We start from the raw sequence: 53,886 nt of genomic DNA, 5'->3' as shown, positions 1-53,886 counted from the left end.
CCGTCGCGGCGCGTGGCGGAAGCTGTGCGCATGAAGCCGATCTCGCGTATTTCCTTCGAAGGCCAGGTGGGCCTGGTGACCGGTGCTGCCGGTGGTCTGGGCCTGGCCTACAGCCGCTTGCTGGCCGAGCGTGGTGCGCACGTGCTGATGCATGACATCGGTGCTGGCACCGACGGCCGTGGTGCCTCGACGCTGCGCATTCTGCGCAGCGTCGAGGCATTGCAGATGCAGGGCCTGTCAGTGCAGGCCGCGAGCAGCCCGATTGACCATCGCGCAGGTTGCCACGCGCTGGTACAGGAGCTGCTGCACCAGCATGGCCGCATCGACTTCCTGATCCATAACGCTGGCTGGGTCGGGTACCAGGCGCTGGAAGCGATCGAGGACGACGCGCTGGAGCAGATGCTGTGCCTGGCCGCGAAGACGCCCTTGTGGTTGGCACAGGCGGCGTGGCCGGCGATGCGCGCGGCGGGCGGAGGGCGCATCGTCATCACCACGTCCGATCGCGCGCTGTATCCGCAGTACGCACAGCGCGGGCTGTCTGCGTACGCGATGGCCAAACTGGCTGCGCTCGGTCTGGTCAATGTGCTGGCACTGGAAGGTGCCGAGCATGGCATCGTGGTCAATGCGGTTTCGCCGGTGGCGAAGACGCGGATGTGGGGCATCGAGGGTGAGCCGGATGAACTTCATCCGGACGCGGTCGCACAGGGCGTGGCCTTCCTGGCGTCCACGCGCTGCCAGGACGGCGGCTGGGTGCTGCGCGCAAGCAACGGCCAGTTCCACGCGCTGCGCCTGCAGGAGGCCGAGCATGTGGCGTACCCAAGGGATCTGCGCGCGGTCAGTGCCGACAGCATCGAGTCGGTCGCCCTGCAATGGCCGGCCATCGCCCGCGCCAGCGTGGACGTGCGCGGCTGAGGGCGTACCCTAGGCAGGTTTCCACTGCCTGCTTCGAGATGATCGACCTGCGCCTGCTTCGCCAGTATGTGGCCGTGGCCGAAGAACTGCATTTCCACCGCGCCGCAGCCCGCCTGCACATGTCGCAGCCACCGCTGACGGCGGCAATCCGACGGCTGGAAGATGAACTGGGCAGTGAACTGATCGTGCGCGGCAACCGCACCCTGGGCCTGACCGTGGCCGGGCAGACCTTGCTGGTGGAGGCGCGGGCAACGCTGCAGCAGGCCGAGCAGGCAATGCAGCGCACGCGCGAAGCCGCCGCCGGACAGTCCGGCAGCCTGCGCGTAGGCTATGTGGGCAGTGCCCTGTATGGTCGCCTGCCGGGCTTGATCCGCCGCTTCCGCCAGATCTACCCGCACGTTCAGCTGCATCTGCAGGAAGCCACATCACGCCAGCAGCAGCTGTGGTTGCGTGAGCAGCGCATCGACGTCGGCGTGCTGATCCCACCGATTCCCGCCGCTGAGCTGGTGCTGCACGACTTCGATTACGACCGCCTGGCGATTGCGCTGCCGCGTGCGCATGCGCTGGCCGATGCGGCGGAGGTCAGTGTGGCGATGCTGGTTGACGAGTCGTTCGTGTCGTGGCCGGCGGGTGAGGGCATCGGCTTCCACGCGCAGGTGCTGGGCCTGTGCACTGCGGCGGGATTCACCCCGCGCGTCGTGCAGGAAGCGCAGGGCATGCATGCGGTGCTGTCGCTGGTGGCGGTGGATGCTGGCGTGGCGATCGTGCCAGCCAGCATGGCCAGCTTCCGTTCGCAGGAAATCGCTTATCGCCTGCTGGCCGATGAAGCAACGCGCTTCGCGCTGCAGTTCTGCACGCGCCCGGAAGCTCCGGCGCCGGTGCTGCGCAATTTCCTGGACGTTGCGAGCGCAAGCTGATCCCGTGGATCCGCTACGCCTTGCTGCCCTGGAACAGATGCGCAACGGCGTAGTCGATGAACACCCGCAGGCGTGCACTGGGATGGCGCCCACCGGGCCATAGCAACGAGAACTGCCCCTGGTGCGTGGGCAGTGCGGGCAGTACCCGTTGCAGGCGGCCATCGGTCAGCGCATCGGCCGCGAGGAAGTCCGGCATCCAGGCCAGGCCCATGCAACCGATCGCAGCGGCCAGCACGGCTTCCATGTTGTTGCAGGTCATCGCCGTGGGAAGGCGCGCGCCGGCATCGCCTTCGATGCCCGGCAGCTGCCACGGATGCAGCTTTCCGGTGGTGGGGTAACGGAAGCGCAGCGCGGTATGCAGGCGCAGCTCGCTCACATCACCGGGCGTGCCGTGCGCCTGCAGATAGCCCGGCGCCGCACAGAGGATGAAACGGAAGCCGCCCAGCCGCCGTGCGGTGAGGCTGGAATCGGCCAGTTCACCGCTGCGTATCACTGCATCCAGGCCTTCGCTGACTACATCAACGATGCGGTCGTTGAAGTCCAGTTCCAGCCGCACCTGCGGGTAGCGCCGCTGGAACCCGGGCAGTACCGGCAAGAGGAAGCGGTAGCCGATGGTGGGCAGGCCGATACGCAGCAGTCCACTGGGTGCGTGCTGGCGCTGTGCCAGGTCCGCCTGTGCTTCGGAAAGCTCGTCCAGCGCACGCCGGCAGCGCTGCAGCAGCAGTTCGCCTTCGTCGGTGAGGTGCACGCGGCGGGTGGTGCGCTGGAACAGACGGGTGCCGAGTTCCTGTTCAAGGCGGGCGATGCGCTTGCCCACGGCCGACGCGGAGAGGCCGAGGACGCGAGCGGCGCCGACGATGCTGCCAGCTTCGGCGGTACGGACGAAGGCCAGCAGGGCAGAGATGGAATCCATGCGGGCATGATTACGGAGCATTGGGCCGTAATCAACGTCCATCGAGCCTGTTTTTCAGGAATAGCGGCCTGTCCATCATCAATGCCCCTGATGGATGGAGGCCCGCATGGCCACGGTTTCGATGCTTTCCGTACCTTCCCACACGCAGCAGCGCTGGACGCTGCTTGCCGTCTGCCTGGCCGCGCTGGCGTTGCCGTTGTCCTTCTCGGCCGGTGCGGTGGCGGTGCCGGCGCTGGCCCGTTCCGCGGCGTCGTCGCCGACCGCGCTGGCGTGGGTGACCAACGCGTTCATGCTCACCTTCGGCAGCCTGCTGCTTGCTGCCGGTGGCCTGGCCGACCGCTATGGCCGACGACGGTTGTTCCTGCTGGGCACGGCAGGCTTCACCGTCGCCACGATCGTCGTCTGCCTCGCGCCCACGCTGCTGTGGCTGGATCTGGCGCGCGGGCTGCAGGGCGTTGCCGCTGCAGCGGCGTTGGCATCCGGCACCGCCGCGCTGGCGCATGCCTGGCAGGGGCCGGTGCGTGCCCGTGTGTTCGCCCTGCTGGGCACCACGTTCGGTGCAGGGTTGGCACTGGGGCCGCTGCTCGCGGGCCTGCTGCTGCAGGCTCTGGGATGGCGCAGTGTGTTCGCCGCGGGCGGTGTACTGACGCTGGCGGCGTTCGCCGTGGGCGCGCGCGCGTTGTCCGAAAGCCATGGCGAACGCGGGCGGCTGGATGTTGGCGGCATGCTGGGCTTCAGCCTGATGCTGGCGGCGTTGACCCTGGCCCTGTTGTGGCTGGGTGAATTCGGCCTGCATGCCATGCGCGTGCAACTGGCGCTGCTGGCGACGCTGTTGCTGGGCGGGGTATTCATCTGCATCGAACGGCTGCAGCGCTCACCGTTGCTGGACCTCTCGCTGTTCTCGCAACCGGCGTTCCTCGGTGTCCAGCTGCTGCCGGTCGCAACCTGCTTCGGCTACGTGGTGCTGCTGGTGGTACTGCCGCTGCAGTTGCTGGGCGTGCATGCACAGAGCACGACATTGGTCGGGCTGCAGATGCTGGCCTTGTCTGCGCCGATGCTGGTGCTGCCGATGCTGGCCGCGCAATGGGCGGAGCGCGTTGGAAGTGCGCGGCTGTGCACGCTGGGCCTGCTGGTCTGTGCCTCTGGCCTGTACCTGTTGTCGCGCCATGCATCGCATCCGTCGCCCTCGCAGTGGGTGCCGTTGCTGATGCTGGTCGGTGCAGGAACGGCCTTGCCGTGGGGCCTGATGGATGGGCTGTCGGTCAGCGTGGTGCCGGTACAGCGTGCGGGCATGGCCGCCGGCATCTTCGGAACCGTGCGGGTGGCTGGTGAGGGCATCGCATTGGCCGCAGTCACTGCCTTGCTTGCGCTGCTGATCGGCCACCAGCTGCAGGGAGCATCGCCCGCATCGTTGGCGCGCGCCGGTGCCTATCTGGCCACGGGGGCGCAGGCACAGGCGCAGGCACTGCTTCCGGCGATGAGCAGCGCACAACTGCAGCAGGCCAGTGCCGAGGCGCTGGCGATACTGCTGCGTGTCCTGGCGCTGCTGACCGCCGCATGCGCTGTGCTGCTGCACCTGCTGCTGCGGCGGCCCAGGTTGGCTGTGATCAGAACCGAGGGCTGAAGGCGTCGGTCACCCCGCGCGGGCAGCAGGGGGTGTGTCGGTTGCCAGCTGGTTTTCCTTTCCTGCGGGGGCTGCGCATTGGCTCGAAGGCCGTTGCTCAGGGCAGGCCGTCCGTCGCGCCGCGGATGCTCATCCAGGCGCCGCCGCCGGGGGCGCTGCCGGCGCGGACACGGAAGCCGTGCAGGCCGGCAATGGCGGCTACGATCGACAGGCCCAGGCCGAATCTAGGTCCCTGGCCGGCGCTGCTGCTGCCGCGGAAGAAGCGCTGGTAGATCAGCGAGCGGTCCTGCGGTGGGATGCCCGGCCCGTTGTCGATCACATCGATCCTGGGAACGCCTTGATCGTCCACTGCGCGCAGCAGGATGTGGCCCTGCGCCGGCGTGAACTGCAGGGCATTGGACAGCAGGTTGGCCAGCGCTTCGAACAGCAGCTCGCGGTCGCCACGCAGCGGGCCCACCTTCGGATCCACCTGCAGCTCCAGCAACTGCTGCTTTTCTTCGGCCAGGGGCAGGTAGAACTGGTGAAGTTCCTGCAGTAGCTCGGTGACGTCGACCGCGTCGAAGGCCGAACGTCGCTGGTGGCTCTCCAGTTCCGACACCCGCAGCAGCGCGGCGAAGCGCGCCATCAGCATGTCGGTCTCGGCCAGCGCCTTGTCCAGTGGATCGGCGTGCGGGTCCCGTTCGTCCAGGCCCACGCGCATGCGGTACAGGTGGGCACGCAGGCGGGTCAGAGGCGTGCGCAGGTCGTGGGCAATGCTGTCGCACACGCCCTTGACCTCGGTCATCAACTGCTCGATGCGCTCCAGCATGGCGTTGACGATGCTCGACAGCCGGTCGATCTCGTCGCGACGGCTGGAGACCGGCAGGCGCTGGCCGAGGTCGCCGGCAACGATGCGGTTGGTGGCCGCTTCGATCTGCTGGATCCGTTTCAACGGCCGCCGGCGCAGCAGATGCCAGCCCACCAGACCGGGAATGACGGTCAACGACACGCCCCACAGCAGTGCATCGAGGATGATGCTGTTGACCGCCATGAGCTTGCCGTTCTGGCGCACGAACACCAGCGTCCGACCATCGCGGGTCACCACGCCGAGCGCGCTGCCACCGTCCTCGTGCGGCCCATCGGCCAGCGTCCAACCCTCGACCGGATGCGAGCTGCCATCCAGCGGCAATCCCTCGGGGATGGCGGTCAGCGGGCCCGCCATCGGCATGCCGGCCTTGTCGAACAATCCATAGGTATAGACCTGGTGCAGATCGAAGCGCTGGCTGTCGCGCAACGCTTCATCCAGTGCCGGGCCGTCGAAGCTCATGAAAAGGTGCGCGCGCTGCTGCAGGCCCGATTCGGTCAGGTCACTCAGGTAATCCGAGATGCGCCAGTACATCACGCCCAGCAGCAGGCTCGACCACGCCACGAACAGGATGCAGTACAGGCCCAGCAGTCTGCTGCTGGAGGAGCGCCAGTGGTCAGGATTGCGCGTCGAAGACATAGCCGGTTCCACGGACGGTCATGATCGGCTGGGGCCGGCCGGGTTGTTCGATGCGTTTGCGCACGCGACCGATATGCACGTCGATCAGGTTGGTGCCCGGATCGAAGTGGTAGCCCCAGACTTCCTGGAACAGCATGCTGCGGGTGACCACCTGGCCGGCATTGCGGACCAGGAATTCGAGCAGCTTGAACTCTGTGGGCAGCAGTGCAATCTCGTGGCCACCGCGTCGCGCCGAACGGGTCATCAGGTCCAGTTCCAGGTCGCCGGCACGCAGTACGTTGTCGATGGCCGGGGCCTGGCGCCGGATCAGCACTTCCACGCGTGCGGCCATCTCGTCCGAAGCGAAGGGCTTGGTCAGGTAGTCATCGCCGCCGGCGCGCAGGCCGCGCACGCGCTCATCCACGTCAGACAGTGCGCTGATCATCAGCACCGGCGTGGTGATGCCTTCACGGCGCAACGTGGTGACCAGGGCCAGCCCGTCGATGCCGGGCAGCATGCGGTCCAGGGTGATCACCGCGTAGTCGCCTGCACGTGCCAGCGCCAGGCCGTCGCTGCCGTCGCTGGCCAGGTCCACGTCGAAGCCATGGCTGCGCAGTTCGGTGGCGATCTCCTCGGCGGTGACAAGATCGTCCTCGATGGTGAGTACGCGCGGCATGGGCCAGTGTGCAGAGTGGGACACGGGCATCCTCGCAATCGTGGGCAGCGACTGCAAATGAAAAATGTTTCATGCGCCATTTAGCAGGATCGTGCCGCCACGTCTTCTATATTCGGCGCCGAACGCTCCCCCACGCGTGGAACCTGCAGCCGATGATCCTTCCGAATCCCTCCCGTCCGTACCGTGCCTGGCGGTTGCCGCGAACCGTGGCCCTGCCGCTGCTGGCGCTTGTCCTGGTGGGGCTGCTCAGCGCCTGCGGCAAGGACGCGCCCAAGCCCGGCGCGACGACGCCTGAGGTGACGGTACTGACCCTGCGCAGCCAGCCGCTGGCACTGCAGCAGGAACTGCCTGGGCGCAGCGTCGCCTCGCAGGAATCGGACGTGCGCCCGCAGGTGGATGGCGTGCTGGTGAAGCGGTTGTTCGAGCAGGGCCAGTGGGTGAAGGCCGGGCAGCCGTTGTTCCAGATCGAGCCCGCGCTGTACCAGGCCGCGCTGAACGAGGCGCAGGCCAACCTGAAGACGGCCGAGGCCGCTGCGGTGACCGCGCGCCTGCGGGCGCAGCGCATGCAGGCGCTGGGCAAGGACCAGCTGGCCGCGCGCCAGGATGTGGACGATGCGATCGCGAGCGACCAGCAGGCTGCCGCCGCGGCGCAGGCCGCACAGGCCGCACGTGACACGGCCAGCACGCGGCTGGGGTTTGCCACGGTGACCTCGCCGATTGCCGGGCGCATCGGCCGCGCGCTGTTCACGCCGGGGGCGCTGGTCACCTCGGGCCAGGCCGAACCGCTGGCACGGGTGCAGCAGATGGACCCGATGAACGTGGACATCACCCAGTCCAGCAATGAGTACCTGGCACTGCGCCGCGCCATCGCCGACGGTGGCGTGCAGGTCGATACAGCACCAGTGCGGCTGCGGCTGTCCGATGGCACCGACTACCCGCTGCCCGGCACGCTGGAATTTGCCGACGTGGACGTGCAGCAGGAAACCGGCAGCATCACCCTGCGTGCGCGTTTCCCCAACCCGGATGGGCAGCTGCTGCCGGGCATGTATGTGCGCGCATTGGTGGGGCAGGGTACCCGCCAGCAGGCACTGCTGGTGCCACAGGCCGCGGTCGATCGCAGCCCCAAGGGCGAGGCACAGGCGTGGCTGGTGGACAAGGACGGCAAGGCGCGGCTGCGCCTGTTCCGCACCGCGCGTGCGGTGGGCGACCAGTGGCTGGTGCTCGATGGCCTGGCCGCCGGTGAACAGGTGGTGGTGGCCGGCGCGCAGGGCCTGGCCGATGGCATGACGGTACGGGTGAAGCCTGCGCCGGCACCGGCCGGGAAGGACTGAGCAGATGCTGCCGCGCTTCTTCATCCATCGCCCGGTATTCGCCTGGGTCCTGGCGATCTGCATCATGGCCTTCGGCACCATCGCGGTGACCCAGCTGCCGGTGGAGCAGTACCCGGACATCGCGCCGCCGCAGGTCAACATCACCGCGAACTACACCGGCGCCTCGGCGCAGACGGTGGAAGACAGCGTCACCCAGGTGATCGAACAGCAGATCAAGGGCATCGATCACCTGTTGTATTTCTCGTCGACCAGTTCGTCATCGGGGCAGGCGCGCATCACGGTCACCTTCGACCAGAGCGCCAACCCGGATATCGCCCAGGTGCAGGTGCAGAACAGCGTCAACCAGGCCATCAACCGGCTGCCGCAGGAAGTGCAGCAGCAGGGCGTGACGGTCGCCAAGTCGCAGGGCGATTCGCTGATGGTGGTCTCGTTGTACGACACCAGCCGGCGCATGGAGCGCGTGGACGTCTCCGATTTCCTGGTCAGTAACGTACAGGACCCGATCAGCCGCATTCCAGGTGTCGGCGAGATCAACGTGTTCGGCTCGGCTTACGCAATGCGTGTGTGGCTGGACCCGCACAAGCTGCGCGCCTATGACCTGATGCCCTCGGACGTGCGCGCCGCGATCCAGGCGCAGAACACCCAGGTGACGGCGGGTGAGCTGGGCGCGATGCCGTCCAGCCCGACGCAGAGCCTCAACGCCACGGTCACCGCGCAGTCACGCCTGCAGACCCCCGAACAGTTCCGCGCGATCATCCTGCGCACCCTGCCCAATGGCGCGGCGGTGTTGCTGGGCGACGTCGCGCGGGTCGAGATCGGCGCGGAGAACTACCAGACCAGCAGCTATCTCAACGGCTATCCGGCGGCTGGCTTCTCGGTCACCCTGGCCTCCGGTGCCAACGCATTGGCCACCGCCGATGCGGTCCGCGCGGAGATCGAACGGCTGCGGCCGACCTTCCCGCCGGGGCTGCAGGTGGCCTATCCGCGTGACAGCACACCGTTCGTGCGGGTCTCGATCGAGGGGGTCATCCATACCCTCATCGAAGCCATCGTGCTGGTGGTGGTGGTGATGTTCCTGTTCCTGCAGAACCTGCGTGCCACCTTGATCCCGGCGATCACGGTACCGGTGGTGCTGCTGGGCACCTTCGGCGTACTGGCGGTTGCCGGATTCACCATCAATACGCTGACCTTGTTCGCGATGGTGCTGGCGATCGGCCTGCTGGTCGACGACGCGATCGTGGTGGTGGAAAACGTGGAGCGCATCATCCACGACGAGCATCTGCCGCCGCGCGAGGCGACCGAAAAGTCGATGGGAGAGATCACCGGCGCGTTGATCGGCATCACCGTGGTGCTCGGTGCGGTGTTCCTGCCGATGGCGCTGTTCGGTGGTTCCACCGGCATCATCTACCGGCAGTTCTCGATCACGATTGCATCTGCCATGGCATTGTCGGCGTTGGTGGCGCTGACGCTGACCCCGGCGCTGTGCGCGACCCTGCTCAAGCCGTCTTCGGCGCAGAAGCCACAGGGTCGTTTCTTCCGGGCGTTCAACCGGGGCGTCGAGCGCAGCCAGCTGGCCTACCAGGGAAAGCTCGGTGGCGTCGTTACCCGGCCGCGGCGCTGGATGGCGTTCTACCTGCTGCTGGTGGTCGCCATGGTCGCGCTGTACGCACGGATGCCGACCGGTTTCCTGCCGGTGGAAGACCAGGGCCAGGTCACCTTCCAGTTCGCCACGCCGGAAGGCACGCCGATGGCACGTACCGAAGCGCTGGGCGAGCAGATCAGCCGCTACTTCATGGAGCACGAAAAGCAGAACCTGGACGTGGTGTTCGTGGTGGTCGGCCGCAACAATGCCGGCACCGGCCAGAACGCCGGGCAGGGCTTCCTCGCACTGAAACCCTGGGATGAGCGCACGGGCGACAACACCGCTGCGGCGATCATCACGCGAGCCAATGCCTACTTCCGCAGCTTGCCGGATGCCAAGGTCAATGTACTGGCACCGCCGGCGGTGCGTGGACTGGGCCAGTCCAGTGGCTTCGAACTGTGGCTGCAGGACACCAGCGCGGCCGGGCGCGTGGCCCTGCAGTCAGCGCAGGAACAGGTGGTGCGTGCGGCCGGCGAAGACGATGGGCTCACCTCGGTGCGCCTGAACGGTCTGGGCGACAAGGCCGAGCTGCGGCTGGACATCGACCATGCCCAGGCCAGCGCGCTGGGCCTGGCACAGGCCGACATCAATTCCACGCTGTCGGCGGCCTGGGGCGGCAGTTACATCAACGATTTCCTCGATCGTGGCCGGGTCAAGCGGGTCTACATGCAGGGCGACCAGCCCTACCGCAGCGTGCCCGACGACATCGGCCAGTGGTATGTGCGCGGTGGCAACGGCCAGATGGCGTCGTTCGCCAGTTTCGCCAGCAGCCACTGGGCACGCGGGCCGCAGCTGCAGCAGCGTTTCAATGGCCTGCCGGCAATGCAGATCCAGGGCAGCGCAGCTGAAGGGCGCAGCTCGGGCGAAGCGATGCAGCGCATGCAGGCGCTGGTTGCCGATCAACCCGGGTTCGACCTGCAGTGGAGTGGCCTGTCCTACCAGGAACAACTGGCCAGCAACCAGACGTTGTGGCTGTACACCGCCTCCATTGCTTTCATCTTCCTGTGCCTGGCGGCGCTCTATGAGAGCTGGACGGTGCCGGTGGCGGTGGTGCTGGTGATCCCGCTGGGCGTGATTGGTACGGTGCTGGCGACCACCGCGGCCGGGTTCGTCAACGACATCTACTTCCAGGTCGGTCTGCTGACGACCATCGGCCTGTCGGCCAAGAACGCGATCCTGATCGTGGAGTTTGCCGAGGCACGCTATCGCGCCGGCAGTTCAGCGGTGGAAGCGGCCCTGCAGGGCGCACGACTGCGCCTGCGCCCGATCGTGATGACGTCGTTGGCCTTCGTGGCTGGTGTGATCCCGTTGGCGTTGGCGACCGGTGCAGGCGCGGTCAGCCGCCGTGAAATCGGCATGAGCGTGATCGGCGGCATGGTCTCCGGTACGGTGCTGGCGGTGGTGCTGGTGCCGTTGTTCTTCGTGCTGGTGCGCCGCCTGGGCCGGTCACGGCCGCAGGACTGAGGGGGGACGCGGCTGTCATCTGGCTGCCGCAGCACCCTCACCCGTTCTTTGCCCAGGTGTCGCTAGCGTAGGTCGTCCCCGTCCCCCACGGAGACCTGCCATGTGGCTGCTCGATCATCTCTGGCCCGGCCGCAGACCCGTACCTCCCCCGGTCGCGGTCGAGCCGCAGGCGTCGCCCCGCCGGCCCTGGCTGAAACGACCGGTGCGGGCCGGTCGCAGCGGCATGGCTCCCTGGCAGAAGGTTGCCGCACCGCCACGACGCACGCGCCACTAACCGGTGCGGTCGGCGGGGTGATTGACCCCGTCATTGACCGGGATCACGCCCAGCGCGAACGGGTCGATGCCCTCCAGGCAGGCCACGTTGTAACCGTACTGCTCCGGGTTGGAGCGGCGCCGGTGATGGGTGTAGATGCCGCATACGCCACAGAAGTAGTGCTCGGCCACATGGGTGTTGAACTGGTACAGCTGCAGGTGGTTCTGCCCGCGCACCACCTGCAGTCCCGCGCGGGTGACGCTGGCGGCAATGGCACCCCGGCGCCGACACATCGAGCAGTCGCAGCGACGCGGATCGACGATGCCGTCCGGCAGGTCCAGCAGCAGTTCGACCGTGCCGCAATGGCAGGTGGCGCGGTGCCGGGGTTGGACCGGAACGCCGGCCACGGAAGTGATGCCCATCGTTGCTCCTGTGAAGTGAACCTGGCCGCAGAGGCCGCCGCCGACGGTGCGCCGGCCTGCCTGAACGGTCCGTAGATGCCACGGTGAACCCGCTTGTGGCTAACTATGCGGCTTCAAGACCGCGACAGGATGCCAGTGAAAGCCGCAGGACGATGGATGACAGGAAGTGCCATGGCGCTGCTGGCGCTGTGGGTGACCGGGCTGCTGACCTATCAGTTGCCGGGGCCGGGCTGGCTGGCCACCGGCGTCGCCGGGCTGTGGCTGCTGGTGGCGCTGTGGGCGTCGTGGCGGGTCGCGCGGGGCCGTGCCTCGCGCCGACTGGGCCTGGCCTTCGGGGCATCGCTGGCACTGGCCGGCCTGTGGTGGCTGCTGCTGACCCCACGCCAGGACCGGCTGTGGGCCGATGACGTGGCCCAGCGTCTGCACGTGGTGTCCTTCGATGGCCGCCACGTCGTGCTGGACAACGTGCGCGACTTCCGCTGGCGCACCGAAACCGACTACGACGCACACTGGGTGCGCCGCGAGTACGACCTGGACCAGCTGCGCTCGGCCGACCTGGTGCTGTCGTACTGGATGGGCCCGGCGATCGCCCACACCCTGATCTCGTTTGGTTTCGAGGACGGTCGCCACGTGGTGTTCTCGCTGGAGATCCGCAAGGAGCGCGGTGAATCGTTTTCTGCGCTGGGCGGCTTCTTCCGGAAATTCGAGATGACCCTGGTGGCCTCGGAAGAGACCGACATCATCCGCACGCGTACCAACGCGCGGGGCGAGGATGTCTACCTGTACCGCCTGCACGGCATGGATCGCGCGCAGCTGAAGGAACTGTTCGCTGCGTACATCGAACAGGCGCGTGAACTGGATGCCAAGCCGGGCTTCTACAACACGCTGACCAGCAACTGCACGACCATCGTCTTCGACCTGGCCCGCCACATCGCACCGCGCCTGCCGCTGGACTATCGCCTGCTGCTGTCCGGGTATCTGGCCGAGTACGCGCAGGAGGTGGGTGCGCTCACGCCGGGTGTGCCGTACGCCGAGCTGCATGACAAGGGCCGCATCACCCAGCGTGCGCTGGACCTGGGCAGCGGCGACCACTTCTCCACCGTGATCCGCCAGGGCGTGCCCGGCACCGAGCAGGACCCGCAGTAATGACCCGACTCTTCCTGATCCGCTGGCAGCGCGCGCTGCCGGTGTTGTTCGCCGCCTTCCTGCTGCTGGGCAGCAGCGGCTGCGCGATGGTGACCGTCAAGCAGGTCAAATCCAGCGATTCGCTGGTCAACAAGCGCGCCGACGTGCTCAACACCGGCAAGCTCAGCCCGGCCGCGCGCGAGACGCTCAGCGCGGCGGGCCTGGATGAGTCGCAGTGCGAGAAGGACTTCCTGGTCTGCCGCAGCACGTTGTTGATGACCGATGACCTCAATGTCGAGCAGCGGTTGTCGGCGCTGTCCGAACTGTGGGTGAAGGCCGCGCTGGCATTGACGCCGAAGAAGACCGCCGCCGGCGATCCGCCGATGAGCGATGCGGCGCTGGACGCCTGGCTGGAAGCCGCGCGCTATGCCTATGCCTACCTGTTCTACAGCGGCCGCTCACCGTCCGACCGGGCCTTCGAGGACCGGCAGACGCAGGTGCGCGACTACTACAACTACGCGGCAGAGAAGGCGGCAGTGGTGCTGTTCGTACGCGCACGCGCCGCTGCGCTGGCCGGCGAGGACTATACGAAGCCGCTCACGGTCGGTAGCTGGTCGCTGGCCTCCAACTACCAGCAGCTGGGCCTGAAGAGCATTCCGGCGCAGCTGGTGCCGGCGGGAACGGTCAGCTTCGTCGGCCTGCGCAGCACCTATCGCCGCGATGGCTTCGGTGCCGAGCTGGTGATGGTGATGGACCCGCCGAAACTGGTCGCGCCAGTGATCGCGCCGGACGGCCCAAAGGCTGAAACCGCGCAGGACGACGAGGACGACGAGCGTCGTGGCCGCCGCCACCGCCATGACGATTCGGTGCCCGAGTTCAGTGAGATGTCCTCGATCAACGTCACCGCACTGCTGCGGTTCGAGGGCAGCAGCCTGGAAGACGTGATGCGCACACGCCGGGTCGAGCTGGATGCCTATTCGCCGGAGGCGACCGAGCGCATCACCCTGCACGGCGAGCAGGTGCCGCTGGCCGGCAATTTCACCGCCGCCTACGGCCTGTGGCTGGCGCAGAGTGGCTTCGCCCGGCAGTCGCTACGCACCCTGTTCGGGATGAGCGAGGGCATCGGCGAGCCGCACATCTACCTGATGCAGCCGTGGGACCCGAACCGCCGCATCATCTTCATGCTGCACGGCCTGGCCAGCAGCCCGGAAGCGTGGGTGAACCTGGCCAACGAGATCATGGGTGACCCCGAGCTGCGCCAGCAGTTCCAGGTGTGGCAGGTCTATTACCCGACCAATGCGCCGATCGCGTTGAACCGCTACGAGATCGCCAATGCGTTCAACGACACGCTGAAGCATTTCGACCCCAACGGCAGCACGCGTGCGTCGAAGGACATGGTCTACATCGGCCACAGCATGGGCGGCGTGCTGGCGCGCTTGCTGGTGAGCGATTCCGGCGATGTACTGTGGAACGACCTGCTGGCCAACTACGATCTGAAGGGCGAGCGCCTGAAACGGGTGCAGACCAAACTGGGCCCGTTGCTGCACTTCAAGGCACAGCCGAACGTGGAGCGTGCGATCTTCATCGCTGCCCCACACCAGGGCACCGACATCGCAGGCAACAAGGTCGGTCGCCTGATCGGTCGCCTGGTGCGCCTGCCGCTGACCATCCTCGGCAAGTTCGAGGACGTGTTCATGGCACTCGCACAGGCCGAGCAGCAGGAGGACGGCACCGCCAAGCCGAAGATTCCCAACAGCATCGACAACCTCAAGGCCAGCGATCCGTTCGTGAAGGCCGCTGCGCAGCTGCCGATCGAAGCGGGCCTGAAGTACCACTCGATCATCGCCCAGCGCAAACCGGAACTGCCGGTGGAAAAGTCCGATGACGGGCTGGTGCCGTACTGGAGTGCGCACCTGCCGGGTGCGTTGTCGGAGAAGGTGATCATTTCCGGTCACAGCGTGCAGGAGACCCCGCAGGCCGTGCTGGAAGTGCGGCGCATCCTGCACCGGGATATCGATGACATGGGGACGGGTACCCGGTAGTGCCGGCCGCTGGCCGGCATTATCTGGACATTCCAGCGTTCGTGAGGTTGCCGGCCAGCGGCCGGCACTACCGCAATGCGGCTGCCTACACCCGCCGCGCGATCACCGTGGACAGCAGCGCCAGGCCGAAGGTGATCGCCAGGCACAGCAGGTAGCCGGTGTGTGGCGCGGCTTCCACGAACAGCGCGAACAGTGCACCGGAAACCGCCAGCGCGGTGGTCACCGACAGCGCCTCGCTCAACTGCAGCGCCGAGGTGTTGGCGCCCTGCTCATGCGGCGCGGACAACGACAGCGTCAGCACCGACAGGCTGGCGTAGATCATGCCCATGCCGAAGCCGGTCACCGCCCAGCCGACCAGCGCCACGGGCAGCGGCACCGCATTGAACAACACGGCCAGTGTGGCGGCGATGCCGACCGTCATCAGCGGTGTGCCCACGCGGAGCAGCTGCTGGCGCGACCAGCCGCGCTGCTGATGGCCCTGCAGCCAGGAGCCGGCGAACCAGCCCAGTGCACCGAGGCTGAGCACCGCGCCGGCCCAGCTGGGCGAGAGTCCGCGTTCGCGCTGCAGCAGCAGCGGCAGATAGGCTTCGCAGGCGAAGAAGGCCGCAGCGGCGATGCCACGCAGCGCGATCACGCTGGGCAACCCGCGGCGCAGCAGCAGCGTGCCGGCCGGCAGCAGGCGGTGCACGCAGAACAGCAGCGCCAGCAGCGCTGCGCCAATGCAGAGCAGGGCAGGCAGGCCGCGCTGCTGGCCACCGAAGTACAGCAGCAGCGCCGCCAGCGAGGCGCCGCTGGCCCAACGCACCACGTTGCCGCGACCATCGTCGCTGCTTCCTGCATCGGTCGGTTGCATGCGCGCCAGCGCCGGGCGCAGCAGCAGCGCGGCCGGGACCGCCAGCAGCGGTACCGCCAGGAACACCCAGCGCCAGCCGAGATGCTGCACGATCAACCCGCTCAGCGCGGGGCCGATCATCGACGGCACCACCCAGCCGGCCGAGAACGCGGCGAATACCTTCGGGCGCAGGTGCTCGGGATAGCTGCGCCCGACCATCACGTACAGTGAAACCGAGATCGCGCCCGCACCCAGGCCCTGCAGCAGGCGCCCGGCCACCAGCATGCCCATCCGCATCGCAAAGCCGGCCAGCAGCAGGCCCAGCACGAAGCAGGCCAGGCCGTACCACAGTGGCCTGGCGGGGCCATGGCGGTCGGCCCAGCGTCCGGCCAGGGTCATGCCGATCACACTGGTGGCCAGGGTACCGCCGAAGGCCAGCGCATACAGGCGCAGACCATCCAGCGCCTCGGCCACGGTGGGCATGGCGGCGGCCACCGCCAGGGCCTCGAAGGCATGCAGCGCCACCAGCGCCACCATGCCGATGGTGGTGGCGCGGTAGCGCGAGGACAGGATCGACGTATCGGACGGCGCGATGGCGTCGGCGGGCGAGAGGGTCGGGGTCATACGGGTCAGATGCGGGCCGCGCTTGTCAACTGGCGGCGAAGATAGCAGCATGACACCTCAACAGCAGTTGAGGTCAAGCAATGGTGTCCCAGGAACTGAGCGTGGGCGAAGTCGCCCAGCGCAGTGGCGTGGCGGTTTCCGCGCTGCATTTCTACGAGCGCAAGGGGCTGATCAGCAGCCTGCGCACCTCGGGCAACCAGCGCCGCTACAGCCGCGACGTGCTGCGCCGGCTGGCGGTGATCCGCGTCGCGCAGCGCGTGGGCATGCCGCTGGAAGCGGTCGGCCGTGCCTTCGAAAGCCTGCCCGAGGGGCGCGCACCGACCAAGGCCGACTGGGCCAAGCTGTCCGCGCGTTGGCGCACCGAGCTGGAGGAACGCATCCACATGCTGCAACTGCTGCGCGACGAACTGACCGGCTGCATCGGCTGCGGCTGCCTGTCGCTGCAGCGCTGCCGCCTGGCCAACCCGGGGGATGTGCTCGGCGAGCGCGGCGACGGCCCGATGCGCTGGGAGTGACCCACGAAAAGGGGACGGAGGGGATTAAGTCGTTAATGCACAAACGACTTAATCCCCTCCGTCCCCTTTTTTCTTACCAGACCGTGATCGTCTCGCCGCTCTGGATGCCTTCCACCGCGCGCTGGAAAGCCAGCGCCGCACGCTGCGCGCTCACCGCTTCAAAGCCAGGGAAGTAGGGGCCGTAGGCCGCCATCGATTCGATCAGCACGTTCGGGCTGACTACGTTGATGCGCAGGCCGCGCGGCAGCAGCTCGAGTGCGGCGGCGCGCACGAAGCCCTCCAGTGCGGCATTCACCGAGGTGGCGTTGACGCCATCGCGGATCGGCTGTGCGCTGACGATGCCGCTGGTCAGGGTGATCGAACCGCCGGCGTTGAGGTGGTGCTGCGCGGCCAGTGCCAGTCGCACCTGGCCCAGCAGCTTGTCCTGCAGGCCGATGTTGAACTGCTCGGGCGTCATCTCCTGCAGCGGGCCGAAGTGCAGCTTGCCAGCGGTTGAGATCACCGCATCGACCTGGCCGGTACGCGCGAACAGTTCGGCAACGCTGGCGTCGTCGGTCAGGTCGACGCGCAGCTCACCGCTGTTGCGGCCGGCGGCGAGGATCTGATGCTGCTGGCCGAGCTGGTGGGCGACTGCCTGGCCGAGGGTGCCGCTGGCACCGACGAGGAGGATCTTCATGGCCGTTCCTTGCGAGAGGGGGAATGGGCGCAGTCTGCGCCCTCACAGCGGGGTTAGGTAAGCGGCGTATGCTTCGCAGATTCCTAACTCTGGATTAGCAATGGATACCCTTCGCTGCATGCAGGCCTTCGTGGCGGTGGCCGAGCGTGGCAGCTTCGCCGGCGCCGCCGAACAGCTGCAGGTCTCAGCGGTGATGGTCGGCAAGTACATCCAGCAGCTGGAGGCGCACCTGGGCACTGCGTTGCTGCAACGGAACACCCGCCGTCAGCGCCTGACTGAAGCCGGCAGCGCCTACCTGGCCGGGTGCCGGCAGGTGCTGGAGCAGGTGCAGCAGGTCGAGGCCGACGTGGCCGGCCTGCAGGTTCAACCTCGCGGACTGCTGCGGGTCAGCGCGCCAACCACCTGGGGCAGTTGCGTGCTGGCGCCACAACTGGCCGGCCTGCTGCGCGCGCAGCCGCAGTTGAACATCGAGCTGGACCTGAGCAACCGCCGCGTGGACCTGATCGAGGATGGCTTCGACGTGGCGATCCGGGTCGGGCCGCTGCCATCGCAGGAGGTGGTGGCGCGGCCGCTGCCCCCCTATGCGATGAGCCTGTGTGCGGCGCCGTCGTACCTGCGCCGGCGCGGCACGCCGCGCACGCCTGCGGATCTGCAGGGGCATGATTGCCTCAGCCACCTGGCCTGGCGCGGCGGCCATGGTTGGCAGCTGGCCAACGGCGAACAGGTGGATTGGGAGGCGCGGTTGACCTGCAACGATGGAGTCGCGTTGCGCGAGGCCGCCGTGGCCGGGGCGGGACTGGTGCTGCAGCCGACCGCGCTGCTGGCCGGCGAGATCGCGGCCGGGCGGTTGAAGCCGCTGCTGCGCGACTACCTGCCCGAGCCGCGGCCGATGCATCTGATCTACCTGCCGGATCGACGGCCGCGCCCGCGGTTGCAGTGCTTCGTCGATTTCGTCATGGCCACATTGGGGCGGTGATCGTCGGGCGAGCCGGGGTCAGATCCCTTTGCCTCGGCAAAGAGATCTGACCCCAGGAGGTCAATCATTCGCCGCAGACAACTCCTGCCCGCGCACCTGCGCGGCGCGCAGCGCGGTGTCCACCAGCGCCTCGAAACCACCGGCCTGGAAGCTCTCGATCGCGGCCTGGGTGGTGCCGTTCGGCGAGGTCACGCGACGGCGCAGCTCGGCCGGGCTTTCACCGGCCTCATCAAGCATGCGCGAGGCGCCCAGCAGGGTCTGCACCACCAGCGCACGCGCAGCGTCGGCCGGCAGGCCCTGGGCGATCCCCGCCGCTTCCATCGCTTCTGCCAGCAGGAATACGTAGGCGGGGCCGCTGCCGGACACCGCAGTGACCGAATCCATCAGCGATTCGCTGTCGATCCACACCGTGCGCCCGGCACTGGCCAGCACCTGTTCGGCGCGCGCGTGCTGCTGTGCATCCACCGATGGCGTGGCATACAGGCCGGTCACGCCGGCGCCGAGCAGGGCGGGGGTGTTGGGCATCGCGCGCACCACCGCCAGGCTGCCACCCAGCCAGCGTTCCAGCTGCGCGCTGGTGATGCCGGCGGCGATCGACACCACCAATGGCCGGTTCGCCTGCGCCAGCGCCTGCAGCGACTGGCACACATCGCGCAGCACCTGCGGCTTCACCGCCAGCAGCCAGGTGCGGCCCTGTGCGGCCGCATCGGCGGCGTTGTCGTGTACCTGCACGCCGAAATCGGTGGCCAGCGACTCGCGCAGTGCTGCAACCGGTTCGGCCACGTGGATGTGTGCGGCAGGCGCGCCCTGGCGGATCAGGCCGGCGATCAGGCTGCGGGCCATGTTGCCGCCGCCGATGAAGGTGATGGAATCAGCTGCCATGGAAGTCTCCTTGGAAAGTCAGGCCGGGCGCGGGCGGGCGCCGAACAGGGCGGTGCCGATGCGCACCAGGGTGGCCCCCTCGGCGATGGCTTCGGCGTAGTCGCTGCTCATGCCCATCGACAGCGTGTCGATCTGCGCGTGCTGGGCAGCCAGCGACTGGAAAAGTGTGCGCATGCGCACGAATGCATCCCGACGGCGCTCCGCTTCCGGCCACGGTGCGGGAATCGCCATCAGGCCACGCAGGCGCAGGCTGGGTTCGGCGGCAATCGCGGCGGCCAGTGCATCCACGTCTTCCGGTGCACAGCCATGCTTGCTGGATTCATCGTCGATGTTGACCTGGATCAGTACGTTCAGCGGGCCGCGCGTGGCCGGGCGATGGCGTGCCAGCGCGGTCACCAGCTTGGGACGGTCCACGCTCTGCACCCAGTCGAAATGGCTGGCCACGGCCTCGGCCTTGTTCGACTGCAGGTGGCCGATCAGGTGCCATTCCAGCGCCAGGTGCTGCAGCGCCTGCATCTTGGCCAGTGCTTCCTGCACGTAGTTCTCGCCGAAGGCGTGCTGGCCCTGCGCGGCCAGCGCCGCCACGGCCTCGGCCGGCTGGGTCTTGGACACCGCCAGCAGGCGTGGATCGGGCCTGCCAGCGGCCTCGGCGGCGGCGTGCAGGTTGCTCAGGATCTGGGGCAGGGGAGTGGCCACGTAACGCGTTCCGTTGAATCAGGAGGCTATACTGCCGCCCGGGGAAAGATCCTTCCAGTCGAAGCCGTTATTGGGGAGTAGCCGCTCATGGATATCGCCGAGCTGTTGGCGTTTTCCGTAAAGAACAAAGCGTCCGACCTGCATCTGTCCGCAGGCCTGCCGCCGATGATCCGCGTGGACGGCGACGTGCGCCGGATCAACATCCCAGCCCTGGACCACAAGCAGGTCCACGCGCTGGTGTACGACATCATGTCCGACAAGCAGCGCCGCGATTACGAGGAATTCCTCGAAGTGGACTTCTCCTTCGAGATCCCGTCGCTGGCGCGCTTCCGTGTCAACGCGTTCAACCAGAACCGCGGCGCCGGTGCGGTGTTCCGTACCATTCCGTCCGAGGTGCTCACCCTTGAGGACCTGGCCTGCCCGCCGCTGTTCCGCGAAGTGATCCAGCAGCCGCAGGGCCTGATCCTGGTGACCGGCCCGACCGGCTCGGGCAAGTCGACCACGCTGGCGGCGATGATCGACTACATCAACAAGAACGAATACGGCCACATCCTCACCGTCGAGGATCCGATCGAATTCGTGCACACCTCGCAGAAGTGCCTGATCAACCAGCGCGAAGTGCACCGCGACACGCATGGCTTCAACGAAGCGCTGCGCTCGGCGCTGCGTGAGGATCCGGACATCATCCTGGTCGGCGAGTTGCGCGACCTGGAAACCATCCGCCTGGCGCTGACCGCCGCGGAGACCGGCCACCTGGTGTTCGGCACCCTGCACACCAGCTCGGCGGCCAAGACCATCGACCGTATCATCGACGTGTTCCCGGCCGGCGAAAAGCCGATGGTGCGTTCGATGCTGTCCGAATCGCTGCGTGCGGTGATCTCGCAGGCGCTGCTGAAGAAGGTCGGTGGTGGTCGTACCGCTGCGTGGGAAATCATGGTCGGCACCCCGGCCATCCGCAACCTGATCCGCGAGGACAAGGTGGCGCAGATGTACTCGGCCATCCAGACCGGCCAGCAGTACGGCATGATGACCCTGGACCAGCACCTGCAGGACCTGGTCAAGCGCAGCCTGATCACCCGCAACCAGGCCCGCGACTACGCCAAGGACAAGCGCCTGTTCGAGTAAGGCGGGCAGCCACGGGGCGGCGTGCGCCAGTGCGCCGCCGTTCCCGCGCCGTTTCCGCCTCCGACCGTTTCCTGGTACATGCCCCATTGGGAGCCCGCCGTGAACACCACCGCGACCACCATCGATTTCACTTCGTTCCTCAAGCTGATGGCGCACCAGCGCGCCTCGGACCTGTTCATCACCGCAGGCATGCCGCCGGCGATGAAGGTCAACGGCAAGATCTCGCCGATCACGCAGACCCCGCTCACGCCGCAGCAGAGCCGCGACCTGGTGCTCAACGTGATGACCCCGGCGCAGCGCGAGGAATTCGAGAAGACCCACGAGTGCAACTTCGCCATCGGCCTGTCCGGTGTCGGCCGCTTCCGTGTCAGCTGCTTCTACCAGCGCAACCAGGTCGGCATGGTGCTGCGTCGCATCGAGACGCGCATTCCGACCGTGGAAGAGCTGAGCCTGCCGCCGATCATCAAGACGCTGGCGATGACCAAGCGCGGCATCATCCTGTTCGTCGGTGCCACCGGTACCGGTAAGTCGACCTCGCTGGCAGCGATGATCGGCTACCGCAACCAGAACTCGACCGGCCACATCATCACCATCGAAGACCCGATCGAGTTCGTGCACAAGCACGAGGGCTGCATCATCACCCAGCGCGAAGTCGGCATCGATACCGACAGCTGGGAAGCGGCCCTGAAGAACACCCTGCGCCAGGCGCCGGACGTGATCATGATCGGCGAGGTGCGTACCCGCGAAGGCATGGACCACGCCATCGCGTTCGCCGAAACCGGCCACCTGGTGCTGTGCACCCTGCATGCCAACAACGCCAACCAGGCGATGGACCGCATCGTCAACTTCTTCCCGGAAGACCGCCGCAACCAGCTGCTGATGGACCTGTCGCTGAACCTCAAGGGCGTGGTCGCGCAGCAGCTGATTCCTTCGCCGGATGGTCGCTCGCGCAAGGTGGCGATGGAGATCCTGCTGGGCACGCCGCTGGTGCAGGACTACATCCGCGACGGCGAGATCCACAAGCTGAAGGAAGTGATGAAGGATTCGGTCCAGCTGGGCATGAAGACCTTCGACCAGAGCCTGTTCGAGCTGTACCAGGCTGGCGAGATCAGCTACGAGGACGCGCTGCGCTACGCCGATTCGCAGAACGAGGTGCGCCTGCGCATCAAGCTCAGCCAGGGCGGCGACGCGCGCACCCTGTCGCAGGGGCTGGATGGCGTGGAGATCTCCGAGATCCGATGACCTGGGTGTTCCGTAGAGTCGAGCTTGCTCGACTGTTCTTTTCGAGCCGAGCAAGCTCGACCCTACGGGCGAGCGGCTGCGCGTATTGATGAGTTCCAGTCATGACCAACTGCAACGCTGCCCATTCAATCGGTTGCCCTTGCAGGCGTATCGTCAGCGCTCCCCCTCTGGAGCACGATGATGCAGACACGTGAACTGGGCCGCAGTGGCCTGAAGGTTTCCGCCCTGGGCCTGGGCTGCATGGGCCTGAGCCATGGCTATGGCCAACCAGTGCAGCAGGACCAGGGCATTGCCCTGCTGCACGCGGCGGTCGAACGCGGCGTGACCTTCTTCGATACCGCCGAGGTGTACGGGCCGTACACCAACGAAGACCTGCTCGGCCAGGCGCTGGCGCCGTATCGCGACAGGCTGGTGATCGCCACCAAGTTCGGCTTCAAGGATGCGCGCGTCGATACCGGCCTGGACAGCCGCCCGGAGAACATCCGTGCGGTGGCGGAGGCCAGCCTCAAGCGCCTGCGCACCGACCATATCGACCTGTTCTACCAGCACCGCGTCGACCCGAACGTGCCGATCGAGGACGTGGCCGGCACCGTGCGCGATCTGATCGCCGAAGGCAAGGTCGGCCACTTCGGCCTGTCCGAGGCCAGCGCCGCCACCGTGCGCCGTGCGCACGCGGTGCAGCCGGTTGCTGCCGTGCAGAGCGAGTACTCGCTGTGGTGGCGCGAGCCCGAGCGCGACCTGCTGCCGACTCTGCAGGAACTGGGCATCGGCTTCGTGCCGTTCAGTCCGCTCGGCCGCGGCTTCCTGACCGGCGCGATCAACGCCGACACCACCTTCGACGCCAACGATTTCCGCAACAGCGTACCGCGCTTCGAAGTGGAAGCCCGCCGCGCCAATCAGGCGCTGGTTGATCGCATCGCCACGATTGCTGCAGCACGCGGCGCGACGCCGGCGCAGGTGGCGCTGGCCTGGCTGCTGGCGCAGGCGCCGTGGATCGTGCCGATTCCGGGCACCACCAAGGTCCACCGCCTGGAAGAGAACCTGGGCGCGGCTGACCTGCAGCTCGCACCGGAAGAGCTGCAGCGCATCGCGCAGACGTTGGAAGAAATCTCCATCGTCGGCGAGCGCTACAACGCGCAGCGCGCCGCGCAGGCCAAGGGCTGACCGCCGGGCCACCCTGCCTCTGGCGGGTGCAGACCGAGGTGGGTGCGGACCGTTGGTCCGCACACCTCATCCCGCCATCGGCCCGCGCAGCGCATCAAGCACCGTGCGCATCGCTACGGTGACGTGGCGGCGCGACGGGTAATACGCGTAGTAGCCATCGAAGTGCGGGCACCAGTCGTCCAGCACCGACTGCAGGCGGCCATCGTCCAGCATCGGCTGCACCTGGTCCTCCGGCAGCCAGGCCAGCCCGCTGCCGGCCAGCGCGGCAGCACGGGTCATGCCCATGGTGTTGAAGGTCCATTGTCCGGTCACGCGCAGGCTCAGTTCGTTGCCGTCCTGGCCGAAATCCCACGGCATCAGCCCACCATGCGTAGGCAGGCGCAGGGTGATGCAGTTGTGGTTGGCCAGGTCGTGCGGATGCCGTGGCACCACATGCTGGCGGAAGTAGCTGGGTGCACCGACCACGCGCATGCGCAGCGGCGGGCTGATCGGCACGGCGATCATGTCGCGGGCCAGGCGTTCGCCGAGGCGGATGCCGATGTCGTAGCGCTCGGCGACGATATCGGCCAGGCCGTAGTCGGTGGTCAGTTCCACCTTCAGGTCCGGATACTGCTGCAGCAATGGCGCCAGCCGCGGCCAGGCAAGGTACTCGGCGGCATGGCCGGTGGCGTTGATGCGGATGGTGCCGGCCGGGCGTTCGCGATACTCCGTCAGCGCGGCCAGCTCATCCTCGATCTCGGCCAGGCGTGGAGCGAGGGTCTTGAGCAGGCGGGCGCCGGCCTCGGTGGTGGACACGCTGCGGGTGGTCCGGGTCAGCAGGCGCACGCCCAGGCGCTCTTCCAGGCCACGCAGGGCATGGCTGAGCGCGGACTGGGAGACACCCAGCTGGGCGGCCGCCCTGGTGAAGCTGCCTTCGCGGGCGACGTGGACGAAGGCCTGCAGGTCGTTGAGGTTTTCACGGGGCATGGCGGGATGATACGGCCGGGCTGCGCCCGGCACCTGCCGAAACAACGTCAATGGCAACGTCAAAAGCTGGCTTCCCGTGGGAGGCGGGGTGGCTCAGGTTGCGGGGGACGGCGCAAGTACGTCCATGTAGCCTCGGTCGCGCCATCCATGGCGCTCACGCCCCCGCAACCTGAGCCGCCCCGCCTTCGACAATTTCCCGCGAGCTGTTGGAACGGCTCCGACCTCATTCTGTGTAGGCGTGTGGGGATGTCGATTTCAGGGACTGTGGTTCGTCGAATGAATGACTTCAACGGGAGCTGCACATGAGCACTGACACCAAGCCGAAAGGCCCGGCCTCGTACTTCCCCTCCATCGAGAAGACCTACGGGCAGCCGGTGACGCACTGGTTCGGGCTGCTGGCGGGCAAGAAGGGCCTGAAACACATGGAACTGGTCAGCTTCCTGAAAAGCGAGCATGGGCTGGGCCATGGCCATGCCAACGCGCTGGTGGCGCATCACCTGGCCGGCAAGGGTTGAGCAGGCAACGCTGCGCTGAACGGCCGTGTGGGGCCTCGCCACACGGCCTTCAGGGTCGGGCAGACTGGGCGTCCATCCCGAGGCAGGACGCCCTCATGCAGGTCACGCTGGAAGCGATCACCCCCGACAACTACGAAGCGGTATGCGATCTCGACGTCAGCGAGGCGCAGCAGGACTTCGTCGCTGGCAATATCTGGTCGCTGGTGCAGGCAGCATTCCATCCCGGCTACCAGACCCGCGCCATCCAGGCCGATGGCGAGCTGGTCGGGTTCTTCATGTGGGTGCCGGAGACGCCGCAGCGGACGTCGATCTGGCGGTTCATGGTCGATCAGCGCTGGCAGGGGCGTGGCATCGGGCGGCGCGCGCTGGAACTGGCGCTGGCGCAGATCCGGGATACGCCCGGCCTGGCCGAGGTCGAGATCTGCTACAACCCGCACAATCCGGTGGCGGGCGCCTTCTATGGCAGCTTCGGTTTCGTCGAGACCGGCATGGACGATGATGGCGAGGACATGCTGGCCGTGCTGCCGGTGACGCCTCCGGAATAACCTGAATGGGCGAGCGCAGCTGAACGATTTCATCTGCAACTGTCATGCAGATCGTGTCTAATATCGCTCCCCACCTGCTGTTCCCCCACCCGCATGTCCCTTCCCGCCCATGGCCCCGCGCCGTGCGACGACGCTGACGGCCACCTGGTCACCGCCGGTCCGCTGACCCCGCCGCCCGACAGTGCCGGCACCACCGCCGACGAAAAAGCGCTGCGCCACTCGATCGCCGAGGACGTGCAGGGCATGGTGCTGGCCACGATGGTGGCCTCGCTCGGCCTGGCCATCTTCGCCAAGGGTGGGCTGATGATCGGCGGCATGGCCGGCATGGCCTTCCTGCTGCACTACTCAATGGGTTGGAACTTCGGCCTGGTGTTCGTGCTGGTCAACCTGCCGTTCTACTGGGTGGCGCTGCGTCGCATGGGCTGGGAATTCACCCTGAAGACCTTCGCTGCGGTCACCGCCTGTGGCGTGCTGACCGACCTGCTGCCGCGCTGGATCGACTTCTCGCACATCAACCCGCTGTATTCGGCGATCGTGGGCGGTGCGTTGTCCGGCCTGGGCATCCTGTTCTTCATCCGGCACCGTGCCAGCCTTGGCGGCATCGGCATCCTGGCGGTGTACCTGCAGCGCACCCGCGGCTGGAGCGCGGGCAAGGTGCAGATGTCCTACGACGCCTGCCTGATGGTGGCTGCGTTCTTCGTGTTGTCGCCGTCGAAGGTGCTGTACTCGGCCATCGGCGCGGTGGTGCTCAGCCTGGTGCTGATGTTCAACCACCGCCCGGGCCGCTACATGGGCGTGTGACGATTCGACGGTAGTGCCGGCCGCTGGCCGGCAACACCTGAGGCGTTCCGAGGCTGCCAGCCAGCGGCCGGCGCTACCGGGAGGCCTGCAACCACGGCGGTGACAGCGTCAGCAGCCGCGCATGCACCGGGCAGTCCTCGGCATGCGCACCGGGCAGGTAGCCCAGGCTCATCAGGAACTCGCCGGTGATCTCGCCGCCGGTGAAGCGGAACGTCTTCTTGAACAGCTTCACCCAGTCGGCCTTGCTGCGCTGGTGGTGCGCGTCCAGCCACGCCGCGAAGCTGCCATGGTTGGCCCGCAGCTGCTGGATCACCTGCGCGTTGTGGATTGCCGCCAGCACCTTCAGCCGGTTGCGGATGATGCCTGCGTCCGACAGCAGGCGTTCGATGTCCTGCTCGGCATACGCCGCCACGCGGTCCACATCGAAGCCGTCATAGGCCGCGCGGAAGCCCTCGCGCTTCTTCAGGATCGTTTCCCAGCTCAGGCCGGCCTGGTTGATTTCCAGCACCAGCCGCTCGAACAGCTCGCGCTCGTCACGCTGCGGAAAGCCGTACTCGTTGGCGTGGTAGTAGTCGTGCACCGGATGGCCCGGGGCGATGAGGCAGTAGCCGCTCATGGGGAAGACTCGTTGGATTCGGGTTCTGGATCGATGGCCAGCGCGGGGCGTCCGCCGATGGACAGCATCGGCCAACGCGGTGGCACAAGAGTGAGTTCGCCATCACGCAGGGCCTGGTTGATCGCCTCGGCCTGGCCGCTGACGGTGCCGAACAGCGAACCGGCCCGGCGCCAGTGGGCATCCCTGCCACGTGCGTACAGAACGCAGTCCGGGCCACGGTGGGTGTACAGCTCGCACAGCAGCACTTCGCCGGTGCCATCGCCGTCCAGGTCGCGATGCACGATCAGGCAGTCGCGCTCGCTCTGGGCGCAGGATTCGCCATTGATCGAACGTGTGGCCAGTGCCTGCCACCAATCGTCCGGCGGCGAGCTGGATCCCTTGGCCAGCTTCAACGTGCGCTGCAGGGCGACGATGTCCTGCGGCCCCTTGTCGAGGCGCTGTCCGTCGTCCCAGCGCGTGGTACGTGCCAGCGCGGCAGCGATCACCTGTGGCGCGTTGGCATCGGCGGTGATGGCCGGATCACGCTGCAGCTCGCGCAGCGCCTGCACGCCACGGCGCCCAAGATCGAAGCGCAGCACGTTGACGTCGCTGCTGGTGATCGCCGGCGGGTCCGCGCGCAGCCGCTCCAGCTGGCTGGACAGGGTCAGCCGCACCGGGTCCAGCAGCGGCGAGTTGCCCAGCAAGGCCAGTGCCAGCACCGCCCAGCACATCCATCGGTTGACCGGCTCCAGCATCTGCAACCAGCGGCTCTGCCGGCGCAGCACCGCCAGCGCGTAACCCACGGCATAGCCGGCCACGGCCAACGCGACGAGTACTGCCCAGAACCGGTCCATGGTCCAGCCGTACTGCACCACGCGCAGGCCCAGTGCGTACAGCGCCAGTGCGGCGTAGACCGGCAGTGCCAGCAGGCTGGCTTCAACCAGCCGGCGCAGCAGCAGGGGGTAGGGAGCGCTGTCTTCTCCCTGCTGGTAGACCGCATTGGTGAACGTCACCAGCAGCAGCGACAGCACCAGCAGCAGGCTGGCGGCCGAGCGGGTCTTCCACAGCGGTTCCAGCCCGGTCAGCGGCAGGCTCAGCACGAATAGCACGGCGATGAACGACAGCAGCGGCAGCAGTCCGCGGCAGATCGCGAACAGCACCTGGCGGGTGATCTGGATCGCGCGGTGCTGGGTGCGCCCGATCAGCACGCCGAACCCGGCCAGGCTGCCGGTGGCCAGTGCGATGAACGCGTCCTGCCGGAACAGGTCGCGGAAGATGGTCACGTCGAGCAGTTGGAACAGCGCCGCCCACAGCCACAACAGCAGCCAGGTCAGCCCGGTGAACAGCGCCGCCAGGGCCAGGGTCAGGCCGTTCTGCCAGGCGCGCTCGAACAGCTCCGGATAGCTGGCGCGCCAATGCCCGTGCTGCAACTGGAACTGCCACCAGGGCAGGGCCACGAACACTGCTACGGCCATGCCCACGGTCAGCGGGAACTGCAGCGCGCCCGAATCCAGCGCGGTCTCGCCGTTGAGGTTCCAGCCGATCCAGGCGGCCAGCGCCAGCACCACCACCGAGCCGAGCACCGCCTGCAGCCACAGGCGGCGCTGGCCCAGCTCGACCAGGCTCAATGCCACCGCGCTGGGAATGGCCAGCACCCAGGCGTACCAGCAGTAGCGCCAGCCGATATCGCGGAACGGCCACGCATCGGACAGTTCCTGCGCGGCATACAGCATCAGACCCTGCAGCAGGGCGATCAGGACGATGGCGCTGCGTGCCGGCAGGGTCAGGGGCGATGAAGACTGCATCGATGACCTTCCATGGCAAAGCACCATCCTAGCCCATCGCGGTTCGGCGCCATCGCGCGACCATCCCGCCCCCAGCAGGTAGAATGGGCCCATGCCTGTAACGCCGACCTCCCTTGCCGATCACCTGCTCGTCGCGCTGCCGTCGCTGCTCGACGCGACCTTTGCCCGCAGCGTCGCGCTGATCTGCCAGCACGACGAGAACGGCGCGATGGGCGTGCTGGTCAACCAGCCTTCCGAGTACACGCTGGGTGAAGTGCTTGCACAGATGGACATCACCACCGGTGATGGCGACCTGCAGGCGCGCATGGTGCTCAATGGCGGCCCGGTGCATCCCGAACGCGGCTTCGTCATCCATGACGACGCGCGCGCGTGGGATTCCAGCCTGACCGTGGGCGAGGGCCTGTACCTCACCACCTCGCGCGACATCCTCGAAGCGATGGCGCGCGGCGAAGGCCCGGCCAATGCCGTGGTCACCCTCGGCTGTGCCGGTTGGGGTGCAGGGCAGCTGGAAAGCGAGCTGTCCGAGAACAGCTGGCTGACCGTGCCGGCCGATGCCGAGCTGGTGTTCCAGCTGCCGCTGGAGCAGCGCTGGCAGGGTGCGGCCTCGCGCATCGGCGTGGACTTGTTCCGTCTGACCGATTACAGCGGCCATGTCTGAGCCGACCGCGCCCGCACCGGCGTCTGCTGCCCCGGCGATCCGCCGTGACGGCACCGTTCTGGGGTTCGACGTCGGCTCTCGCCGCATCGGCGTGGCCATCGGCAGTGCCTTCGCTGCGCATGCGCGCGCGGTGGCGGTGGTCGACGTGCACGGCAATGGCCCGGACTGGACCGCGATCGAACGCCTGCTCAAGGAATGGAAACCCGACGGCCTGGTGGTCGGCGACCCGCTGACCCTGGATGGCCAGGACCAGCCCAACCGCAAGCGTGCGCAGGGCTTCGCCCGCCAGCTGCGGGAACGCTTCAAGCTGCCGGTGGTGATGATCGACGAGCGTTCCAGCTCGGTCGAAGCCGCACGCCGCTTCGCCGTCGAGCGCGCCGAAGGGCGCAAGCGCCGCCGCGATGCGGCCGCTCTCGACGCCGTCGCCGCCGCGGTGATCATCGACCGCTGGCTGTCGTCCCCCGACGACGCCACCCCCATTCCCTGACTGCACGACTCCCGCCATGACTGCCCAGCAAATCGATGCCTCCGGACGCCTGCGCCACCTGTTGACCCTCGAGGGCCTGCCGCGCGAAACCCTGCTGCAGTTGCTCGACCGGGCAGGGCAGATCCGCGATACCGCGGTCGGTCGTGTCGGCAACAAGCGCCACGTGCTGGCCGGTTCGGCGGTGTGCACGCTGTTCTTCGAACCGTCCACGCGCACCCGCAGCTCGTTCCAGCTGGCTGCGCAGCGCCTGGGCGCCGATGTGCTGAACTTCGATGCCTCGACCTCGTCCACGCGCAAGGGCGAAACCGCCTGTGACACGCTGCGCAACCTGGAAGCGATGGGCGTACGCGGCTTCGTGGTGCGCCACCCCGATGATGGCGCCGTGGCCGCGCTGGCCGAAGCGGCCGGCGAGGGCACCGCGCTGATCAATGCCGGTGACGGCCGCAGCTCGCACCCGACCCAGGGCTTGCTGGACATGCTGACCCTGCGCCAGGCCAAGGGCCCGGATTTCTCGAAGCTGAAGGTGGTGATCGTCGGCGACGTAAAGCACTCGCGCGTGGCCCGCACCGACCTGCATGCGCTGCGCACGCTGGGCGTGGGCGAGATCCGCGTGTGTGGCCCGCAGTCGCTGCTGCCGGACGACGAGACCCTGAAGGGCTGCGTGGTCGGCGATGATTTCGACGCGATGCTGGAAGGCGTCGACGCGCTGATGATGCTGCGCCTGCAGCGCGAGCGCATGGAAGAAGGCCTGGTGCCGTCGCTGGAGCAGTACCACGCGCAGTACGGGCTGACCAACGAACGCCTGGCGCGCGCGGGCAAGGATGCCGCGGTGCTGCACCCGGGCCCGATCAACCGCGGCGTGGAAGTGACCGACGAGGTGGCCGACGGCCCGCAGTCGTGGGTGCTGCGCCAGGTCGCCAACGGCGTCGCCGTGCGCATGGCCGTGCTGGAAACGCTGCTGGGCTGACCCCTACTCTGGTAGGTGTCAACCTTGGTTGACACACTCACCGCCCGGTTCGTGCGCGCCCTGCTTTGGTAGATGCCAACCTTGGTTGGCACTATCCACCGGAGATCATGTCATCGGGCAGATCACATGATGCCCCAAGCTCCCATTCGCACCATGCATGGGGATATTGCCCCAACCGCGTCGTCAGCCCGGCCCTGATCGGATTTCCCATCAGGTACATCGCATGCCGGTGCAACGATTCGTCAGAGCGGATCGCATGATCGTGATAGCAGGCCTGCCAGAAGTGCCCGACTCGCCCCAGCAACCGGTTTGCCTGCTGGGCTGTGCGCGACTTGAAACGCTTCATGACGGTTTCCAGTGACCCGGCGCGCAGTTCGACCAGCCAGTGGATGTGGTCGGGCATGACCACGTAGGCAATCGAGCGGGTGAAGCCTTCCTGATCAAGTCGCTGGAACTCCCGTACTACGAGGGCGGCGACATCGTCGCTGGCGAGCAGCGGCGCGCGGCCTGTCACCACCGTTGTGAGGATGTAGCTGAGGCCGACGCTGGAGCGGCGGCCGATCAGGAGTCTGGTGTTCTGCATGGAGCAAGCATGGGCGGGCCTGCTTGCCGTGAACATCGGGGAATGATCTGGATTCGGGTAGGCCAGTGCCAACTAAGGTTGGCAACTACCAGAGCAGTCAGTGCCAACCAAGGTTGGCAGCTACCGGGAGCTGCGGCTCAGCGCTTCTGCGCGAACAGCCACGCCCACATCGCCGGGTCGGCATAGGTGGCGTCCCAGGCATTGTGATTGCCTTCCGGGTACTCGGTGTAGCGCACGTCGCGTGCGTGGGTGCCCTGGAATGCGCTGTGCAGCCTGCGGTCGTCATCCGGCGGAACCACGTCATCCTGCGCGCCGTGGAAGATCCAGATGGGGGTGTGCTGCAGTCGCCTGGCGATCGCGGCATAGGGATCGGATTCCTGGGCCACCTGTTCAACGAACAGGGTCGGCCGCTTCGCGCGCGGTGCGAACACGGCACCGCATACCGGCACGATCGCGGCAAAGCGGTGCGGGTCATCCAGCGCAATGTTCCAGCTGCCGTAGCCGCCCATCGACATGCCGGTCAGGTACTGGCGCGCCGGATCGGCGCCGAATTCGGCGATGGTCGCGTCCAGCGCAGCCACGGCCATGCGGTTGTTGCGGCCGCTCCATTCCGAGTGCTTCGCTGCCTGCGGGAAGACGACCAGGGCCGGGAAGTCGGCGTGCTCGCGCAGATACGGCCCCAGTCCCGAATACGTCTGCTTGACGCCGTCCCGGCCGCGTTCGCCCGAGCCGTGCAGGAACAGGATCACCGGGATGCCCGTGCTGTTGCCGGAGTGTGCGGGGCCTCCCGTCCGCACTCCGGCCGGAATGAAGACCTGGTAGTAGGCGGTCTCTCCGTCCACCTTCACGGCGCGGCCTTCGAAGTGGCCGCGCGCGCTGTGGGGTGTGCTGGCGCAACCGGCCAACATCATCAGCGACAGCAGTGGCAGCCAGCGGGGAAGCGATCGCAGCATGACGGAGCCCCAGTACATGGAATCCCTTTCATGCTATCCCCGCTCGTGCGCCAATGCCTTCTGCAGCGCAATAGGCCCCATCGGCAATCGTTTGCGCAGTGGGCACACGCGGAGCAGAATGCGGAGAGCTATCGGAGTGGCGCAGCCGCACATCATGGAACGAGGCAAAGGGATTATGGTCTGCGCGGCGCTGCTGGTGCTGGTCGCGGGATTGACATGGAAGGGGCTGCAGGCAGGCACGCATTCCGTGCCGGAAGCTTCCGACAGCCAGAGTGAGCCTGGCAGAGCGCCACCTTCGCAGTCTCCGCACCCGGCGGCGCGGCTGAACCGGGCCGATGCAGACTATCAGACCGCAGTCTGGTTGCTTCCGCGGGCGCAGGAACTGGCCAGTCGTTCCGACGCAGGTGATGCCGAGGCGAGCTATGAGCTCAGCCTCATCTATGGGGAATGCGTCTCGTTCTTCGATCCAACCCAGGACGAACCCACGGGCATGCCGCCCGATCGCAGGCCGGCGTTGTATCGCAGTGGTGCCTGGCTGTCCCAGCGCTGCGACGGCATCGATCGACAGGACGCGGGTGAAGCGTCGTTCCGCTACCGTCGACGGGCCGCCGAGCAGGGGCACTTTGCCGCGCAGATCATCGAGCGCTACTTTGGCGGCATGCTGCAGGGCGCATCGAGGCCTTCCACGGATGAACAGGTGTCGATCATCGAGAAGGCGCTTGCCCGCAACGATGGCCAGGCCTATCTCGCCTTGTCGGAAGGCCTGTCCTACGACCCGGGTGGCGTGCATGAGGCGCTGGCGCCCTATCCGGCCGGTACCGATGTGGATGCTGCTGCGTGGATGCTTGCTGCCTGCGATGCCGGTGTGCCGTGTGGCGCGGATTCGGTGCTGCTGCATGAGCTGTGTGGCACTGCAAGCCTGTGCGGCGAGGATTCGGTCGAGGCCGCACTCGGATTGAAACTGTCTCCGGAGGAGCTCGTCGTGGCGCGGCAGCAGGCCGATGCGCTGGCCATCCGGTCACGTGACCTGCGCGGGCGCCGCTGAGCGCAGGCCGTCAGTCCGCGCGCGGGAAACTGGCGATGATGTCCAACTGCTCCTTCGCCTCCGCATTGCCTTCGGCCGCCGCCGCCTGCACCTGCGCCATGTCCGGGTGCAGGACCACCAGCAGTGGATTCTCACAGACCGGGCAGTCGTACTCGGTGGCGTCCTCGTCCAGCTCCATCACCATGGCGCGCGAGCTGCCCTTCCATTCGCAGGCCGGGCAGGTGTGCTGCTGGTCGCGCCAGCCGGGCTGGAAATAGTTCTCGATCGTTGTTGCCATGGGATGTTCCGGGAAGGGAAGGGGGGCGGAGCCCTGCGTCGCAGGGCTCCGCGCCCGCAGGGATCAGTGCAGCAGCACCAGCGTGGCCAGGCCGAGGAAGGTGAAGAAGCCCATCGAGTCGGTCACGGCCGTCAGGAAGATGCCACTGGCCAACGCCGGATCGAAGCCGAAGCGTTTCAGGGTGAGTGGCACCAGCACGCCGGCCAGCGCCGCGAACAGCAGGTTGCAGGTCAGTGCAATGGCGATCACTGCCGACAGCCCTGGCGAGTGGAACCAGGCCAGCACGATCAGGCCCAGGATCGAGCCGAGCAGCAGGCCGTTCAGCGCGGCGACCCGCACTTCCTTCCACAGCAGCGTGCGCGCGTTGGAGGCACCGACCTGGCCCAGCGCCAGGCCGCGCACCATCAGCGCGAGCACCTGGGTGCCGGCATTGCCGCCGAGGCCGGCCACGATCGGCATCAGCACTGCCAGCGCGACCAGCTTGTCGATCGTGCCCTCGAAGTGGCCGACCACGCTGGAAGCCAGGAAAGCCGTGCACAGGTTGACCGACAGCCACATCAGGCGGCGGCGCATCGCGCGCCAGACTGGACTGAACAGATCCTCGTCCTCGTCCAGACCGGCGGCGCCCAGCGCCTGGTGCTCGGCCTGGCCGCGGATGATGTCGACCACGTCATCGATGGTGATGCGGCCAACGAGAATGTTGTTCTCGTCCACCACCGGCGCGGAGATCCAGTCATGGTCGGAGAACTGCCGCGCGACCTCCTGGTCGCTCTCGCCGACGTCGATGGCCGGCTGCTCGTCGTCGATCAGGCGGTTGATCGGCGTGGTGTCCTCATGGGTCACCAGTGCTGCCAGCGACACACGGCCGAGGTACTGGTGGCGCCGGCTGACCACGAACAGGTGATCGGTGTGGTCGGGCAGCTCGCCGCGCAGGCGCAGGTAGCGCAGCACCACGTCGACGTTGACGTCGGCGCGGACCGTCACTACGTCCGGATTCATCAGGCGGCCGGCGCTGTCCTCGGGGTAGGACAGCACCTGTTCCAGCCGCTCGCGGTTCTCGCGGTCCATCGACTTGAGGACTTCGTCGATGACCGTGTCTGGCAGGTCTTCGACCAGGTCGGCCAGATCGTCGATGTCCAGGTCTTCGACCGCGGCGATGATCTCGTCCGGGTCCATGTCTGCGAGCAGGCTTTCGCGCACGTCTTCGCCGACGTGGACCAGGACCTCGCCGTCGTCTTCCGGATCGACCAGGCCCCACACCACCTCGCGCTTGCCGGGCGGCAACGACTCGAGCAGGTTGCCGATCTCGGCGGGGGCAAGGGTGTTGACCAGGCGACGCACCGGGCCCAGCCGTCCGCTGTCCAGTGCATCGGACAGCATCCGCAGTTGGCGCGCAGTCTTGTCGTGGCGTACAGCTTCAGCCATCGCAGCTCCCGCGGGATAAGAAAAGCCGCGATCCCGGCAAGGATGCGGCAACAGGGGTGTTCAGCGCGTCATTATCGCAAGGGGATGTTTCAACGCATAGCCGCCGGGTGGTGGTAGTGCCGGCCGCTGGCCGGCAATCGTCCCCATCGAAGGCCATGAGGTTGCCGGCCAGCGGCCGGCACTACCCTTGGCGCTCAGGGCGTATCCGCCACCAGCGCCAGCCAGCGTTCGATGGCGCGGCGGTCGCGCGCGGACAGCAGCTTCGGCGCACGGGCGCGCAGTGTCCCCAGGTCGGCTTCGCGGATCGCACGGCGTACCTCCAGCAGCGTGCCCGGGTGCAGGCTGAATTCGGTCAGGCCCAGCGCCAGCAGCAGTGGGGTCATCCGCGCATCGCCTGCCATCTCGCCGCAGACCGCCACCGGAATGCGATGCCGCGCGCCGGTCTCGATCACCATCTGCAGCAGCCGCAGCACGGCCGGATGCAGCGGTGAATACAGCTCGCCCAGTGCCTCGTTGTTGCGGTCGGCGGCGAGCAGGTACTGCACCAGGTCGTTGGTGCCGATCGACAGGAAGTCGACCAGGTCGATGAAGCTCTCCAGTGCCAGCGCCGCGGCCGGCACCTCGATCATCGCACCCAACGGCACATGGTCGGACACCATGTGGCCTTCGCCGCGCAGCTGTTCGGTCAGCTTGAGCATGCGTCGGCGCACCGCCAGCAGCTCCTCGCGGGTGCTGACCATCGGCACCAGCACGCGCAGCTTGCCGTAGGCCGAGGCACGCAGGATCGCGCGCAGCTGGGTATCGGCCACCTTCGGCCGTGCCAGCGACAGGCGTACCCCGCGCAGTCCCAGGGCCGGGTTCTCTTCATTGCTCAGGGTCAGGCCGGTGCGGTCGGCCTTGTCCGCGCCCAGGTCGAGCGTGCGGATGGTGACCGGTCGCCCGCTCATGCCCAACGCGGCATCGCGGTAGGTCTGGAACTGTTCCTCTTCGTCCGGCAGCTCGTTGCGCTGCAGGAACAGGAACTCGGTGCGGTACAGGCCCAGCCCCTGCGCACCCAGCGCATGCGCCTGGGTCACATCCTCCAGCGATTCGGCATTGGCCAGCAGGGCGATGTCGACCTGGTCGCGGGTACGGCTGGGCTTGCTGCGCAGGCGGCCGAGCTCGCGCTGCTCGCGCGCATGTTCTTTCAGCCGGGCGCGGTAGTCCCGCAGGTTGTCGGCCTGCGGGTTGGCGGTGATGCTGCCGTCGGCGCCGTCGATGATCAGCACATCGCCATCGGCGATGCGGCTGAGCAGCTGCGGCACGTTGACGATCAGTGGCAGGTGCAGGCTGCGTGCCAGGATCGCGCTGTGCGACAGCGCGCTGCCGGCGGCAGTGACGATGCCGACCACGCCCTGGGCCTGCAGTTGCGCCAGCTCGGACGGGGCGATGTTGTCGCAGACCAGGATCTCGCCGGCCAGGCCCTTCACCGCCGGTGGCCGTTCGGGCTGCAGGAAGGCGTGGATGCGGCCGATCACGTGGTCGAGATCGTCCATGCGGCTCTTCAGGTAGGCATCGTCCATGCCATCGAAGACCTTGGCCAGGCGGTCGCGCTGCAGGCGCAAGGCATAGCCGGCGCTGTACGGGCCGCTGCGGATCAGCTCATCCAGCCCGAACAGCAGCTCGGGATCATCCAGCAGCAGGGCATGCAGGTCGAGGAACTCGCCTGCCTCCTGGTTCAATGCACCCTGCAGGCGCTGCCGCAGTTCGTGCATTTCCACGCGTGCGGCGTCCACCGCCCGGTGCAGGCGGGCCAGTTCGGCCTCGACCTGGCTGGTTGCGACACGTTGTTCAGCGACTTCCAGTGCATGCGGCAGGCGTACGCGGGCCCGGCCCATCGCAGTGCCACGGGCCGCACCATGACCGGCCAGCAGCTGTACCGGCCGCTGGCCGGAACCGAGCTGCCCGGCGCGTGCGCGTGGCACGCTCAGTTGTCCTCGTCGAAGCGGCGTTCGAACAGGCCGACCACCGCCTCCATCGCGGCGGCTTCGTCCTCGCCGTTGATCCGCACCGTGACCGGAGTGCCCTGGCCAGCGGCCAGCAGCATTACGCCCATGATGCTCTTGGCGTTGATCTCACGGCCCTTGGCGGCCATGGTCACGTTGCAGCGGAACGGCGCCAGGGTCTGCACCAGCTTGGCGGTGGCCCGGGCGTGCAGGCCCAGGCGGTTGCTGACGGTGAGTTCTCGTTCAAGCATCGTCGACTATCGCTCCATTACGGGTACCCGCCGCGGCTGTGGCGGGCAGTTGATCCAGTCCCTGTTCCGGATAATTCATCACCCGCAGCAACATCGGCAGGCTCAGCGCCGACACCCGGCGAACCGGGGTCCCCAGCCGGGCCAGCTGCCCGGCAAGGTTGGCGGGGCTGGCGCCGTACAGGTCGGTCAGGATCAGCACGCCTTCCCCCCCATCGACCCGCCGCAGGGCGGCCGAGGCGAGCGGGAGCAGGGCGTCCAGGTCTGCGTCGAACGGTACTTCGAAAGCTTCGGTTTTCAGCGGCAACTGCCGCAGGAGCCGGGTCGCCACGTCAAGCAGGGCGGTCCCGACCCCGGGATGTGTTACGAGGAGAATGCCACAGGTCATTACTGCACGTTAACAGGTCAAGGTGAATCGGCGATAGCAGCAGATGAGGGGCACTGTGTCCCGTATTCAGCGTTACCGGGGTCAGAGCCCTTTTCCCCTGGAAAAGGGATCCGACCCCATGCGTTTTTCGATGCCTGACCGGGATTCATCCACGCATGGCGTGGATCTACCGTGTCGACCAAGGTCGACACCTACCAACAGCAACACAGAATGCCGTCCCGACAAATCGCGGGAATCTGTCGAAGGCGGGGTGGGTCAGCAAGCGGGGGCGTGAGCCGCATGGATGCGGCGACCGAGCTTACAGGGACGTACTTGCAGCGTCCCCCGCTTGTTGGTCCACCCCGCCTACCCACGGAATGCCGGCTTTTGCTTTTGCTTTTGCTGTTGCCGGCCAGCGGCCGGCACTACCAGCGGGTGCCGGGTGCAGCCCGGCCGACCCCCTCAATCCTGTTCGCGGTGATACGTCGCCACGTCTTCCCAGCCCATCTCGCGGGCATGCCGCGCCATGCGCTCGGCCAGGAACACCGAGCGATGCTTGCCGCCGGTGCAGCCGAACGCCACGGTCACATAGCTGCGGGTGCCATCGCCCAGCTTCGGCAGCCAGGTATCGAGGAAATCCATCAGCTGGGTCAGGTAACGCTGCACATCCGGCTGCGCTTCCAGGTAGTCGCGCACGCCGGGCTCACGACCGCTGAGCGCACGCAGATCCGGATCCCAGTGCGGATTGGGCAGCACCCGCGCATCGAACACGAAGTCCGCCTCGGCCGGTACGCCGCGCTTGTAGGCGAACGATTCGAACAGCAGCGACAGGCGCGTGGCGTGGTCCAGCGCGAACTCGGTGATGATGCGCCGCCGCAGCTGGTGCACATTGAGGTTGCTGGTGTCGATCACCGCATCGGCCTCGCGGCGCAGCGGCGCGGTCAATTCACGCTCGCGGGCGATCGCTTCGGGCAGTGACAGGCCCAGCTGGCTCAACGGATGGCGGCGGCGGGTGTCGGCGTAGCGCTTGAGCACCGCCTCGTCGCTGGCTTCGAAGAACAGCACCTTCACTTCCACGCCGGCGTCGGTGGCGAGTTGCCGCCAATCGCCCAGTTGGCTCAGGTCGGCCTGGCCGCGCACGTCGATGCCCACCGCCAGCCGGCGCGGCGCGCTGCCGTCATGGTTGGCCAGCAGGCTGCGCACGAAGTCCGGCAGCAGGTGGATCGGCAGGTTGTCCGAGCAGTAGTAGTCCTGGTCCTCGAAGGTCTTCAGGGCGACGGATTTACCCGAGCCGGACAGGCCGCTGACGATGATCAGGGTCGGGGCGGTGGGGGTTGCGGTGCTCATGGACAGGCTCTTCGAAGGGCAGGGGAATCAGGGTGTTCGCCGTTCCAGCAGGTTGCTGTGACGGGCGATGAACATCGCCGCCGGGTCGATGCCCTTGGTGCGCAGGATGTGCAGGCGGGTGGCGGCCTCGGTCAGCACGGCCAGGTTGCGGCCAGGCATCACCGGCAGCGTGATCAGCGGTACATCCAGGTCCAGCACATGGCGGGTGCCCGAATCGCCGGTGAGGCGCTCGTAGCCATGCGGGGTGGGTTCGGTCATCGGCTTGGTCAGGTGGACGATCAGCCGAAGGTACTTGTTCTTCTTTACAGCCGTGTCGCCGAACATCTCGCGCACGTTCAGCACGCCCAGGCCGCGCACTTCCAGCAGGTCCTGCAGCAGTTCGGGGCAGGTGCCGTCGAGCACGTCGGGGGCGATCTGGGTGAATTCGGGGGCATCGTCGGCGACCAGGCGGTGGCCGCGGCTGAGCAGCTCCAGTGCCAGCTCGCTTTTACCCGACCCGGCCTCGCCGGTGATCAGCACGCCGATGGAGTAGATCTCCATGAACACGCCATGCAGGATCACCCGCGGCGCCAGCGTGCGGGCCAGGTGGTAGGACAGGTGGTTGAGCAGTTCGTGGCCGCGCTTGGGCGACAGCCACAGCGGCGTGCCGGATTCGTCAGCGGCGGCACGCAGGTCTTCCGGGCAGGCCTGGTTGCGGGTCAGCACCAGCGCCAGCGGGTGCGACTGCATGATCTTTTCGATGGTCTCCCAACGCTGGCGCGGTTCCAGTGCATCCAGCCAGGACAGTTCCTCGGTGCCCAGGATCTGCACCTTGTTGGGGTAGATCGCATTGAGATAACCAGCCAGCGATGGACGCCGCGAGACCGTGTTGCCGGCCTCCAGTTCGCGCTTCTCGCCGGACTTGCCGGCAGCCCAGCGCAGCCCCAGCCGCTCGCGCTGCTGTTCGAACAGTTCACGGGCGGTGATGCTGGTATTCATGCGGCACTCGCAGGTGGGGTCATGTCCAGCGCCTCGCGCAGCGCCCGGGCATCGCCCACTTCGCGCAGGGCCTGGCGGATCTCCGGCGCCGAGAACAGCTCGGCCAGCTCGGACAGCAGCATCAGGTGCTGGTGGGTGTAGTGGGCGGGGACGGCCATGGCGAACACCAGGTCCACCGGCTCGTCGCCGCCGAAGTCGACCGGAGTGGCCAACCGCAGCAGGGCGCCGCGGGGGCGGTCCAGGGTTGGCGCGCGGCCGTGGGGAATGGCGATGCCGTGACCGATCGCGGTGCTGCCCAGCGCTTCGCGCTGGCACAGGTTCAGATAGATCTGTTCGGCGTTGGCCTGGCGGCAGGCCAGCAACCCGGCGGCGGCCTGCAGGACGCTGTCGCGGTCGGTGGCCGTGCAGAGCTGGGTCTGCACGGCCGCCAGGAGGTCAGTCAGGGGCATGTCTGCGGGGAACGGTGGCGATCAGCCACCATTGTCGCCCACCGGCAGCGGTGCGTGCTGCTGTTTTTTCTCCTTGTGCTTGATCACCAGACGGTCAAGCTTGTCCGCAAGCAGGTCGATCGCGGCATACATGGTCTGGGCATTGGCCTCAGCGTGCAGGGTCTGGCCGGGAATGTTGAGGCTGGCGTCGACGTGGTGTTCGGTCTTCTGCAGCTTGAGGGTCACCCGCGCTTCGCAGTGCTGGTCGAAGTGTTTGCCGATCCGGGCCAGCTTCTCCTCTACATAGGACTGCAGGGCCGGGGTGACTTCGACATCTTTGCCAAACGTTTCGATGCGCATCGGGTTTCTCCTGTGTTCGGATGTGCCAATGAACCTCTCCGCCGGGCGCGGCGGCGCGTCAAGCGATTCTGACCCTTTCGTGCGAGGCGGAAATGTTCATGGCTTCACGATACTTCGCCACGGTGCGTCGCGCTACTGGAATTCCCGACGATTTGAGCAGGTCAGCCAGCTTGGCGTCAGAAAGCGGCTTGCGCGGGTTCTCGTCGTCGATCAGGCGCCGGATCATCGCCTGGATGGCCGTGCTGGACGCCTCGCCACCGCCCTCGGTATCGATGCCCGAGGCGAAGAAGGCGCGCAGCGGCAGGGTGCCGCGCGGGGTACGCACGTGCTTGCGGGCGATCGCGCGCGAGACCGTGGATTCGTGCAGGCCGAGCTCGGCGGCGATCTCGCGCAGGGTCAGTGGACGCAGTGCCTGCTCGCCGAACTCAAGGAAACCGGCCTGCTGCAGGATCAGGCTGCGCACGACGCGCAGCAGGGTTTCGCCGCGCTGCTGCAGTCCTTTCAGCAGCCAGCGCGCTTCCTGCAGCTGGGTACGCAGGTAGCCGGCATCGGCATCGCCACAACGTCGGATCAGCTGTTCGTAGCCGCGGTGGATCACCACCTTCGGACCGGCGTGCGCGGCCAGCGCTGCGCGCCACACGCCGTTCTGCCGCCACACCACCACATCCGGCACCAGGTAGGTGTCCGGCGACAGCGGTGCGATCTGCGTGCCCGGGCGCGGGTCCAGCGAACGCAGCAGGGTGACCGCCGTCTCGACCTCGTCCAAGGGCTGTTTCAGTTCATGGGCCAGCCCGGCGACGCCACTGCGCGGCAGCCGTTCCAGCGGGCCTGCGGCAATCTGTCGCGCCAGCACCAGGCCGGGTGTATCGTCGGCCAGCACATCCAGCTGCAGCTGCAGGCATTCGCCGAGCGTGCGTGCAGCCACGCCGACCGGGTCGAAACGCTGGATGCGATGCAGCACAGCGAGGATCTCGTCCTCGTCGGCGTGGATCGCCGGCAACAGGGTTTCGGCGATGGTGGCCAGCGGTTCGCGCAGGTAGCCGTCGTCGTCCAGCGCATCGATCAGTGCAGCGCCGATGCTGCGGTCATGCGTGGAAAGATGCGACAGGTGCAACTGCCACAGCAGGTGGTCGGCCAGCGTTTCGGTTTCGGCCACGCGTTCGGCGGCGCTGCCGATATCGTCGTCGTCGTCGAAGCTGCCTCCGCTACCGGACGCGCTCCAGTCCAGTTCGGCCGGTGCCCAGTCGTCGCCGGCATCGGTGCGTTCTGCGGGAGCTTCGCTGTCGTTGCCATCGCCGCCTTCGCTGGCGGTGCTGCCGTCGTTGCTGTCAGCCCAGTCCAGCAGCGGATTGCTCTCCACCGCCTGTGCGATTTCCAGCTCCAGCTCGGTGCTCGACATCTGCAGCAGCTTGATCGCCTGCTGCAGCTGGGGCGTCAGCACCAGCTGCTGTCCCAACGATGTCTGCAGCCGAGTCTTCATGCCTGTGCCGAAAGGAAGGAGAGGGACCCGGCGACTGCTTCACAGCTTGAAGGAATCCCCGAGGTAGACGCGACGCACATCGGCGTTGTCCAGGATCGCTTCCGGCGAACCCTGGGCCAGCACGCTGCCCTCGGCGAGGATATACGCGCGGTCGCAGATACCCAAGGTCTCGCGCACGTTGTGGTCGGTGATCAGCACGCCGATGCCACGTTGCTTGAGATGGGTGACGATGCGCTGGATCTCGCCGACCGAAATCGGGTCGACACCGGCGAACGGTTCGTCGAGCAGGATCAGGCGCGGCTGCGCGGCCAGGGCACGGGCGATCTCGCAGCGGCGGCGCTCGCCACCGGACAGGCTGGCGCCGAGCTGGTCGGCGACGTGGCCCAGCTGCAGTTCGTCGAGCAGGCTGTTCAATTCGCGCTCGCGGCCCTTCGAATCAAGGTCCTCGCGCAGCTCCAGCACCAGGCGGATGTTGTCGGCCACGGTCAGCTTGCGGAACACCGACGGCTCCTGCGGCAGGTAACCCACGCCCTGCTTGGCCCGGGTATACATCGGGTCGCCGGTGATGTCCTTGCCGTCGAGCACGATGCTGCCGGCGTCAGCGGCAACCAGGCCGACGATCATGTAGAAGCAGGTGGTCTTGCCGGCGCCGTTGGGGCCGAGCAGGCCGACCACTTCACCGGCGTCGAGGGTCAGCCCGAAGTCCTTGACGACTTCGCGTTGCTTGTACTTCTTGCGCAGGCCCTTGGCGACGAGCATTACTTCTTGCTCCCGGCCGGCGGTGCCGGCGTGCTGGCCTTGGGCTGTGCCGCGGGTGCGGCCGGGGTCTTGTTCTTCGGCGGGATGACGGTGCGCACGCGGCTGCCGTCGCCACCGGAGTTCATTTCGCCGGTGCGGGTGTTGTAGACCATGCGCTGGCCGGCATTGGTGCCGCGCGCGCTGGTGACCTTGTAGTTGCCGGTCAGGGTGATGATCTCGGTCTTGATGTCGTAGTCGATGCGGTCGGCCAGCGCGTCCATCCAGGTGCCATCATCGAGCTGCTGCTTCATCTTGGCCTGCTTGCCGGTGAACACCGCACGCACGGGCTCGCCGTCCTTGAGGTAGATCTCGGCCTCGGACGAGCGCAGGTCCAGCGTGCCCTGGGTGATGATCACGCCCTGCGACAGCACTGTCTTGCCGTCGCCGGTGAGCATGCCCGACTGGGCGCCGGAATCGATGTGCATGTCTTCGTTGCGGTCGGTGGACTTGGCGAAGGCGGCGCTGGGGACAAGAAGACCGAGCGCGAGTACGGCGGCAAAGGGAATCTTCATCGGGGTCCGTTCTACCGGTGGGGGCCGCCCGGGCGGGCCGGGGGCGGGAGGGTGGGGCTGCCGGCCTTGCGCCTGTCCGGAGACGTCGCAGGCTGGCGGCGGAATCAGCGTTTGGGCGTGTAGCGGCCCTTGGACTGGCTGAGGAAATGATACGTGTTGTTCTTCGAATCCACTTCGAAGCCGACGCCGGACTGTTCCATGCCCGGGCGGGTCATGGTCACCAGGGCGTCGGTGCGGGCGCGGTTATCCCTCGGGAACACGTCCAGGTGGTCGGTGCGGAAGGTGGTCGGCACCGTGCCGGGGCCGGCCGGGCTGTCGCCCGCCACATTGCCGCGCAGCTTCATCTCGTCGCCCTTGGCGCTGAGCCAGCCGGTCTCGGCACGCAGGGTCCAGTGCCTGCCATCCTTGTCCGGCATCTCGAACAGCGGGGTGGCGATGTTGATGGTCTGGTCGCCGCGCTGGCGTTCCAGCAGCGGCGCGCGCAGGGTGGTCGATTCCTTGCCGTGCTCATCCAGGGCGACAATCTGGAAGTCGTGCAGGATGTAGTCCACGCCGACCTCCTGGCCGCCGTTGGCTGGCCCCTTGTCGCGGTTGCGCAGTGCGGCCCAGCTGCTGAGCAGGGCCGCCAGCAGCAGGCCGATGCCGAGCAGGGTGCGCCAGTTCACGGTGGGCAGGTTCATGCGCCGAACCTCGCCAGCACCGCATCCACATGACCCTGCGCGGCCAGCAGGATGTCGCACAGCTCACGTGCGGCGCCCTGTCCGCCCTCGGTACGGGTCTGCCAATGCACGCGCTCTGCAATCCATGGGTGGGCATTGGCCGGAGCGACGGCCAGGCCGACCGCGCCCAGCGGTGCCAGGTCGGGCAGGTCATCGCCCATGAACGCCACCTGTTCCAGGCCGATGCCGTGCTGTGCGCATAGGGCCTGCACGCTGGCCAGCTTGTCGCCCACGGCAATCTGGGTGTCGATGCCGAGGTCGGCGCCGCGCTTGAGCGCCGACTGGCTGTTGCGCGCGGTGATCAGTACGGGGTGGATACCGTGCTGCTGCAGCAGTTTCAGGCCCAGACCGTCCTGCACGAAGTACGCCTTGCTCTCGTTGCCGTCCTTGTCGTAGTACAGCCGACCGTCGGTGAGGGTGCCGTCCACGTCGAAGCAGGCCAGGCGGATACGGGCCGCGGCGGCATGCAGGTGGGCGGGGAAGGCGGGCAGGGGGGACCAGGGCATCAGGGCGGCAGGCTCGTTGGGGGCGGGTGCGGCGTTACAGACTGAATGGGGTCTATGGACTGTCGGTTAAACCACCCGGGCCCGCAACAGGTCATGAATGTTCAGGGCACCGACTGCGCGGCCCTGGCCATCGACCACAATCAGGCCGGTGATCTTGTGGGTCTCCATCAGCCGGGCCGCCTCGACGGCCAGCTGGTCGGCGCCGATGGTGCGCGGGTTGCGCGTCATCACATCGGCGATCTTGGCGGTGCGCACGTCCAGCGCACTGTCCAGCGCGCGGCGCAGGTCGCCGTCGGTGAACAGGCCGATCAGCACGCCGTCGGCATCGACCACGGCGGTCATGCCCAGCCGTTTGCGGCTCATCTCCATCAGCGCTTCACTGAGGCTGGCGTCCGCGCCCACGCTGGGCAGGTCGTCGCCGGTGTGCATCACGTCGGTGATATGCAGCAGCAGGCGGCGGCCGAGGCTGCCGGCCGGGTGTGAACGGGCGAAATCGTCGGCGGTGAAGCCGCGTGCGTCGAGCAGGGCCACGGCCAGCGCATCACCCATCGCCAGCGAGGCGGTGGTGCTGGAGGTCGGCGCCAGCGCCAGCGGGCAGGCCTCGGCCGGCACGCTTACGTCCAGATGGATGTCGGCGGCGGTGGCCAGGCTGGACTGTGGGCGGCCGGTCATGGAAATCAGCACGTTGCCCTGGCGCTTGAGCACCGGCAGCAGCATCAGCACCTCGTCCGATTCGCCCGAATAGGACAGGGCCAGCACCACGTCGTCCTCGGTGATCATGCCCAGGTCGCCGTGGCCGGCTTCGCCCGGGTGCACATAGAAGGCGGGTGTGCCGGTCGAGGCCAGGGTGGCGGCGATCTTGCGGGCGATGTGGCCGGACTTGCCCATGCCGGTCGCAACCACGCGCCCACGGCTGGCCAGGATCGCCTGGCAGGCCTGCTGGAAGGCCTCGCCGAGGCGGTCGGCCACGGCATCCAGCGCCTGCCGTTCGATCTCGAACACGCGGCGGCCACTGGCGACCAGGCCGGCAGGGTCGACGGAACGGGGGGGCAACAGGGATTCGGCCATGCGGACGCCACGCAGCGGAAGTAGAATGGAGGCACATTTTATTAGGAAAGCCCGTTGGACGCCGACACCATCCGCAATCTGATCGAAACCGGCCTGCCCGGCGCCCGTGCCGACGTGCAGGGCGACGATGGCGTGCATTTCGAAGCGACCGTGGTCTGCGAGGCCTTCGCCGGCAAGATGCCGCTGGCCCGCCACCGCATGGTGTATGCCACGCTGGGCGACCTGATGGGCGGCGCGATCCACGCGCTGGCGCTGAAAACCGTGACCCCGGCCGAAGCCGGCTGAACCGCAGAAGATCCCGAATACATGGCCAAGATCGTTGTGACCGGCGGCGCTGCGCTGCACGGTGAAGTGAGCATCTCCGGCGCCAAGAACGCCGTCCTCCCCATTCTCTGCGCGACCCTGCTGGCCGATGCGCCGGTGGAGATCACCAACGTGCCGCACCTGCACGACGTGGTCACCACGGTGAAGCTGCTGGGCGAGCTGGGCGCCAAGGTCACCATCGACCAGGGCACGCTGTCGCGTGGCAGTGCGATCGTGGTCGACCCGCGTTCGGTCAACCAGCACGTGGCACCGTACGAGCTGGTCAAGACCATGCGCGCCTCGATCCTGGTGCTGGGCCCGCTGCTGGCCCGCTTCGGTGCGGCGGAAGTATCGCTGCCGGGCGGCTGCGCGATCGGTTCGCGTCCGGTCGACCAGCACATCAAGGGCCTGCAGGCGCTGGGCGCCGAGATCGTGGTCGAGAACGGCTTCATCAAGGCCACTGCCAAGCGCCTGAAGGGTGGCCACTTCACCTTCGACATGGTCAGCGTCACCGGCACCGAGAACGTGCTGATGGGCGCGGTGCTGGCTGAAGGCACCACCATCCTCGACAACTGTGCGATGGAACCGGAAGTGACCGATCTGGCGCATTGCCTGATCGCGCTGGGCGCGAAGATCGAAGGCCTGGGCACTGCCCGCCTGGTGATCGAAGGCGTCGAGCGTCTGTCCGGTGGCCGCCACGAAGTGCTGCCCGACCGCATCGAGACCGGCACCTTCCTGGTGGCCGCAGCGATGACCGGCGGCAAGGTCACGGTCAACCGCGCACGCCCGAACACCATGGACGCGGTGCTGTCCAAGCTGGTCGAGGCCGGCGCGAAGATCGAGACCACCGACGACACCATCACCCTGGACATGCAGGGCAAGCGGCCGAAGGCGGTCAACCTCACCACCGCGCCGTACCCGGCGTTCCCGACCGACATGCAGGCGCAGTTCATGGCGCTCAACTGCGTGGCCGACGGCGTGGGCGTGATCAATGAAACGATCTTCGAGAACCGGTTCATGCACGTCAACGAACTGCTGCGCCTGGGCGCGGACATCCAGGTCGAAGGGCATACCGCCATCGTGCGTGGCAGCGAACACCTGAGTGGTGCGCCGGTGATGGCCACCGACCTGCGTGCATCGGCCTCGCTGATCCTGGCCGGCCTGATGGCCAGCGGCGAGACCACCATCGACCGCATCTACCACCTTGATCGTGGCTACGAGAACATCGAAGAGAAGCTGTCTTCGCTCGGTGCCACCATCCGGCGCGTGCCATGATCCTGCGCGGCAAGTTCAGCCCGCGCCGCAAGGCGCTGCTGGCCCTGGTGCTGATCGTGCTGGCGTGGCTGGGCTATGCCTGGTACGCCAACATCGCCATCACCCAAGGCATCGAGCAGAAGGACATGGACTGGAACGGCGACGGCACGGTCTCGCGTGATGAGATCATCGAGTCGTTCTATGCGGTTGCGGTGAATGACAGCCAGGACGGCAACCGCCATTGCCGCACCTTCGTCTGGCGCAGCACCGGCGAGCAGATCCGCGTGGACTGCCGCACCGAGTTCAAGGCGGCCGAAGAGAAACCGGCCGAAGCGAAGAAATAAGAAAACGCCCGCGGAAGCGGGCGTTTTCTTTTCGGTAGTGCCGGCCGCTGGCCGGCAACCCCATGAACCTCGTGGAGCATCGCGAGAATGCCGGCCAGCGGCCGGCACTACCGGTTCGCGCGTCAGTTCATCGCCTTGATGGTCAGGTCCAGCGCATCGCGGCCGCTCTCACGTTGCAGCATGCGCGCTGGCACCGGGAATTCCGGCACGATCCACGCGATCAGTTCCTTGTTGCCATCGGCACGCGAGACCTTGGTGGCCTCGTAGCTCTTGCCACCCACGGTGATCGATTCCTTGCCGACCACGCGGTAGGTCATGTTCTTGATGCGGCCCTCGTCGACCATGCGATAGGTCAGCGGCTTGCCCGCGGCCAGGTCACGGGCGATCGCCAGGTTGATCAGCAGCGCATCCATGTCACCGGCTTTCAGCGCAATCGGTCCAGCGCGATCCGGCTTGATGTCGCCGGTCCAGGTGGCCTGATTGCTGGTCCAGTTGTAGTTGGCCTGCACGTTGCGCTTCTTCACCAGCAGCGCCGAACGGTCCTGGCTGCTGAGCGGGCGCAGCTGGCCACGCACTTCCTCGAACACTGTGCTCTGGCTGAGGTCGGCCAGCTGGTTCTTCACCTGCAGGCTGTAGCGCCACTTGTTGCTGCCTTCGCTGGCCAGGGTCATGGTGCCGTTGGCCTGCATGCCCATGTAGCTGGCCAGGTAATCGGCCTTGAACGGTTCCAGCGCCATGGCCGGCAGGCTGGCCACGGTCAATGCCGCAGCCGCGATCCAGGTGAGGGGGCGGGTCAGGGTGGTCATGCTCAGACTCCTTGGTATTCGATCAGGCGCAGGTCGACGCGGTCTTCGCCGTCTTCGCGTTGCAGGATGCGCACCGGGGTGGGGACACCGTTGGCGATCCAGAGGATGGTTTCGTTGTTGCCGCCGTTGGTCCGGTAGACCCGCAGGGCGTTGTAGGACAGGTCGCCGACCTCCACGTTCTCGGTCTGCGGCGCGGCCTGGTAGTCGTGCTGGCGGACCTTGCCCATGTCCACGTAGCGGTAGTGCATGGTGGCACCCGGGCGGGCGTCGCGCATGATCGCCAGGTTGATCAGCAGCGCGCTCTGGTCACCCGGCTGCAGCGGGATCGGCTGCGCACGTTCCTTCTTGACGTCGCCGGTCCACTGCGCGGTACCGGCCTGCCAGTTGTAGGTGCCGACCGCCTTCTTGCCCAGGAACAGGCCCTTGCGCACCGTGCTCTGGCTGAGCGGTGCATAGGTGCCGCCGCGTTCTTCGAACACGGTGCTCTGCTCGATGTTCAGGCCCAGCACGCTGGCGAAGCCGCGGCGGCCGACCACCTGCATGTCCACCCGCCATTGATTACCGCCGGTGTGGGTGACCTGCATGCTGGCATCGCCGGCCTCCTTGCTCTTGTAGAAGGCCTGGTAGGTGGCGGTGAACGGCTGCAGCGGCGGCGGCTCCCAGGCCAGTGCCGGAGGCATCGGCACGGCCGGTTCGGCGGGCGGCTGCACAACGGGTACCGGCTGCGCAGGGGCCGCAGGCGGTTGCGCCTGTCCCCAGCCCACGCCGGGAAGCACGGCAAGCGACAACAGCAGTGAAGTGGACAGCAGGGTCGTGGTCTTCATGGAGGACAGGGACCGCAGGAGGGGGCAGGATGCCAGCCCCGCAGTCAGCGGGGCGTGTGCATGGGGACTACCGGTTCAGGTTCCCGGCGGAATCTAGGGCCAACGGGCTAAACAGGGGGTGACCGTCCAGTTGCGGCTGGCCCTCCCGTTCAGCCAGGCGGCCGGCGCACAACAGCTGCAGGGTGGCGATCAGCAGCGGATGCTCCACCGCCAGCACGCGTGCAGCCAGGCTGTCCGCGTCATCGCCGGGCAGCACCGGCACCCGCACCTGCGCCAGCACGGCGCCGGCGTCCAGCTCGGGCACGACGAGGTGCACGCTGGCACCGTGCTCGGCATCGCCGGCGTCCAGTGCGCGCGCGTGCGTGTCCAGGCCCTTGTGCAGTGGCAGCAGTGACGGGTGGATGTTGACCAGGCGGCCATCGAAGCGCTGCACGAAGGCGGCGCCGAGGATGCGCATGTAGCCGGCGCAGATGATCCAGTCTGGCTGCACGGCGGCCAGTGCATCGCCCAGTGCCTGCTCGTAGGCGGCGCGGTCGTCGAACTCCTTGGGTGCATGCGCCCAGCGCAGGCCGGCATCGACACGCAGCAGAGCGTCCGCGGCGGGGCGGTCGGAAAACACGCCGACCACCTCGGCCGGCAGTCGGCCGTCGGCAATGGCATCGAGGATGGCCTGCAGGTTGCTGCCACGACCGGAGGCAAGCACGGCGATGCGGGTGGGTGTAGTCATTGCAGGGCGCTCCGGCGGATCAGCGGCCAGGTCAGCAGGCTGCCCACGGTGGCCATCAGCATGTCGGCATGCGCGTCCCACATGTCGCCCTGCTGGCCGTTGTAGGCCTCGGCGGCATCCGGTGACAGGGCCAGTGCGATGGCCCACTCGAACCATTCATAGACCAGGCTGGCGCACATCACCGTCATCACCACCAGGGTGAAAGCCTGGCCCAGGCGCAGCGCCGGCCACGCGTGGCGGGCCAGCTGCAGCAGCGCAGGGGTGAAGCAGACGCCGAACAGAAAGTGGATGAGGCGGTCGAAATGGTTGCGCTGCCAGCCGAATGCCGTATTCGGCGACCAGCCGGTCAGCGTCTGCGCCCAAGCGTCGTAGGGTACGTTGGAATACAGCCAGCGCGCGGCCACGCAGTGCAGGGCGATGAAGCCGCAGATCGCGATGAAGGCGCCGTTGCCCAGCCAGCCGCCGCGACGGTCGACCCACAGCAGCGCGGCCAGCCCGATCACGGTCAGGGTGCTGTGCAGGGCCTGTTCGGTAGGCCACAGCGGGTGGACCCAGCTGATTGCGAACACCGCCAGCACGGCGGCAAAGGCCAGCTTCTTGGGGCCCGAGAAACGGTGGGTGGTGGGCGAAGCGGACGTCGGGAGGGCAGGCGCGGACATGGGAAATCGATCAGGAAAGGACGGGGCGTCTGCCGGCAGGTTCAGACACTGAGGTGGTCGCCGCGGTCGAACAGCGCGGCCATGTCAGGTTTGGACAGGAACACCCAGGCATAGGCGGCCAAGGCCATGCCCAGCGGGCCGGCCAGTACGCCCAGCCACGCCGCGCGCCGGCACCAGGCCAGCCCGGTGCGATGTGACAGCTGGCGCGCGGTATACAACTGCACGAACCCCAGCACGGCCGCCAGCACGGCGATGGACGCATAGACCGTGGTTAGCATCCAGGCATCGTCCAGTCCGCGCGAGTGGGCCACCCATCCGCTGAGGCCAAGGAACGCCACTGTGGCGAACCAATGGAAGCCGGCCAACGCGTAGAACAGCACTTTCAGCGTCTGCAGATGGCTGGTCAGCTGCAGCTGCGCCAGGGTCTGATGCGGTAGCGGCGGCGGATTGCCGGAGGCGGTCATGCGGGCGTGGCGGGAAGGTCGAAGGCGGCCTTCACCTGCGGGCGCAGCAGGGTGATCAGGCTGAACACCCCCAGCACCGTGCCGACGGGGGTGAACAGGCAGGCCAGGCCGGCCGCGATCAGGCACAGCAGGTAGCGGCGTCTCTGGGCCAGGCAGCGGCCGGCATAGGCGACGAACGCGCCCAGGGTGACGCCACCGAATACGGCGACGCAACCGATGAGGGTGAACATCCAGCCGAACAGGCGCTGTTCGGCCGGCGACGACGGCTGGCCGCCGGAATTCATCGGCAGGTTGCCGGTGAGCGCGGTGATGCCCAGCACGATGTGGATGATGAAGATCAGCGAGAACAGCACGATCAGGCCGCCGACCACGTAGTGCGCGATGGCCAGCATGCGCAGGTGGTCGGCATCCTGCGCGTTGAACACCGGTACCGTCGCCAGCGGCGGCGGCACGGGGGCGGGCGACAAGGGGGGCGTTGCGTCCATGCGGGCTCCTGGGTTGTCGGGATCAGGCGATGTGGACGCGCTCGGCGCCTTCGGCGGTGACCACCTGGCCGATGGTCCAGTGCTCCAGGCCCTGCGCCTTGACCGCATCGGATACCGCGGCCACCTGGTCCGGCGCCACGATCAGCACGAAGCCGATACCGCAGTTGAAGGTGCGCCACATCTCGCTGTCGGCGACAGCGCCTTCCTTCTGCAGCCACTGGAACACCGGCGGCAGGGTCCAGGACGAGGCCTGGATGTCCAGGCCGAGGCCGTCGGGCACCACGCGGATGATGTTCTCGGTCAGGCCGCCACCGGTGATGTGGGCCATGCCGTGGATGGCCGCGCCGTGCGACTTCAGCAGCGACAGGATCGGCTTCACGTACAGGCGGGTCGGCGCCATCAGCGCATCGACCAGCTTCACGCCGCCTTCCAGCTCCAGCTCGGCCGGGCGGCCGGCGCGGTCGTAGATGCGGCGCACCAGCGAGTAGCCGTTGGAATGCGGGCCGGACGAAGCGATGCCGATCAGCACGTCGCCGGCAGCCACGCTGGCGCCATCCTTCAGCTCGCTCTTCTCGACGGCGGCGACGGTGAAGCCGGCCAGGTCGTACTCGCCCGGGGCATACATGTCGGGCATTTCAGCGGTTTCGCCGCCGATCAGCGCGCAGCCGGCCTCGGTGCAGCCGTTGGCGATGCCGCCCACGACCGCCGCGGCGGTGTCGATGTCCAGCTTGCCGGTGGCGAAGTAGTCCAGGAAGAACAGCGGTTCGGCACCCTGCACCAGCACGTCGTTCACGCACATGGCGACCAGGTCGATGCCGATCGTATCGTGGCGGTTCAGCTGGTGGGCCAGCTTCAGCTTGGTGCCCACGCCGTCGGTACCCGACACCAGCACCGGCTCGCGGTACTTGTTGGACAGGTCGAACAGGGCGCCGAAGCCGCCCAGGCCGCCCATCACTTCCGGGCGGAAGCTGCGCTTGACCAGGGGCTTGATCCGCTCGACCAGTTCGTTGCCGGCGTCGATGTCGACACCCGCGTCACGGTAGGTGAGGGGGGAGGGGGCGGAAGACGGGGTGTTGGTCACGGGCGTCGGCGCTGGCAGGGGTTGAACGGGCGATTTTAACAGGCCGCATTGGCGCAAAGGCCGTATTCGGGCAACAATTCCCCCGGATACGTCGAGCCAATGGATGTCCTGATGCGCCGCAGCCTGATTCTGACCCTGCTCCTTGCGCTGAGCCTGCCGGTGGCCACGATGGCCCAGAGCGGCCTTCGCACCGAGGGTGATGTCGCCACCGCCAGTGGCGCGTACGAGGCCGAAGTGCCCGTCAACAGCCAAGCCGAAGCCGACCGCAACGGTGCCCTGGCCCGCGCCTTGAGCGTTGTACTGGGCAAATTGTCCGGCGATCGCAGCGTGATGTCGCGCCCCGGCGTGGCGCAGGCGCTGCGCAATGCCAAGGATTACGTGGCCAGCTACGACTACAAGCAGGACCAGAGCGTGAGCGCCAGTGGCGCCCCCAGCTTCCGCACCCTGCTGGTGGCGCGCTTCCGCGAGGACGACGTCGATTCGCTGGTGTCGGCGCTGGGCCTGCCGCTGTGGCCGCAGCCGCGACCGAAGCCGGTGCTGTGGCTGGCCGTCGATGACGGCAGTGGCCCGCGCCTGGTCAGCGTGCAGCAGGCCAACGCCGCCCGACCGCTGCTGAACCGCGCCATTGAGCGCGGCTACAAGCTGGGCCTGCCCAGCGGTGGTGCCGCCGAACAGGCGCTGGCCGGTGCCATCTGGCGCCAGGACAGTGCCGCCGTGGCCCGTGCCTCTTCGCGCTACTCGCCGCCGATGCAGCTGATCGGCAAGCTGTACCGCGCCAACGGCGGCTGGCAGGCGGACTGGGTGTTCGTCGACAACGGCCGTGAGCTGAACAAGTGGACCAGCAAGGACGCCAACGCCATGCGCGCGATGGCCGCCGGTGCCGATGGTGCCGCCGATGCGCTGGTCAAGCGCTATGCCAAGGCCGGCGCCGCCGTCGGCCAGGCCGGGAGCTACCGGGTGGTGGTCACCGGCATCAACAGTGCCGACGACTACCTGCGCCTGGCCG

58 protein-coding genes (1 of these 58 cut by a window edge) are annotated in these 53,886 nt (G+C 67.4%); 23 read left to right on the top strand and 35 right to left on the bottom strand.

The features are described from left to right. Window positions 1–30 precede the first annotated feature (30 nt). Window positions 31–912, top strand: coding sequence for an SDR family oxidoreductase (locus tag VPH47_RS16355; protein ID WP_368851272.1), 882 nt, complete (start codon window positions 31–33; stop codon window positions 910–912). A gap of 38 nt (window positions 913–950) precedes the next feature. Further along, the gene (locus VPH47_RS16350; RefSeq protein WP_368851271.1) at window positions 951–1,829 is read left to right on the top strand and encodes a LysR substrate-binding domain-containing protein; all 879 of its coding nucleotides are present in this window, start codon (window positions 951–953) and stop codon (window positions 1,827–1,829) included. A 13-nt stretch (window positions 1,830–1,842) separates the two neighbouring features. On the opposite strand, the gene VPH47_RS16345 is transcribed toward VPH47_RS16350, so the two are convergent. After that, a complete protein-coding gene (locus tag VPH47_RS16345) occupies window positions 1,843–2,742 on the bottom strand; it encodes a LysR substrate-binding domain-containing protein (protein WP_368851270.1) in 900 nt (299 codons plus the stop codon). Between the two features lie 106 nt (window positions 2,743–2,848). On the opposite strand from VPH47_RS16345, the gene VPH47_RS16340 reads away from it, so the two are divergent. Next, the gene (locus VPH47_RS16340) at window positions 2,849–4,366 is read left to right on the top strand and encodes an MFS transporter (protein ID WP_368851269.1); all 1,518 of its coding nucleotides are present in this window, start codon (window positions 2,849–2,851) and stop codon (window positions 4,364–4,366) included. Window positions 4,367–4,463: 97 nt separating this feature from the next. On the opposite strand, the gene VPH47_RS16335 is transcribed toward VPH47_RS16340, so the two are convergent. Both VPH47_RS16335 and VPH47_RS16330 read right to left on the bottom strand, forming a co-directional pair. Continuing rightward, window positions 4,464–5,849 carry a sensor histidine kinase gene (locus VPH47_RS16335; protein ID WP_368851268.1) on the bottom strand — a complete coding sequence of 462 codons (1,386 nt, stop codon included), beginning with the start codon at window positions 5,847–5,849 and terminating at the stop codon, window positions 4,464–4,466. Further along, complete coding sequence (locus tag VPH47_RS16330) at window positions 5,827–6,504, bottom strand: response regulator transcription factor (RefSeq protein WP_110711370.1); 678 nt, start codon at window positions 6,502–6,504, stop codon at window positions 5,827–5,829. Before VPH47_RS16330 ends, VPH47_RS16335 begins: the two co-directional genes overlap by 23 nt. Window positions 6,505–6,656: 152 nt before the next feature. On the opposite strand from VPH47_RS16330, the gene VPH47_RS16325 reads away from it, so the two are divergent. Continuing rightward, complete coding sequence (locus VPH47_RS16325) at window positions 6,657–7,835, top strand: efflux RND transporter periplasmic adaptor subunit (RefSeq protein ID WP_368851267.1); 1,179 nt, start codon at window positions 6,657–6,659, stop codon at window positions 7,833–7,835. 4 nt (window positions 7,836–7,839) lie between these two features. Beyond that, window positions 7,840–10,941 carry an efflux RND transporter permease subunit gene (locus VPH47_RS16320; RefSeq protein ID WP_368851266.1) on the top strand — a complete coding sequence of 1,034 codons (3,102 nt, stop codon included), beginning with the start codon at window positions 7,840–7,842 and terminating at the stop codon, window positions 10,939–10,941. 270 nt (window positions 10,942–11,211) lie between these two features. Here VPH47_RS16320 and VPH47_RS16315 read toward each other — a convergent pair whose 3' ends face one another. Then, the gene (locus VPH47_RS16315) at window positions 11,212–11,616 is read right to left on the bottom strand and encodes a GFA family protein (protein ID WP_110711375.1); all 405 of its coding nucleotides are present in this window, start codon (window positions 11,614–11,616) and stop codon (window positions 11,212–11,214) included. A 171-nt stretch (window positions 11,617–11,787) separates the two neighbouring features. Here VPH47_RS16315 and VPH47_RS16310 point away from each other — a divergent pair, with 171 nt between their 5' ends. Next, on the top strand, window positions 11,788–12,762 hold the full coding sequence (locus VPH47_RS16310) for a DUF4105 domain-containing protein (RefSeq protein WP_368851601.1): 975 nt from the start codon (window positions 11,788–11,790) through the stop codon (window positions 12,760–12,762). Continuing rightward, window positions 12,762–14,783, top strand: coding sequence for an esterase/lipase family protein (locus VPH47_RS16305; RefSeq protein ID WP_368851265.1), 2,022 nt, complete (start codon window positions 12,762–12,764; stop codon window positions 14,781–14,783). Before VPH47_RS16310 ends, VPH47_RS16305 begins: the two co-directional genes overlap by 1 nt. Before the next feature lie 85 nt (window positions 14,784–14,868). Here the strand turns inward: VPH47_RS16305 and VPH47_RS16300 are convergent, their stop codons facing one another. Continuing rightward, a complete protein-coding gene (locus tag VPH47_RS16300; RefSeq protein WP_197611336.1) occupies window positions 14,869–16,290 on the bottom strand; it encodes an MFS transporter in 1,422 nt (473 codons plus the stop codon). Window positions 16,291–16,319: 29 nt separating this feature from the next. Here VPH47_RS16300 and soxR point away from each other — a divergent pair, with 29 nt between their 5' ends. After that, window positions 16,320–16,754, top strand: a complete 435-nt coding sequence (gene soxR / locus VPH47_RS16295) for a redox-sensitive transcriptional activator SoxR (RefSeq protein WP_094002028.1) — start codon at window positions 16,320–16,322, stop codon at window positions 16,752–16,754. Window positions 16,755–16,827: 73 nt separating this feature from the next. Here soxR and VPH47_RS16290 read toward each other — a convergent pair whose 3' ends face one another. Beyond that, window positions 16,828–17,430: a short chain dehydrogenase gene (locus tag VPH47_RS16290; protein ID WP_368851264.1), complete on the bottom strand. Its 603-nt coding sequence runs from the start codon at window positions 17,428–17,430 to the stop codon at window positions 16,828–16,830. Between the two features lie 100 nt (window positions 17,431–17,530). Between VPH47_RS16290 and VPH47_RS16285 the strand changes: the two genes are divergently transcribed. Beyond that, window positions 17,531–18,406, top strand: coding sequence for a LysR family transcriptional regulator (locus VPH47_RS16285; RefSeq protein ID WP_368851263.1), 876 nt, complete (start codon window positions 17,531–17,533; stop codon window positions 18,404–18,406). A 60-nt stretch (window positions 18,407–18,466) separates the two neighbouring features. Here the strand turns inward: VPH47_RS16285 and proC are convergent, their stop codons facing one another. Together proC and VPH47_RS16275 are read right to left on the bottom strand one after the other, a co-directional pair. Continuing rightward, on the bottom strand, window positions 18,467–19,288 hold the full coding sequence (gene proC, locus VPH47_RS16280) for a pyrroline-5-carboxylate reductase (RefSeq protein WP_368851262.1): 822 nt from the start codon (window positions 19,286–19,288) through the stop codon (window positions 18,467–18,469). Window positions 19,289–19,306: 18 nt separating this feature from the next. Further along, window positions 19,307–19,984 (bottom strand): YggS family pyridoxal phosphate-dependent enzyme, encoded by a 678-nt coding sequence (locus VPH47_RS16275; protein ID WP_180854085.1) that lies wholly within the window; start codon window positions 19,982–19,984, stop codon window positions 19,307–19,309. 87 nt (window positions 19,985–20,071) lie between these two features. Between VPH47_RS16275 and VPH47_RS16270 the strand changes: the two genes are divergently transcribed. From VPH47_RS16270 to VPH47_RS16260, 3 genes are all read left to right on the top strand, one after another. Next, window positions 20,072–21,109 (top strand): type IV pilus twitching motility protein PilT, encoded by a 1,038-nt coding sequence (locus VPH47_RS16270; protein ID WP_006422551.1) that lies wholly within the window; start codon window positions 20,072–20,074, stop codon window positions 21,107–21,109. A gap of 99 nt (window positions 21,110–21,208) precedes the next feature. Next, the gene (locus tag VPH47_RS16265) at window positions 21,209–22,351 is read left to right on the top strand and encodes a PilT/PilU family type 4a pilus ATPase (protein ID WP_006422552.1); all 1,143 of its coding nucleotides are present in this window, start codon (window positions 21,209–21,211) and stop codon (window positions 22,349–22,351) included. Between the two features lie 180 nt (window positions 22,352–22,531). Then, window positions 22,532–23,515: an aldo/keto reductase gene (locus VPH47_RS16260; RefSeq protein WP_368851261.1), complete on the top strand. Its 984-nt coding sequence runs from the start codon at window positions 22,532–22,534 to the stop codon at window positions 23,513–23,515. Between the two features lie 66 nt (window positions 23,516–23,581). On the opposite strand, the gene VPH47_RS16255 is transcribed toward VPH47_RS16260, so the two are convergent. Then, window positions 23,582–24,481, bottom strand: coding sequence for a LysR family transcriptional regulator (locus VPH47_RS16255; protein ID WP_110711393.1), 900 nt, complete (start codon window positions 24,479–24,481; stop codon window positions 23,582–23,584). A gap of 302 nt (window positions 24,482–24,783) precedes the next feature. Between VPH47_RS16255 and VPH47_RS16250 the strand changes: the two genes are divergently transcribed. The 3 genes from VPH47_RS16250 to VPH47_RS16240 all read left to right on the top strand — a co-directional run bounded on the left by VPH47_RS16250 (window position 24,784) and on the right by VPH47_RS16240 (window position 26,342). After that, window positions 24,784–24,996, top strand: coding sequence for a DUF4287 domain-containing protein (locus tag VPH47_RS16250; protein ID WP_005408372.1), 213 nt, complete (start codon window positions 24,784–24,786; stop codon window positions 24,994–24,996). Window positions 24,997–25,091: 95 nt separating this feature from the next. After that, the gene (locus tag VPH47_RS16245) at window positions 25,092–25,541 is read left to right on the top strand and encodes a GNAT family N-acetyltransferase (protein WP_368851260.1); all 450 of its coding nucleotides are present in this window, start codon (window positions 25,092–25,094) and stop codon (window positions 25,539–25,541) included. A 93-nt stretch (window positions 25,542–25,634) separates the two neighbouring features. Continuing rightward, a complete protein-coding gene (locus VPH47_RS16240) occupies window positions 25,635–26,342 on the top strand; it encodes a YitT family protein (protein ID WP_032130182.1) in 708 nt (235 codons plus the stop codon). Between the two features lie 73 nt (window positions 26,343–26,415). Here VPH47_RS16240 and VPH47_RS16235 read toward each other — a convergent pair whose 3' ends face one another. After that, the gene (locus VPH47_RS16235) at window positions 26,416–26,958 is read right to left on the bottom strand and encodes a DNA-3-methyladenine glycosylase I (protein WP_368851259.1); all 543 of its coding nucleotides are present in this window, start codon (window positions 26,956–26,958) and stop codon (window positions 26,416–26,418) included. Then, a complete protein-coding gene (locus VPH47_RS16230) occupies window positions 26,955–28,742 on the bottom strand; it encodes a DUF4153 domain-containing protein (RefSeq protein ID WP_368851258.1) in 1,788 nt (595 codons plus the stop codon). Before VPH47_RS16230 ends, VPH47_RS16235 begins: the two co-directional genes overlap by 4 nt. 91 nt (window positions 28,743–28,833) lie before the next feature. On the opposite strand from VPH47_RS16230, the gene VPH47_RS16225 reads away from it, so the two are divergent. The 3 genes from VPH47_RS16225 to VPH47_RS16215 are packed head-to-tail and all read left to right on the top strand — an operon-like array spanning window position 28,834 to window position 30,854. Next, on the top strand, window positions 28,834–29,400 hold the full coding sequence (locus VPH47_RS16225; protein ID WP_014036231.1) for a YqgE/AlgH family protein: 567 nt from the start codon (window positions 28,834–28,836) through the stop codon (window positions 29,398–29,400). Then, window positions 29,393–29,887: a Holliday junction resolvase RuvX gene (gene ruvX, locus VPH47_RS16220; protein ID WP_368851257.1), complete on the top strand. Its 495-nt coding sequence runs from the start codon at window positions 29,393–29,395 to the stop codon at window positions 29,885–29,887. The genes VPH47_RS16225 and ruvX overlap by 8 nt, the downstream gene beginning before the upstream one ends. A 16-nt stretch (window positions 29,888–29,903) precedes the next feature. Beyond that, window positions 29,904–30,854, top strand: coding sequence for an aspartate carbamoyltransferase catalytic subunit (locus VPH47_RS16215; protein WP_368851256.1), 951 nt, complete (start codon window positions 29,904–29,906; stop codon window positions 30,852–30,854). Between the two features lie 91 nt (window positions 30,855–30,945). On the opposite strand, the gene VPH47_RS16210 is transcribed toward VPH47_RS16215, so the two are convergent. Together VPH47_RS16210 and VPH47_RS16205 are read right to left on the bottom strand one after the other, a co-directional pair. Beyond that, window positions 30,946–31,437 (bottom strand): transposase, encoded by a 492-nt coding sequence (locus VPH47_RS16210; RefSeq protein ID WP_368851255.1) that lies wholly within the window; start codon window positions 31,435–31,437, stop codon window positions 30,946–30,948. Window positions 31,438–31,574: 137 nt separating this feature from the next. Continuing rightward, window positions 31,575–32,390, bottom strand: coding sequence for a prolyl oligopeptidase family serine peptidase (locus tag VPH47_RS16205; RefSeq protein ID WP_110714271.1), 816 nt, complete (start codon window positions 32,388–32,390; stop codon window positions 31,575–31,577). Window positions 32,391–32,544: 154 nt separating this feature from the next. On the opposite strand from VPH47_RS16205, the gene VPH47_RS16200 reads away from it, so the two are divergent. Next, window positions 32,545–33,435, top strand: coding sequence for a hypothetical protein (locus tag VPH47_RS16200; protein WP_153856469.1), 891 nt, complete (start codon window positions 32,545–32,547; stop codon window positions 33,433–33,435). A gap of 10 nt (window positions 33,436–33,445) precedes the next feature. Here the strand turns inward: VPH47_RS16200 and VPH47_RS16195 are convergent, their stop codons facing one another. The 15 genes from VPH47_RS16195 to VPH47_RS16125 all read right to left on the bottom strand — a co-directional run bounded on the left by VPH47_RS16195 (window position 33,446) and on the right by VPH47_RS16125 (window position 45,933). Beyond that, complete coding sequence (locus VPH47_RS16195; protein WP_110711404.1) at window positions 33,446–33,712, bottom strand: hypothetical protein; 267 nt, start codon at window positions 33,710–33,712, stop codon at window positions 33,446–33,448. 63 nt (window positions 33,713–33,775) lie between these two features. Next, complete coding sequence (gene mgtE, locus VPH47_RS16190) at window positions 33,776–35,137, bottom strand: magnesium transporter (RefSeq protein ID WP_110711405.1); 1,362 nt, start codon at window positions 35,135–35,137, stop codon at window positions 33,776–33,778. Window positions 35,138–35,331: 194 nt separating this feature from the next. Beyond that, entirely contained in the window at window positions 35,332–37,101 is a 1,770-nt protein-coding gene (gene ptsP / locus VPH47_RS16185; RefSeq protein ID WP_164162768.1) for a phosphoenolpyruvate--protein phosphotransferase, read from the bottom strand. A 2-nt stretch (window positions 37,102–37,103) separates the two neighbouring features. Then, a complete protein-coding gene (locus VPH47_RS16180) occupies window positions 37,104–37,373 on the bottom strand; it encodes an HPr family phosphocarrier protein (protein ID WP_046983647.1) in 270 nt (89 codons plus the stop codon). After that, window positions 37,366–37,758: a PTS sugar transporter subunit IIA gene (locus tag VPH47_RS16175; RefSeq protein ID WP_010483657.1), complete on the bottom strand. Its 393-nt coding sequence runs from the start codon at window positions 37,756–37,758 to the stop codon at window positions 37,366–37,368. Before VPH47_RS16175 ends, VPH47_RS16180 begins: the two co-directional genes overlap by 8 nt. A gap of 441 nt (window positions 37,759–38,199) precedes the next feature. Continuing rightward, window positions 38,200–39,084 (bottom strand): RNase adapter RapZ, encoded by an 885-nt coding sequence (gene rapZ, locus VPH47_RS16170; RefSeq protein WP_153856467.1) that lies wholly within the window; start codon window positions 39,082–39,084, stop codon window positions 38,200–38,202. 27 nt (window positions 39,085–39,111) lie between these two features. Next, window positions 39,112–40,062 carry an HPr(Ser) kinase/phosphatase gene (gene hprK, locus VPH47_RS16165; protein ID WP_005408388.1) on the bottom strand — a complete coding sequence of 317 codons (951 nt, stop codon included), beginning with the start codon at window positions 40,060–40,062 and terminating at the stop codon, window positions 39,112–39,114. Further along, window positions 40,059–40,511: a PTS sugar transporter subunit IIA gene (locus VPH47_RS16160; protein WP_368851254.1), complete on the bottom strand. Its 453-nt coding sequence runs from the start codon at window positions 40,509–40,511 to the stop codon at window positions 40,059–40,061. Before VPH47_RS16160 ends, hprK begins: the two co-directional genes overlap by 4 nt. Before the next feature lie 21 nt (window positions 40,512–40,532). Continuing rightward, window positions 40,533–40,850: a ribosome-associated translation inhibitor RaiA gene (raiA, locus tag VPH47_RS16155; protein ID WP_004147311.1), complete on the bottom strand. Its 318-nt coding sequence runs from the start codon at window positions 40,848–40,850 to the stop codon at window positions 40,533–40,535. A 58-nt stretch (window positions 40,851–40,908) separates the two neighbouring features. Then, window positions 40,909–42,330 (bottom strand): RNA polymerase factor sigma-54, encoded by a 1,422-nt coding sequence (locus VPH47_RS16150; protein WP_197611344.1) that lies wholly within the window; start codon window positions 42,328–42,330, stop codon window positions 40,909–40,911. Window positions 42,331–42,369: 39 nt separating this feature from the next. After that, on the bottom strand, window positions 42,370–43,089 hold the full coding sequence (gene lptB, locus VPH47_RS16145; protein ID WP_010483646.1) for an LPS export ABC transporter ATP-binding protein: 720 nt from the start codon (window positions 43,087–43,089) through the stop codon (window positions 42,370–42,372). Further along, a complete protein-coding gene (lptA, locus tag VPH47_RS16140) occupies window positions 43,089–43,640 on the bottom strand; it encodes a lipopolysaccharide transport periplasmic protein LptA (RefSeq protein WP_248859507.1) in 552 nt (183 codons plus the stop codon). The genes lptB and lptA overlap by 1 nt, the downstream gene beginning before the upstream one ends. A gap of 104 nt (window positions 43,641–43,744) precedes the next feature. After that, window positions 43,745–44,320, bottom strand: a complete 576-nt coding sequence (gene lptC, locus VPH47_RS16135; protein ID WP_368851253.1) for an LPS export ABC transporter periplasmic protein LptC — start codon at window positions 44,318–44,320, stop codon at window positions 43,745–43,747. Further along, window positions 44,317–44,865 (bottom strand): HAD family hydrolase, encoded by a 549-nt coding sequence (locus VPH47_RS16130; protein WP_164162976.1) that lies wholly within the window; start codon window positions 44,863–44,865, stop codon window positions 44,317–44,319. Before VPH47_RS16130 ends, lptC begins: the two co-directional genes overlap by 4 nt. Before the next feature lie 66 nt (window positions 44,866–44,931). Then, window positions 44,932–45,933: a KpsF/GutQ family sugar-phosphate isomerase gene (locus VPH47_RS16125; RefSeq protein ID WP_110711422.1), complete on the bottom strand. Its 1,002-nt coding sequence runs from the start codon at window positions 45,931–45,933 to the stop codon at window positions 44,932–44,934. Window positions 45,934–45,987: 54 nt separating this feature from the next. Here VPH47_RS16125 and VPH47_RS16120 point away from each other — a divergent pair, with 54 nt between their 5' ends. Genes VPH47_RS16120 through VPH47_RS16110 form a run of 3 tightly spaced genes read left to right on the top strand, consistent with a single transcriptional unit; the run spans window position 45,988 to window position 47,834 of the window. After that, window positions 45,988–46,218 (top strand): BolA family protein, encoded by a 231-nt coding sequence (locus VPH47_RS16120; protein WP_005408396.1) that lies wholly within the window; start codon window positions 45,988–45,990, stop codon window positions 46,216–46,218. Between the two features lie 21 nt (window positions 46,219–46,239). Then, window positions 46,240–47,511: a UDP-N-acetylglucosamine 1-carboxyvinyltransferase gene (gene murA, locus VPH47_RS16115; protein WP_014036247.1), complete on the top strand. Its 1,272-nt coding sequence runs from the start codon at window positions 46,240–46,242 to the stop codon at window positions 47,509–47,511. Further along, window positions 47,508–47,834: a hypothetical protein gene (locus VPH47_RS16110; RefSeq protein WP_049459898.1), complete on the top strand. Its 327-nt coding sequence runs from the start codon at window positions 47,508–47,510 to the stop codon at window positions 47,832–47,834. Before murA ends, VPH47_RS16110 begins: the two co-directional genes overlap by 4 nt. A 122-nt stretch (window positions 47,835–47,956) precedes the next feature. Here the strand turns inward: VPH47_RS16110 and VPH47_RS16105 are convergent, their stop codons facing one another. The 7 genes from VPH47_RS16105 to purM form a co-directional block, all read right to left on the bottom strand. Then, window positions 47,957–48,640, bottom strand: coding sequence for a DUF3108 domain-containing protein (locus tag VPH47_RS16105; RefSeq protein WP_197611348.1), 684 nt, complete (start codon window positions 48,638–48,640; stop codon window positions 47,957–47,959). A 2-nt stretch (window positions 48,641–48,642) separates the two neighbouring features. After that, a complete protein-coding gene (locus VPH47_RS16100) occupies window positions 48,643–49,464 on the bottom strand; it encodes a DUF3108 domain-containing protein (protein WP_110711428.1) in 822 nt (273 codons plus the stop codon). A gap of 67 nt (window positions 49,465–49,531) precedes the next feature. Next, window positions 49,532–50,191 (bottom strand): phosphoribosylglycinamide formyltransferase, encoded by a 660-nt coding sequence (gene purN, locus VPH47_RS16095; RefSeq protein WP_110711430.1) that lies wholly within the window; start codon window positions 50,189–50,191, stop codon window positions 49,532–49,534. Next, entirely contained in the window at window positions 50,188–50,850 is a 663-nt protein-coding gene (locus VPH47_RS16090; protein WP_368851252.1) for a DUF2238 domain-containing protein, read from the bottom strand. The genes purN and VPH47_RS16090 overlap by 4 nt, the downstream gene beginning before the upstream one ends. Window positions 50,851–50,891: 41 nt before the next feature. Then, window positions 50,892–51,314 carry a hypothetical protein gene (locus VPH47_RS16085; protein ID WP_032130364.1) on the bottom strand — a complete coding sequence of 141 codons (423 nt, stop codon included), beginning with the start codon at window positions 51,312–51,314 and terminating at the stop codon, window positions 50,892–50,894. After that, the gene (locus VPH47_RS16080) at window positions 51,311–51,799 is read right to left on the bottom strand and encodes a hypothetical protein (protein WP_180838130.1); all 489 of its coding nucleotides are present in this window, start codon (window positions 51,797–51,799) and stop codon (window positions 51,311–51,313) included. The genes VPH47_RS16085 and VPH47_RS16080 overlap by 4 nt, the downstream gene beginning before the upstream one ends. A 22-nt stretch (window positions 51,800–51,821) precedes the next feature. Then, window positions 51,822–52,880 carry a phosphoribosylformylglycinamidine cyclo-ligase gene (purM, locus tag VPH47_RS16075; RefSeq protein WP_049421530.1) on the bottom strand — a complete coding sequence of 353 codons (1,059 nt, stop codon included), beginning with the start codon at window positions 52,878–52,880 and terminating at the stop codon, window positions 51,822–51,824. 99 nt (window positions 52,881–52,979) lie between these two features. Here purM and VPH47_RS16070 point away from each other — a divergent pair, with 99 nt between their 5' ends. Further along, window positions 52,980–53,886 carry the 5' portion of a DUF2066 domain-containing protein gene (locus VPH47_RS16070; protein ID WP_110711440.1) on the top strand. It continues 233 nt past the right edge of the window, so only the first 907 of its 1,140 coding nucleotides appear in the window; the start codon lies at window positions 52,980–52,982; the stop codon falls past the right edge of the window.

This window comes from Stenotrophomonas sp. WED208, from assembly GCF_040984485.1.
Classification (GTDB): Bacteria; Pseudomonadota; Gammaproteobacteria; order Xanthomonadales; family Xanthomonadaceae; genus Stenotrophomonas; species Stenotrophomonas riyadhensis.
Note: the sequence above shows the minus strand (reverse complement) of the source record. Positions and strands in the feature narration are given on the sequence as shown.

What these genes read in the sequence shown, in the direction of transcription:
- VPH47_RS16355 (WP_368851272.1), top strand. Translation starts at nt 31, where the DNA reads ATGAAGCCGATCTCGCGTATTTCCTTCGAAGGCCAGGTGGGCCTGGTG.
- VPH47_RS16350 (WP_368851271.1), top strand. Translation starts at nt 951, where the DNA reads ATGATCGACCTGCGCCTGCTTCGCCAGTATGTGGCCGTGGCCGAAGAA.
- VPH47_RS16345 (WP_368851270.1), bottom strand. Translation starts at nt 2,742, where the DNA reads ATGGATTCCATCTCTGCCCTGCTGGCCTTCGTCCGTACCGCCGAAGCT.
- VPH47_RS16340 (WP_368851269.1), top strand. Translation starts at nt 2,849, where the DNA reads ATGGCCACGGTTTCGATGCTTTCCGTACCTTCCCACACGCAGCAGCGC.
- VPH47_RS16335 (WP_368851268.1), bottom strand. Translation starts at nt 5,849, where the DNA reads ATGTCTTCGACGCGCAATCCTGACCACTGGCGCTCCTCCAGCAGCAGA.
- VPH47_RS16330 (WP_110711370.1), bottom strand. Translation starts at nt 6,504, where the DNA reads ATGCCGCGCGTACTCACCATCGAGGACGATCTTGTCACCGCCGAGGAG.
- VPH47_RS16325 (WP_368851267.1), top strand. Translation starts at nt 6,657, where the DNA reads ATGATCCTTCCGAATCCCTCCCGTCCGTACCGTGCCTGGCGGTTGCCG.
- VPH47_RS16320 (WP_368851266.1), top strand. Translation starts at nt 7,840, where the DNA reads ATGCTGCCGCGCTTCTTCATCCATCGCCCGGTATTCGCCTGGGTCCTG.
- VPH47_RS16315 (WP_110711375.1), bottom strand. Translation starts at nt 11,616, where the DNA reads ATGGGCATCACTTCCGTGGCCGGCGTTCCGGTCCAACCCCGGCACCGC.
- VPH47_RS16310 (WP_368851601.1), top strand. Translation starts at nt 11,788, where the DNA reads ATGGCGCTGCTGGCGCTGTGGGTGACCGGGCTGCTGACCTATCAGTTG.
- VPH47_RS16305 (WP_368851265.1), top strand. Translation starts at nt 12,762, where the DNA reads ATGACCCGACTCTTCCTGATCCGCTGGCAGCGCGCGCTGCCGGTGTTG.
- VPH47_RS16300 (WP_197611336.1), bottom strand. Translation starts at nt 16,290, where the DNA reads ATGCTGCTATCTTCGCCGCCAGTTGACAAGCGCGGCCCGCATCTGACC.
- soxR (WP_094002028.1), top strand. Translation starts at nt 16,320, where the DNA reads ATGGTGTCCCAGGAACTGAGCGTGGGCGAAGTCGCCCAGCGCAGTGGC.
- VPH47_RS16290 (WP_368851264.1), bottom strand. Translation starts at nt 17,430, where the DNA reads ATGAAGATCCTCCTCGTCGGTGCCAGCGGCACCCTCGGCCAGGCAGTC.
- VPH47_RS16285 (WP_368851263.1), top strand. Translation starts at nt 17,531, where the DNA reads ATGGATACCCTTCGCTGCATGCAGGCCTTCGTGGCGGTGGCCGAGCGT.
- proC (WP_368851262.1), bottom strand. Translation starts at nt 19,288, where the DNA reads ATGGCAGCTGATTCCATCACCTTCATCGGCGGCGGCAACATGGCCCGC.
- VPH47_RS16270 (WP_006422551.1), top strand. Translation starts at nt 20,072, where the DNA reads ATGGATATCGCCGAGCTGTTGGCGTTTTCCGTAAAGAACAAAGCGTCC.
- VPH47_RS16260 (WP_368851261.1), top strand. Translation starts at nt 22,532, where the DNA reads ATGCAGACACGTGAACTGGGCCGCAGTGGCCTGAAGGTTTCCGCCCTG.
- VPH47_RS16255 (WP_110711393.1), bottom strand. Translation starts at nt 24,481, where the DNA reads ATGCCCCGTGAAAACCTCAACGACCTGCAGGCCTTCGTCCACGTCGCC.
- VPH47_RS16250 (WP_005408372.1), top strand. Translation starts at nt 24,784, where the DNA reads ATGAGCACTGACACCAAGCCGAAAGGCCCGGCCTCGTACTTCCCCTCC.
- VPH47_RS16245 (WP_368851260.1), top strand. Translation starts at nt 25,092, where the DNA reads ATGCAGGTCACGCTGGAAGCGATCACCCCCGACAACTACGAAGCGGTA.
- VPH47_RS16240 (WP_032130182.1), top strand. Translation starts at nt 25,635, where the DNA reads ATGTCCCTTCCCGCCCATGGCCCCGCGCCGTGCGACGACGCTGACGGC.
- VPH47_RS16235 (WP_368851259.1), bottom strand. Translation starts at nt 26,958, where the DNA reads ATGAGCGGCTACTGCCTCATCGCCCCGGGCCATCCGGTGCACGACTAC.
- VPH47_RS16230 (WP_368851258.1), bottom strand. Translation starts at nt 28,742, where the DNA reads ATGCAGTCTTCATCGCCCCTGACCCTGCCGGCACGCAGCGCCATCGTC.
- VPH47_RS16225 (WP_014036231.1), top strand. Translation starts at nt 28,834, where the DNA reads ATGCCTGTAACGCCGACCTCCCTTGCCGATCACCTGCTCGTCGCGCTG.
- ruvX (WP_368851257.1), top strand. Translation starts at nt 29,393, where the DNA reads ATGTCTGAGCCGACCGCGCCCGCACCGGCGTCTGCTGCCCCGGCGATC.
- VPH47_RS16215 (WP_368851256.1), top strand. Translation starts at nt 29,904, where the DNA reads ATGACTGCCCAGCAAATCGATGCCTCCGGACGCCTGCGCCACCTGTTG.
- VPH47_RS16210 (WP_368851255.1), bottom strand. Translation starts at nt 31,437, where the DNA reads ATGCAGAACACCAGACTCCTGATCGGCCGCCGCTCCAGCGTCGGCCTC.
- VPH47_RS16205 (WP_110714271.1), bottom strand. Translation starts at nt 32,390, where the DNA reads ATGCTGCGATCGCTTCCCCGCTGGCTGCCACTGCTGTCGCTGATGATG.
- VPH47_RS16200 (WP_153856469.1), top strand. Translation starts at nt 32,545, where the DNA reads ATGGAACGAGGCAAAGGGATTATGGTCTGCGCGGCGCTGCTGGTGCTG.
- VPH47_RS16195 (WP_110711404.1), bottom strand. Translation starts at nt 33,712, where the DNA reads ATGGCAACAACGATCGAGAACTATTTCCAGCCCGGCTGGCGCGACCAG.
- mgtE (WP_110711405.1), bottom strand. Translation starts at nt 35,137, where the DNA reads ATGGCTGAAGCTGTACGCCACGACAAGACTGCGCGCCAACTGCGGATG.
- VPH47_RS16180 (WP_046983647.1), bottom strand. Translation starts at nt 37,373, where the DNA reads ATGCTTGAACGAGAACTCACCGTCAGCAACCGCCTGGGCCTGCACGCC.
- VPH47_RS16175 (WP_010483657.1), bottom strand. Translation starts at nt 37,758, where the DNA reads ATGACCTGTGGCATTCTCCTCGTAACACATCCCGGGGTCGGGACCGCC.
- rapZ (WP_153856467.1), bottom strand. Translation starts at nt 39,084, where the DNA reads ATGAGCACCGCAACCCCCACCGCCCCGACCCTGATCATCGTCAGCGGC.
- hprK (WP_005408388.1), bottom strand. Translation starts at nt 40,062, where the DNA reads ATGAATACCAGCATCACCGCCCGTGAACTGTTCGAACAGCAGCGCGAG.
- VPH47_RS16160 (WP_368851254.1), bottom strand. Translation starts at nt 40,511, where the DNA reads ATGCCCCTGACTGACCTCCTGGCGGCCGTGCAGACCCAGCTCTGCACG.
- raiA (WP_004147311.1), bottom strand. Translation starts at nt 40,850, where the DNA reads ATGCGCATCGAAACGTTTGGCAAAGATGTCGAAGTCACCCCGGCCCTG.
- VPH47_RS16150 (WP_197611344.1), bottom strand. Translation starts at nt 42,330, where the DNA reads ATGAAGACTCGGCTGCAGACATCGTTGGGACAGCAGCTGGTGCTGACG.
- lptB (WP_010483646.1), bottom strand. Translation starts at nt 43,089, where the DNA reads ATGCTCGTCGCCAAGGGCCTGCGCAAGAAGTACAAGCAACGCGAAGTC.
- lptA (WP_248859507.1), bottom strand. Translation starts at nt 43,640, where the DNA reads ATGAAGATTCCCTTTGCCGCCGTACTCGCGCTCGGTCTTCTTGTCCCC.
- lptC (WP_368851253.1), bottom strand. Translation starts at nt 44,320, where the DNA reads ATGAACCTGCCCACCGTGAACTGGCGCACCCTGCTCGGCATCGGCCTG.
- VPH47_RS16130 (WP_164162976.1), bottom strand. Translation starts at nt 44,865, where the DNA reads ATGCCCTGGTCCCCCCTGCCCGCCTTCCCCGCCCACCTGCATGCCGCC.
- VPH47_RS16125 (WP_110711422.1), bottom strand. Translation starts at nt 45,933, where the DNA reads ATGGCCGAATCCCTGTTGCCCCCCCGTTCCGTCGACCCTGCCGGCCTG.
- murA (WP_014036247.1), top strand. Translation starts at nt 46,240, where the DNA reads ATGGCCAAGATCGTTGTGACCGGCGGCGCTGCGCTGCACGGTGAAGTG.
- VPH47_RS16110 (WP_049459898.1), top strand. Translation starts at nt 47,508, where the DNA reads ATGATCCTGCGCGGCAAGTTCAGCCCGCGCCGCAAGGCGCTGCTGGCC.
- VPH47_RS16105 (WP_197611348.1), bottom strand. Translation starts at nt 48,640, where the DNA reads ATGACCACCCTGACCCGCCCCCTCACCTGGATCGCGGCTGCGGCATTG.
- VPH47_RS16100 (WP_110711428.1), bottom strand. Translation starts at nt 49,464, where the DNA reads ATGAAGACCACGACCCTGCTGTCCACTTCACTGCTGTTGTCGCTTGCC.
- purN (WP_110711430.1), bottom strand. Translation starts at nt 50,191, where the DNA reads ATGACTACACCCACCCGCATCGCCGTGCTTGCCTCCGGTCGTGGCAGC.
- VPH47_RS16090 (WP_368851252.1), bottom strand. Translation starts at nt 50,850, where the DNA reads ATGTCCGCGCCTGCCCTCCCGACGTCCGCTTCGCCCACCACCCACCGT.
- VPH47_RS16085 (WP_032130364.1), bottom strand. Translation starts at nt 51,314, where the DNA reads ATGACCGCCTCCGGCAATCCGCCGCCGCTACCGCATCAGACCCTGGCG.
- VPH47_RS16080 (WP_180838130.1), bottom strand. Translation starts at nt 51,799, where the DNA reads ATGGACGCAACGCCCCCCTTGTCGCCCGCCCCCGTGCCGCCGCCGCTG.